The sequence below is a fragment of the Kitasatospora sp. SC0581 genome (genome assembly GCF_048159585.1).
GTDB lineage: Bacteria > Actinomycetota > Actinomycetes > Streptomycetales > Streptomycetaceae > Kitasatospora.
The window spans coordinates 1-56145 of sequence record NZ_JBLRWA010000035.1 but is presented as its reverse complement, the minus strand read 5'-3'; the positions used below and the strand labels follow the sequence as shown (position 1 = coordinate 56145).

The 56145-nt window shown below is 72.4% G+C and carries 55 protein-coding genes, 1 rRNA gene and 1 riboswitch (1 of these 57 only partly in view); of the genes, 38 read left to right on the top strand and 18 right to left on the bottom strand.

All coding sequences use genetic code 11. From position 1 onward, the window contains the following. On the bottom strand, nt 1-367 hold the 5' portion of the coding sequence (locus ACLWS4_RS33015; protein WP_416876056.1) for a hypothetical protein. It extends 941 nt beyond the left edge of the window; 367 of the gene's 1308 nt are visible here — the first part of the coding sequence; its start codon is at nt 365-367; its stop codon lies beyond the left edge, outside the window. 262 nt (nt 368-629) lie between these two features. Here ACLWS4_RS33015 and ACLWS4_RS33010 point away from each other — a divergent pair, with 262 nt between their 5' ends. Then, nucleotides 630-830, top strand: coding sequence for a DUF5326 family protein (locus tag ACLWS4_RS33010; protein WP_049653234.1), 201 nt, complete (start codon nt 630-632; stop codon nt 828-830). Between the two features lie 87 nt (nt 831-917). On the opposite strand, the gene ACLWS4_RS33005 is transcribed toward ACLWS4_RS33010, so the two are convergent. Next, entirely contained in the window at nt 918-3413 is a 2496-nt protein-coding gene (locus tag ACLWS4_RS33005; protein WP_416876055.1) for a PKD domain-containing protein, read from the bottom strand. A 238-nt stretch (nt 3414-3651) separates the two neighbouring features. Further along, a riboswitch (TPP riboswitch) is annotated at nt 3652-3786 on the top strand. Between ACLWS4_RS33005 and thiC the strand changes: the two genes are divergently transcribed. Then, a complete protein-coding gene (thiC, locus tag ACLWS4_RS33000) occupies nt 3781-5595 on the top strand; it encodes a phosphomethylpyrimidine synthase ThiC (RefSeq protein ID WP_380777907.1) in 1815 nt (604 codons plus the stop codon). (Overlaps the previous riboswitch by 6 nt.) A gap of 58 nt (nt 5596-5653) precedes the next feature. Here thiC and ACLWS4_RS32995 read toward each other — a convergent pair whose 3' ends face one another. Together ACLWS4_RS32995 and ACLWS4_RS32990 are read right to left on the bottom strand one after the other, a co-directional pair. After that, nucleotides 5654-6085: an SRPBCC family protein gene (locus ACLWS4_RS32995; protein WP_416876054.1), complete on the bottom strand. Its 432-nt coding sequence runs from the start codon at nt 6083-6085 to the stop codon at nt 5654-5656. A 17-nt stretch (nt 6086-6102) separates the two neighbouring features. Beyond that, a complete protein-coding gene (locus ACLWS4_RS32990) occupies nt 6103-6459 on the bottom strand; it encodes a VOC family protein (RefSeq protein ID WP_388048455.1) in 357 nt (118 codons plus the stop codon). Between the two features lie 113 nt (nt 6460-6572). On the opposite strand from ACLWS4_RS32990, the gene ACLWS4_RS32985 reads away from it, so the two are divergent. Beyond that, nucleotides 6573-7370, top strand: a complete 798-nt coding sequence (locus ACLWS4_RS32985) for a helix-turn-helix domain-containing protein (RefSeq protein ID WP_416876053.1) — start codon at nt 6573-6575, stop codon at nt 7368-7370. Nucleotides 7371-7385: 15 nt separating this feature from the next. On the opposite strand, the gene ACLWS4_RS32980 is transcribed toward ACLWS4_RS32985, so the two are convergent. Next, nucleotides 7386-7826: a CBS domain-containing protein gene (locus ACLWS4_RS32980; RefSeq protein ID WP_159028656.1), complete on the bottom strand. Its 441-nt coding sequence runs from the start codon at nt 7824-7826 to the stop codon at nt 7386-7388. A 307-nt stretch (nt 7827-8133) separates the two neighbouring features. Here ACLWS4_RS32980 and ACLWS4_RS32975 point away from each other — a divergent pair, with 307 nt between their 5' ends. Next, entirely contained in the window at nt 8134-8583 is a 450-nt protein-coding gene (locus ACLWS4_RS32975) for a DUF5994 family protein (RefSeq protein ID WP_375876529.1), read from the top strand. A 191-nt stretch (nt 8584-8774) separates the two neighbouring features. Beyond that, nucleotides 8775-9212 (top strand): SRPBCC family protein, encoded by a 438-nt coding sequence (locus ACLWS4_RS32970; protein WP_117488805.1) that lies wholly within the window; start codon nt 8775-8777, stop codon nt 9210-9212. A 74-nt stretch (nt 9213-9286) separates the two neighbouring features. Here the strand turns inward: ACLWS4_RS32970 and ACLWS4_RS32965 are convergent, their stop codons facing one another. Beyond that, nucleotides 9287-9673 (bottom strand): VOC family protein, encoded by a 387-nt coding sequence (locus ACLWS4_RS32965; RefSeq protein ID WP_049659221.1) that lies wholly within the window; start codon nt 9671-9673, stop codon nt 9287-9289. Nucleotides 9674-9807: 134 nt separating this feature from the next. On the opposite strand from ACLWS4_RS32965, the gene ACLWS4_RS32960 reads away from it, so the two are divergent. Further along, entirely contained in the window at nt 9808-10731 is a 924-nt protein-coding gene (locus ACLWS4_RS32960) for a LysR family transcriptional regulator (protein ID WP_416876052.1), read from the top strand. 21 nt (nt 10732-10752) lie between these two features. Here ACLWS4_RS32960 and ACLWS4_RS32955 read toward each other — a convergent pair whose 3' ends face one another. The 5 genes from ACLWS4_RS32955 to ACLWS4_RS32935 all read right to left on the bottom strand — a co-directional run bounded on the left by ACLWS4_RS32955 (nt 10753) and on the right by ACLWS4_RS32935 (nt 16899). Continuing rightward, nucleotides 10753-10881 carry a hypothetical protein gene (locus tag ACLWS4_RS32955; RefSeq protein WP_416876051.1) on the bottom strand — a complete coding sequence of 43 codons (129 nt, stop codon included), beginning with the start codon at nt 10879-10881 and terminating at the stop codon, nt 10753-10755. A 430-nt stretch (nt 10882-11311) separates the two neighbouring features. Continuing rightward, nucleotides 11312-12769: an alpha/beta hydrolase family protein gene (locus ACLWS4_RS32950; protein WP_416876050.1), complete on the bottom strand. Its 1458-nt coding sequence runs from the start codon at nt 12767-12769 to the stop codon at nt 11312-11314. A 182-nt stretch (nt 12770-12951) separates the two neighbouring features. Further along, a complete protein-coding gene (locus ACLWS4_RS32945; RefSeq protein ID WP_416876049.1) occupies nt 12952-13935 on the bottom strand; it encodes a hypothetical protein in 984 nt (327 codons plus the stop codon). Nucleotides 13936-14207: 272 nt separating this feature from the next. Next, the gene (locus tag ACLWS4_RS32940; protein ID WP_082345671.1) at nt 14208-15320 is read right to left on the bottom strand and encodes a metallophosphoesterase; all 1113 of its coding nucleotides are present in this window, start codon (nt 15318-15320) and stop codon (nt 14208-14210) included. A 421-nt stretch (nt 15321-15741) separates the two neighbouring features. Then, nucleotides 15742-16899: a LacI family DNA-binding transcriptional regulator gene (locus tag ACLWS4_RS32935; protein WP_074001983.1), complete on the bottom strand. Its 1158-nt coding sequence runs from the start codon at nt 16897-16899 to the stop codon at nt 15742-15744. Nucleotides 16900-17241: 342 nt separating this feature from the next. Here ACLWS4_RS32935 and hisC point away from each other — a divergent pair, with 342 nt between their 5' ends. The 5 genes from hisC (at nt 17242) to ACLWS4_RS32910 (ending at nt 22759) form a co-directional block, all read left to right on the top strand. Further along, nucleotides 17242-18321 (top strand): histidinol-phosphate transaminase, encoded by a 1080-nt coding sequence (hisC, locus tag ACLWS4_RS32930; protein ID WP_049651240.1) that lies wholly within the window; start codon nt 17242-17244, stop codon nt 18319-18321. Nucleotides 18322-18644: 323 nt separating this feature from the next. Further along, on the top strand, nt 18645-20027 hold the full coding sequence (locus ACLWS4_RS32925; protein ID WP_416876048.1) for an efflux RND transporter periplasmic adaptor subunit: 1383 nt from the start codon (nt 18645-18647) through the stop codon (nt 20025-20027). A 9-nt stretch (nt 20028-20036) separates the two neighbouring features. Continuing rightward, complete coding sequence (locus ACLWS4_RS32920; protein WP_416876067.1) at nt 20037-20873, top strand: ABC transporter ATP-binding protein; 837 nt, start codon at nt 20037-20039, stop codon at nt 20871-20873. Continuing rightward, nucleotides 20870-22081: an ABC transporter permease gene (locus ACLWS4_RS32915; protein WP_380781635.1), complete on the top strand. Its 1212-nt coding sequence runs from the start codon at nt 20870-20872 to the stop codon at nt 22079-22081. Before ACLWS4_RS32920 ends, ACLWS4_RS32915 begins: the two co-directional genes overlap by 4 nt. A 12-nt stretch (nt 22082-22093) precedes the next feature. Continuing rightward, nucleotides 22094-22759, top strand: coding sequence for a DUF5666 domain-containing protein (locus ACLWS4_RS32910; RefSeq protein WP_416876047.1), 666 nt, complete (start codon nt 22094-22096; stop codon nt 22757-22759). Nucleotides 22760-22842: 83 nt separating this feature from the next. On the opposite strand, the gene ACLWS4_RS32905 is transcribed toward ACLWS4_RS32910, so the two are convergent. Then, on the bottom strand, nt 22843-23094 hold the full coding sequence (locus ACLWS4_RS32905) for a hypothetical protein (protein ID WP_049651245.1): 252 nt from the start codon (nt 23092-23094) through the stop codon (nt 22843-22845). Then, nucleotides 23091-23444, bottom strand: coding sequence for an ATP-binding protein (locus tag ACLWS4_RS32900; protein WP_380743920.1), 354 nt, complete (start codon nt 23442-23444; stop codon nt 23091-23093). The genes ACLWS4_RS32905 and ACLWS4_RS32900 overlap by 4 nt, the downstream gene beginning before the upstream one ends. 227 nt (nt 23445-23671) lie before the next feature. Here ACLWS4_RS32900 and ACLWS4_RS32895 point away from each other — a divergent pair, with 227 nt between their 5' ends. Continuing rightward, nucleotides 23672-24538, top strand: coding sequence for a helix-turn-helix domain-containing protein (locus tag ACLWS4_RS32895; protein ID WP_416876046.1), 867 nt, complete (start codon nt 23672-23674; stop codon nt 24536-24538). Further along, nucleotides 24531-24734 carry a DUF397 domain-containing protein gene (locus tag ACLWS4_RS32890; protein WP_074001990.1) on the top strand — a complete coding sequence of 68 codons (204 nt, stop codon included), beginning with the start codon at nt 24531-24533 and terminating at the stop codon, nt 24732-24734. The genes ACLWS4_RS32895 and ACLWS4_RS32890 overlap by 8 nt, the downstream gene beginning before the upstream one ends. 171 nt (nt 24735-24905) lie before the next feature. Here the strand turns inward: ACLWS4_RS32890 and ACLWS4_RS32885 are convergent, their stop codons facing one another. Then, complete coding sequence (locus tag ACLWS4_RS32885; protein WP_416876045.1) at nt 24906-25277, bottom strand: hypothetical protein; 372 nt, start codon at nt 25275-25277, stop codon at nt 24906-24908. Between the two features lie 241 nt (nt 25278-25518). On the opposite strand from ACLWS4_RS32885, the gene ACLWS4_RS32880 reads away from it, so the two are divergent. The 9 genes from ACLWS4_RS32880 to ACLWS4_RS32840 all read left to right on the top strand — a co-directional run bounded on the left by ACLWS4_RS32880 (nt 25519) and on the right by ACLWS4_RS32840 (nt 31277). Further along, a complete protein-coding gene (locus ACLWS4_RS32880) occupies nt 25519-25812 on the top strand; it encodes a hypothetical protein (protein WP_416876044.1) in 294 nt (97 codons plus the stop codon). Nucleotides 25813-25910: 98 nt separating this feature from the next. Next, nucleotides 25911-26312, top strand: coding sequence for a hypothetical protein (locus ACLWS4_RS32875; protein ID WP_380781642.1), 402 nt, complete (start codon nt 25911-25913; stop codon nt 26310-26312). A gap of 238 nt (nt 26313-26550) precedes the next feature. Beyond that, nucleotides 26551-26742, top strand: coding sequence for a hypothetical protein (locus ACLWS4_RS32870; protein WP_049651251.1), 192 nt, complete (start codon nt 26551-26553; stop codon nt 26740-26742). Next, complete coding sequence (locus ACLWS4_RS32865) at nt 26726-27250, top strand: DUF6879 family protein (protein ID WP_049651252.1); 525 nt, start codon at nt 26726-26728, stop codon at nt 27248-27250. The genes ACLWS4_RS32870 and ACLWS4_RS32865 overlap by 17 nt, the downstream gene beginning before the upstream one ends. Further along, entirely contained in the window at nt 27247-28080 is an 834-nt protein-coding gene (locus tag ACLWS4_RS32860; protein WP_049651253.1) for a helix-turn-helix domain-containing protein, read from the top strand. The genes ACLWS4_RS32865 and ACLWS4_RS32860 overlap by 4 nt, the downstream gene beginning before the upstream one ends. A 7-nt stretch (nt 28081-28087) precedes the next feature. After that, a complete protein-coding gene (locus ACLWS4_RS32855) occupies nt 28088-28675 on the top strand; it encodes a Scr1 family TA system antitoxin-like transcriptional regulator (RefSeq protein WP_380782744.1) in 588 nt (195 codons plus the stop codon). A gap of 187 nt (nt 28676-28862) precedes the next feature. After that, nucleotides 28863-29201 carry a hypothetical protein gene (locus tag ACLWS4_RS32850; protein WP_234348348.1) on the top strand — a complete coding sequence of 113 codons (339 nt, stop codon included), beginning with the start codon at nt 28863-28865 and terminating at the stop codon, nt 29199-29201. Between the two features lies 1 nt (nt 29202). Then, nucleotides 29203-30177: an ATP-grasp ribosomal peptide maturase gene (gene tgmB, locus ACLWS4_RS32845; protein ID WP_416876043.1), complete on the top strand. Its 975-nt coding sequence runs from the start codon at nt 29203-29205 to the stop codon at nt 30175-30177. Continuing rightward, nucleotides 30174-31277, top strand: a complete 1104-nt coding sequence (locus ACLWS4_RS32840) for a methyltransferase domain-containing protein (RefSeq protein ID WP_416876042.1) — start codon at nt 30174-30176, stop codon at nt 31275-31277. The genes tgmB and ACLWS4_RS32840 overlap by 4 nt, the downstream gene beginning before the upstream one ends. 60 nt (nt 31278-31337) lie before the next feature. Here the strand turns inward: ACLWS4_RS32840 and ACLWS4_RS32835 are convergent, their stop codons facing one another. Continuing rightward, nucleotides 31338-31772 (bottom strand): VOC family protein, encoded by a 435-nt coding sequence (locus ACLWS4_RS32835; RefSeq protein WP_074001997.1) that lies wholly within the window; start codon nt 31770-31772, stop codon nt 31338-31340. A gap of 134 nt (nt 31773-31906) precedes the next feature. Beyond that, nucleotides 31907-34141, bottom strand: coding sequence for a transglycosylase domain-containing protein (locus ACLWS4_RS32830; protein ID WP_416876041.1), 2235 nt, complete (start codon nt 34139-34141; stop codon nt 31907-31909). 384 nt (nt 34142-34525) lie between these two features. Between ACLWS4_RS32830 and ACLWS4_RS32825 the strand changes: the two genes are divergently transcribed. Beyond that, entirely contained in the window at nt 34526-34879 is a 354-nt protein-coding gene (locus ACLWS4_RS32825) for a UBP-type zinc finger domain-containing protein (protein WP_117488836.1), read from the top strand. Between the two features lie 251 nt (nt 34880-35130). After that, nucleotides 35131-36438: an aspartate--tRNA(Asn) ligase gene (aspS, locus tag ACLWS4_RS32820; RefSeq protein ID WP_380782366.1), complete on the top strand. Its 1308-nt coding sequence runs from the start codon at nt 35131-35133 to the stop codon at nt 36436-36438. 112 nt (nt 36439-36550) lie between these two features. On the opposite strand, the gene ACLWS4_RS32815 is transcribed toward aspS, so the two are convergent. Together ACLWS4_RS32815 and rrf are read right to left on the bottom strand one after the other, a co-directional pair. Then, nucleotides 36551-37264: an IclR family transcriptional regulator gene (locus ACLWS4_RS32815; RefSeq protein ID WP_030246527.1), complete on the bottom strand. Its 714-nt coding sequence runs from the start codon at nt 37262-37264 to the stop codon at nt 36551-36553. A gap of 232 nt (nt 37265-37496) precedes the next feature. After that, a 5S ribosomal RNA gene (gene rrf, locus ACLWS4_RS32810) occupies nt 37497-37613 on the bottom strand. Nucleotides 37614-38011: 398 nt separating this feature from the next. Between rrf and ACLWS4_RS32805 the strand changes: the two genes are divergently transcribed. From ACLWS4_RS32805 to ACLWS4_RS32740, 14 genes are all read left to right on the top strand, one after another. Next, complete coding sequence (locus tag ACLWS4_RS32805) at nt 38012-38800, top strand: response regulator transcription factor (protein WP_416876040.1); 789 nt, start codon at nt 38012-38014, stop codon at nt 38798-38800. A gap of 12 nt (nt 38801-38812) precedes the next feature. Continuing rightward, a complete protein-coding gene (locus tag ACLWS4_RS32800) occupies nt 38813-40312 on the top strand; it encodes a sensor histidine kinase (RefSeq protein WP_117488840.1) in 1500 nt (499 codons plus the stop codon). A 260-nt stretch (nt 40313-40572) separates the two neighbouring features. Continuing rightward, nucleotides 40573-41472 (top strand): LAETG motif-containing sortase-dependent surface protein, encoded by a 900-nt coding sequence (locus tag ACLWS4_RS32795; RefSeq protein ID WP_416876039.1) that lies wholly within the window; start codon nt 40573-40575, stop codon nt 41470-41472. A 225-nt stretch (nt 41473-41697) separates the two neighbouring features. Beyond that, nucleotides 41698-41964, top strand: coding sequence for a hypothetical protein (locus ACLWS4_RS32790; protein WP_416876038.1), 267 nt, complete (start codon nt 41698-41700; stop codon nt 41962-41964). Further along, nucleotides 41957-43318, top strand: coding sequence for an oxygenase MpaB family protein (locus ACLWS4_RS32785; RefSeq protein ID WP_416876037.1), 1362 nt, complete (start codon nt 41957-41959; stop codon nt 43316-43318). The genes ACLWS4_RS32790 and ACLWS4_RS32785 overlap by 8 nt, the downstream gene beginning before the upstream one ends. 372 nt (nt 43319-43690) lie before the next feature. After that, nucleotides 43691-45235 carry a cytochrome ubiquinol oxidase subunit I gene (locus ACLWS4_RS32780; RefSeq protein ID WP_049651270.1) on the top strand — a complete coding sequence of 515 codons (1545 nt, stop codon included), beginning with the start codon at nt 43691-43693 and terminating at the stop codon, nt 45233-45235. A 33-nt stretch (nt 45236-45268) separates the two neighbouring features. After that, nucleotides 45269-46294, top strand: coding sequence for a cytochrome d ubiquinol oxidase subunit II (cydB, locus tag ACLWS4_RS32775; RefSeq protein ID WP_416876036.1), 1026 nt, complete (start codon nt 45269-45271; stop codon nt 46292-46294). Between the two features lie 4 nt (nt 46295-46298). Next, nucleotides 46299-49817 (top strand): thiol reductant ABC exporter subunit CydD, encoded by a 3519-nt coding sequence (gene cydD, locus ACLWS4_RS32770; RefSeq protein WP_416876035.1) that lies wholly within the window; start codon nt 46299-46301, stop codon nt 49815-49817. Between the two features lie 46 nt (nt 49818-49863). Then, the gene (locus ACLWS4_RS32765) at nt 49864-51786 is read left to right on the top strand and encodes a GAF domain-containing sensor histidine kinase (RefSeq protein WP_416876034.1); all 1923 of its coding nucleotides are present in this window, start codon (nt 49864-49866) and stop codon (nt 51784-51786) included. 168 nt (nt 51787-51954) lie between these two features. Further along, nucleotides 51955-52368 (top strand): DUF1508 domain-containing protein, encoded by a 414-nt coding sequence (locus tag ACLWS4_RS32760; protein ID WP_074002007.1) that lies wholly within the window; start codon nt 51955-51957, stop codon nt 52366-52368. Next, a complete protein-coding gene (locus tag ACLWS4_RS32755) occupies nt 52358-52762 on the top strand; it encodes a hypothetical protein (protein WP_049655595.1) in 405 nt (134 codons plus the stop codon). The genes ACLWS4_RS32760 and ACLWS4_RS32755 overlap by 11 nt, the downstream gene beginning before the upstream one ends. Nucleotides 52763-53213: 451 nt before the next feature. Further along, nucleotides 53214-54245 (top strand): PstS family phosphate ABC transporter substrate-binding protein, encoded by a 1032-nt coding sequence (locus ACLWS4_RS32750; protein WP_387828162.1) that lies wholly within the window; start codon nt 53214-53216, stop codon nt 54243-54245. 88 nt (nt 54246-54333) lie between these two features. After that, nucleotides 54334-55374 carry a PstS family phosphate ABC transporter substrate-binding protein gene (locus ACLWS4_RS32745; protein ID WP_387828164.1) on the top strand — a complete coding sequence of 347 codons (1041 nt, stop codon included), beginning with the start codon at nt 54334-54336 and terminating at the stop codon, nt 55372-55374. A gap of 56 nt (nt 55375-55430) precedes the next feature. Further along, complete coding sequence (locus tag ACLWS4_RS32740) at nt 55431-56024, top strand: hypothetical protein (RefSeq protein ID WP_416876033.1); 594 nt, start codon at nt 55431-55433, stop codon at nt 56022-56024. The last annotated feature ends 121 nt before the right edge of the window (nt 56025-56145 follow it).

Here is a 56145-nt window from a genome sequence, read left to right as displayed (position 1 = left end):
CGGCGGTCGGATCAGTCACGGTCACGTTGACCACCACGGCCGTGGCATCGGCCGGGATGACGCCGTAGCACTCCTGCGGGGGGTGGTTGTGGCAGCCCGTGGCGATCGGGGTCGAGTAGTACTCGCCCTCCTGGACCGGCCAGACGCTGTGGGTCGCCGGGTTGCCCGCGCGGGTGTCCAGGATCCGGGTCGGGGCCATCCCGACGAATCCGGCCGGTGCGGTGGCGCCGGGGGCTGTGCCGGCGGCAGCGGTGGCGGCCGCCGGGGCGGTGGCCGGGGCGGCGGTCGCGGGCACCGCGGCGAGGGCCGCGACGGTGAGGCTGAGCGCCGCGAGAGCGGCGGTGGACATGGCTGTGCTGGCCCGCATGGGTCGGGTTCCCCCCTGGTAGACGGCGCCGGGAGGGCATGGTCCCGGCACTAGGTAGGACGTTCCGGAAGGCCGGGGGTTGTGCCGCGTCGGAGGAATTCTCGGGGGTCACCCGGGGGGTCGGGATCGGGGGGATCTCGGGGTTCTCTCCGGGCCGTTGGGCCTCGTTCCGGCACTCGCGCCACCGTACGATCGAAGTACCGAAAGCAAGCGGGATGCGGCACCGGACGGCGGCCGACCCGAGGGGAGAAGAGGAACCGACATGGCTGAGCTCTGGAAGTCGCTGCCCTCCTGGGTGCGCAACATCGTCATCCCGGTGCTGGTCCTGGTGCTGGCCTGGAACATCGTCGCCTTCGTGTTCGGCGTCGTCGGCGCACTGCTCTCGATCGTGATCAAGCTGCTGGTGGTGGTCGGTATCGCGGCCGCCGTGGTGGTCCTGGTGAAGAAGGCGGCCAAGAGCTGACCGGCCGCCCCGACCGCCGCCCTGAGGCCCGGCCCCCCGCGAGACGGGGAGCCGGGCCTCTGGCGTTCTCCGGTGTCCGGAGTGCTGCTACTGGTTGCGGTAGTAGCCGAAGAGGTCGGCGATGACCTGGGTGGTGCCGGCGTGGTTGGCGATGTCGAACCGGCCTCCGTCGTCGACCGGGACGGTGGTGTGGTTGGAGACGTCCAGCCCCGGGCTGGCGTTCAGGTTGCTGGTGTCGGGCTGGGGCGTCCCGGACGCCCACGCGGTGAGGTGGGTGGCCCCGGTGGTGCCGGTCGCCGTCAGGTTGACCACCGCGGCGGTCGCGCCGGAGGGCACGCCCCGGACCTGCTGGGTGGAGAACGGGGTGAAGGTGACGTTGCCCCGCGAGTCGAGCAGACGGGTCGGGGGGACCGGGGTGAACAGGCCCTTGCCGTCCGGGCCGTAGTAGCCGAAGACGTCGACCACGAGGTGCGAACTGGAGGCGTTGGTGAAGAGCTCGACGCTGCCGTCCGCGCCCAGCGGGACCACCACCTGGTTGGGGATGTTCCGGCCCGGGGCGGTGTTGAGGTTGGAGCCGGCCGCGGGGCGCTGGGTTCCGCCGGGGTAGACGGTGACGAAGCCCGCCGAGGCGGACTCGGTGGCGGTCACGTTGAGCACCGCCGAGGTGGCGCCCGCCGGGACGCCGCCGGCGCCGGCCACCTGGAGCCGTCGGGGGGTGCCTCCGGTCAGCGGGGTGGCGTCGGAGCGGGTGTCGAGCAGCCGGGCCGGGGCGACGGAGGTGAAGCGGTCGGGGCTGCCGGCCGTGAAGTAGCCGAGGACGTCGGCGACGGTGTGCACGTAGCCCGCGTTGTTGCGCACCACCACCCTGCCGTCCGGGCCGATCGGCACGGTCACCAGGTTGGCGACGTCCTGGCCGGGGCCGAAGTTCACGTTCGAGGTGGTCGGCCGGGCGGCGGCGGACGGGTAGACGTCCAGGTGGCTGTCGGCGGTGCCCTCGGTGGCGGTCAGGTTGAGCACGACGGCCGTGGCGCCCGGGGGCACCAGGGTGCCGGCCGAGCCGGAGACGCGGTTGCGCAGGTCCAGATCGATGGTCTCGCCGGGGCCGAGCCGCGGGTAGCGGCCGCCCGGCTGGCGGGAGTCCAGGATGCGGGTCGGCGCGATCGCGGTGTAGCCGGCCGGGGTGTAGTCGACCTTCCTCCACTGCACATCCGTCCGGCTGGCGCCGAACTCGTCGGTGGTCGTGAGCTGCACCCGGTAGTCGCCGGGCTTGGCGTACACGTGACGCACGGTGGGGCGGTTCGGCCCCGACGCGGTGGTGCCGTCGCCGAAGTCGTAGGAGTAGTCGGTGATCCGCGACGGGACGACGGGGTTGGCGTCGACCGTGACGGCCAGCGGGTCGGAGCCGGTCTCCGGGGTCACCTTGAGGTCGGTCTTGAAGGAGCCGACGACCTCGTACGCGCCGCGGTCGCGGAAACCGCCGTTCGGGCCGGTGTTGGGGACGTCCGGGTGGTCCGTCGCGCCGTGGCCGAGCAGGTCGACGGCCGAGACGCCGGGCACCTCGGGGCCGGCGGAGTCGATCACGCCGTTGGGCAGCCAGCCGAGGGCGGCCACCGGCATCGAGTACCCCCACAGGTCGGGGTCGAACTGCACGCTGACGTTGAGGTCGTGGCCGCCCTGGCCGGTCGCGGCCTTCAGGTTCTCGGCCCACTGGTACTTGGTGCCACCCCACTCGTAGGTGGGGATGTGGCCGAGCCCGGGGGGCTGGATGGTGTTGTAGTCGAGGACGGTGCCCTCGGTCGAGCCGGCCGACACCCGGACGACGGACATGTCGGCGAGGTTGTTCGTGATCGTCGCGTGGTGGGACGCGCCGGCCAGGTCGAAGGCGGTCGACACCGACCACTGGAACCGCACCGTGTTGTGGGTGATGACGGTGTTCGGCGCGTCGGTCAGCGACACGGCCGACCCGAACGTGGAGTTGAAGTCGTTGCCGGCGATCACTGTCCCGGAGATGCCCGGCCCGACCTTCACGCCGCCGCTGGCCAGACTGACGATCGAGCGCTCCACCCGGACGTGGTCGCTGGCGCCGGTGACGTTGACGGCCGGCCGGAGGACGTCGCCGTTCGGCTGCTCGATCAAGTTTCCGGAGAGCTCGACCCGGCTGACCCCGTCGAGTTCGAAGTGGGTCACGTCGAAGCCGGAGAAGACGACGTCGTGCTGGCCGGAAATCCTCACCGCCTGCTTCTGCGGACCGGCGATGACCGGAAGGGTCTTCTTCAGGGCGAGGCGGCCGGCGCCGCGGAAGGTGATCGGCCTGCCGGGCTCGCCGGAGCGCCGGACGGTCAGGTCCTCGGCGTAGGTGCCCGACGCGACCTCCACGGTCTGGCCCGGCAGCACCTGGTCGGCGGCGGCCTGGACGGTGCAGAACGGAACCGCCCGGGTGCCCGGACCGCTGTTCGAGCAGGCGGAGTTGGAGCCTTCGACGTACAGGACTGCGGCCGGTTCGGCCGCCACCGCGGGCAGTGGCAGGCCCACCACGGCGGAGACCACGGCGGCGCTCAGGCCGGCCGCGTGACGGATGCGCACGGAGTACTTCCCCCAAGAATCGTCAGAGCCGCGACACCCCGGGCCGGTCGCCCGCACGGAGGGGCCGTGCGCGACCCGGTGGAGTGCCTGCGGAGCATTCGTGAGCATTATGAGGGTGCGTTCGGACACTTTCGGCCACCGGGGTGCCGTCGACGAGGACCCGCCGCCGGCCCGTGAGGCGCTCTGGACCTGCGGCGATCCGCTCGCTACGGTGTTGGGCGTCGTGTGCAGGCAACACCGCCTGCGACGCGGGAGCTCGGAGCACCGGGCTGAGAGGACGCTGACCGGGACGTCGACGGACGGACCGACGGCTGCGTCGACCGCAGGAACCTGACCGGGTAATGCCGGCGTAGGGAGTAGAGGTCAGATGACCACGTTCGAAGCACAGCCGCAGTCTGTCCGGAGCGCCCCCAGCAGCGAGCGCACCGGCTACCCGACCCCGGCCTGGCACAAGGCCTACCGCGAGGGATCGCGCCCCGACCTGCGCGTCCCGTACCGCGAGGTGCGGCTCACCAACGGCGGGACCGTCCCGCTGTACGACACCTCCGGCCCGTACACCGACCCGTCGTACGAGCCCGACGTGCGGCGCGGCCTGCCCGCGCTGCGGGACCCCTGGATCCGCCAGCGCGGCGACGTCGAGGAGTACGACGGCCGCGAGTCGCGCCCCGAGGACGACGGGATCAAGCACACCTCGCCGCGCGGCGGGAACCTGCGCAACCTGGACGCCGTCTTCCCCGGCCGCCCGCGCCGTCCGCTGCGCGGCCGCGATGGTGCCGCCGTCACCCAACTCGCCTACGCCAAGCGGGGCGTGGTGACGCCGGAGATGGAGTTCGTGGCGCTGCGCGAGGGCCTGGCGCCCGAGTTCGTGCGGGCCGAGGTGGCCCGCGGCCGGGCCGTCATCCCGGTCAACGTGAACCACCCCGAGGTGGAGCCGGCCGTCATCGGCACCAACTTCCTGGTGAAGATCAACGCCAACATCGGCAACTCGGCCGTCACCTCCTCGATCGAGGAGGAGGTGGAGAAGATGACCTGGGCCACCCGCTGGGGCGCCGACACCGTCATGGACCTCTCCACCGGCCGCAACATCCACACCACCCGCGAGTGGATCCTGCGCAACTCCCCCGTGCCGATCGGCACCGTGCCGCTGTACCAGGCCCTGGAGAAGGTGGACGGCCGCGCCGAGGAGCTGAGTTGGGAGGTGTACCGGGACACCATCGTCGAGCAGTGCGAGCAGGGCGTCGACTACATGACCGTCCACGCCGGCGTGCTGCTGCGCTACGTCCCGCTCACCGCGCGCCGCAAGACCGGCATCGTCTCGCGCGGCGGCTCGATCATGGCGGCCTGGTGCCTGGCCCACCACCAGGAGAACTTCCTCTACACCAACTTCGAGGAGCTCTGCTCCATCCTCGCCTCCTACGACGTCACCTTCTCGCTCGGTGACGGCCTGCGTCCGGGCTCGATCGCGGACGCCAACGACGAGGCGCAGTTCGCCGAGCTGAAGACCCTCGGCGAGCTCGGCCGGATCGCCCGCGAGCGGGACGTCCAGGTGATGATCGAGGGCCCGGGCCACGTCCCGATGAACAAGATCCGGGAGAACATGGATCTCCAGAAGGAGATCTGCGACGAGGCGCCGTTCTACACCCTCGGCCCGCTGACCACGGACGTCGCCCCCGGCTACGACCACATCACCTCGGGCATCGGCGCCGCGATGATCGCCTGGTGGGGCACCGCGATGCTCTGCTACGTGACCCCCAAGGAGCACCTGGGCCTGCCCAACCGGGACGACGTCAAGACCGGCGTGATCACCTACAAGATCGCCGCCCACGCCGCCGACCTGGCCAAGGGCCACCCCGGCGCCCAGGCCTGGGACGACGCCCTCTCCGACGCCCGCTTCGAGTTCCGCTGGGAGGACCAGTTCAACCTGGCCCTCGACCCGGAGACCGCCCGCGACTTCCACGACGAGACCCTCCCCGCCGAGCCCGCCAAGACCGCGCACTTCTGCTCGATGTGCGGCCCGAAGTTCTGCTCGATGAAGATCTCCCAGAAGATCCGCGACGAGCACGGCGACGGATCCACCGCCGTCTCCAGTGAGTTCGACGCCGAGGCGCTGGCCGGCATGGCCGAGAAGTCCGCCGAGTTCGCGGCCCAGGGCAACAAGGTCTACCTCCCGCTGGTGGACTGACCCGGGACGCCGGAGCGCCGCCCCGATCAGCTCGGGGCGGCGCTTTCGCGGTCCTCCGCTACCTCCCGGCGTCGGGGCTGGCGACCGGTGCGGCGGCCTCCAGCGTGCGGCGGATCACCGCCGAACCGTGCTCGACGGACTCGGCGATCGGTGCGGCCAGGGCCTCGGGCAGGACGTCGGTGTGCCACACGAACCTCGTCCGGCCGCCGGCCTCCGGAAGGGCCTGCATGGACGCGTGGTGGTGGGACGGGTGGAGGCTGCCGCCGACGACCGTGTAGGCGACCCGCATCGCCTCGTGGTCGAGGTCGACGAGCCGTTCGAGCACGATCGTGCCGTCGGCGAAGGTGACGGTGCGCGTGTCCGAGCTCAGCACGGTGTCGGTGACGAACCCGGGCGCCAGCCGCTCGTGCACCGCGCCGTAGTCGCTGAGCACCGACCACACCGCTTCGGGGCGGGCGTCGATGACGAGTTCCTTGTGGATCGAGGCCATGGGTGGTCGACTCCTCGTCAGGCCGAAGCGATGCAGAACAGGTGGCCCTCGGGGTCGGCGAGAACGGTCCAATCGCCTTCGCCGGGCTGGAACTCCGGCCTGGTCGCCCCCGCCGCGAGCAGCTCCTGCACCGCGGCCTCGGGATCGGCGACCGCGAAGTCGAGGTGGGCGTGCTTCGCGGCGTCGGGCCAGCCGGGCCCCCGGTAGCCGGCGACCCGCTGGAAGGCCAACCGGACCGGCCCCGCGCCGAGTTGGACGAAGTCGTCGTCGGCCTGCCCGAGGTCCCAGCCGGTGACCTGGCGGTAGAACCCGGCGAGGGCCCGGGGGTCGGCGCAGTCGATGGTGATCGCGGTGAGCTCCGCGTGGACGGCCATGGACGGCTCCCTTCCTGTCGTCACGTGGGCCCCAGCATCCGGGGTGACGGCACCGGAGGTCTTGAAGATCCTTGCGGGCCGTCCTGTCGTACCCGGCGGGTACCGTCCGCGGCATGCTGTCCGCATCGACCCTCGCCGCCCGGCCGGAGTTCACCGTGACCGTGGTGGGGTGCCGCTCCGACCACACCCAGTGGTCGCAGCCGGAGAGCCGCGACGACCACCGCCTGGTGCTGGTGCGACGCGGCAGGTTCCGGCGGTCGGCCGACGGCACCGACACCGATCTGGACGCGACCACGGCCTACCTGGGCGCGCCCGGCGAGCAGGAGCGCTTCGCGCACCCGGCCGGCGGCGACGTCTGCACGTCGGTCAGGTTCGAGCCCTCCCTCCTCGGGCGCCCGCCCGCCGCGACGACGGTGTACGTCGACGCGCGCGTCGACCTCGCCCACCGCCGTCTGGTCGCCGCCGCGGGCACCGGCGACATCGACTACGCGCTGGCGGAGGAACTGCTCCGCCTCGTCGCGGCCGCGGCCGGTGAGCCGACCGCCCGCGCCCGGCGGGCAGGCCGGCCGGCCGACCGGGCGCTGGCCGCGGCGGCGCGCGAGGCGATCATCGAGGAGGCCCCGGAGGCCGGTGGGCTCTGCGCGCTGGCCGCGCTGCTGGAGGTGTCGCCCTACCGGCTGAGCCGGGTGTTCTCCAGGGAGACGGGCGTCTCGCTGACCCGCTACCGCAACCGCGTACGCGTCACCCGGGCCATGGACCGGATCGTCGAGGGCGAACCCGGCCTCGCCGCCCTGGCGGCCCAGCTCGGCTTCGCCGACCAGGCGCACCTGACCCGCGTCGTCCGCGAGCACGTGGGACACACACCCACGGCACTGCGCCGGCTGCTCGCCCCGGGCCCGGGCCCGTCATGAGCCGGCGGGGCGGGGTCACGCGGGCACGGTGACGACCAGGTCGGGGGCGAGCAGGCCGGCGGCGCGGTCCGCGGTCAGCGCGCCGAGGATGTAGCCGTCCTCGTCGACGACGGGCCAGACCGCGAGGTGCTTGATCCGCATGGCGATCGCGGCCAGGGCCAGGCCCATGGTCGGCCAGGCGAACGGGCCGCGCTGGTGGGTGGTCGAGCTGATCGCGGTCCGCTCGGCGTACCAGGAGCGGGTGAGGAACGGATGGAGTCCGGTGCGGGTGACCAGCCCCTCGCAGCGGCCGTCGTGGCCGCGGACGAGCAGGTAGTCGAGGTGGGCGCCGCGGAGGACGTCGTCGGCCTGGTCGACGGTGCTGTCGTCGGCTATCTGGTAGTCGCAGGGGTCCATGGCGTCGGCGACCGTGAGGCCGTGGCAGGGTCGTGCGGGCTGGGGCGAGTGAGTGGTCACGGCGTTCACCGCTTCCCGTCTCCGGCCGCCCGCCGGAGCGGGGCCTGCCGGGCTGTCCTTCACCCAGAACGAAGCCGGAACGGGACCGGAATGCGGGTTGCCCTGGATGTCTCCGAGGCTACTCCCCGGGCGGACGGCGCGGAGTGCGGTGCGCGGGACGGGGCGGAGAGCGGGGTGACGGGCGGCCCGGGGGAGGTCGCGGCGGAGTAGCGTGGGAGGCAGCCGAGGACATTCCGCACACCGGCATCAGCGTCGACGTCGCCCTGGGTCATGACGGGTCCCGCGTGGACCGGACGGGCGGCCTCAGATGATGCCGATCCCCCTCCCCAACCCTTCGCCCACCGGGCCGTGGACGGTGCCCGGTGCGCCGCTGCTGCCGCGCCTGGAGCTGGAGCCGACGCAGTCGCGGGAGGGTGTCTTCGACGGGGCCTGGTGGCCCCGCTCGAACCAGGTCAGCACCGAACTGCCGGACCTGATCACCGCGCTCGGCGCCCACTTCGGGCGCATCCTCCGGGTCGGCCTCGACACCTCGGCGTGGGACGGTGTGCCCCGGTCCGTGATGGCGAACGGCCTGATGATCAGGATCAACTGGTTCCCGGGCAGCGACGCGACGATCAGCGTCACCCGGGGCCTCCAGGACCACTTCCTGCTGCTGGTGGTGCCGCCCGGCACCGACCCGACGACGGCCGCCTCGGCGATGGCCGGCGCCTCCGCGACCGGGAACCACACCCCGGCGGCGGAACTCCTGCTCGGCTGACGGCCGTCGGCGCTGCGCGGGCAGCGGGCAGCGGGCAGCGGGAACCGGCTCCGGGTCAGGCTCAGGAGAGCTCGTCGGAAGAGCTCCGGAGAACTCGTCGGAAAAACTTTCGCGGGGAGCGATGAGTTCTCGGGGCGGTCCCGGTCTACCCCTGTGCAAGCGACAGACGTGACCACGGAGGAGATCCCGAGATGACCGAGAACCTGGGCGAGCTGACCATCACCCGCGAGCTGCCGGGCACCCCCGCCGCCGCGTTCGAGGCGTACTTCGAGCCGGAGCAGTTCGTCCGCTTCTGGGGTCCGGTCGGCACCCACGTGCCGCTGGACACCGTGACCATCGAGGCGAAGGAGGGCGGGCGCTACGACAGCACCATGGTGGTCGACGAGACCGGCGACCGGTACCCGTTGAAGGCGGAGATCACCGAGATCCGGGCGGGCGAGTTCTTCGCGATGGTGGAGGAGGGCTCGGGCATGCGCTCCACCCTCACCTTCACCGGGCTCGACGAGGGCCGCACCCGGGTGGTGCTGCACCAGACCGGGGTGCCGGAGATGTACCGCGGCCCGGAGGCCGAGGCGGGGCTGAACTCCAGCTTCGACCGGCTGGTCGAGCACCTCGCCGGCCGGAGCTGACCCGGCGGCCGGCCGCGTGCCGTCCCGGCCCGGTGCACGGGCCGGGGGCGGCGCCCTTCGGCGGTCGGCGCCGCTCAGCGGTCGGTGTCCTGGGGGTACCAGCGGAGTTCGACGGTGTTGCCGTCCGGGTCCTGGACGTAGACGGAGGTCGCGGTGCCGCGGGCGCCGTAGCGGGGGACGGGGCCTTCGAGGACGGTGAAGGTGCCGGCGTCGATGACCTCCTGCCAGTCGAGGGGCTCGACGGTGAGGCAGAAGTGGTCGACGTTGGACTCGTGCCGGGGGCGGTGGACCAGGTCGATGATGGTCTCGGCGCCGACCCGGACGGACGGGAACGGCGCCCGGCCGGCCCGCCACTCGTCGACCCGGACGGGGGCCAGGCCGAGCTGGCCGGAGTAGAAGGCCAGCGAACGCTCGACGTCGGCGACGTTGAGGACCAGGTGGTCGAAGGCTACGACGCGCATGGGTGATCGGCTCCGCTCGGGTGCGACTGCTGGGGACGGGTTCCACGATCCTCCTGGCCGGAGGACTGATCAACGCGTGATCGTCGTACGATCGTTGAGCCGCATTCAACGATCGAGGGGCGGGCGGGACCGGGATGCTGGAGCGGCTGGAGATCGAGGTCGTCCTCGCGCTCGCCGAGGAGCTGCACTTCGGGCGGACCGCCGAGCGGCTGCACCTGACCACGGGGCGGGTCAGCCAGGTGGTGCGGAAACTGGAGCGCCGGATCGGTGCGCAGCTGTTCGACCGCACCAGCCGGTCGGTCCGACTCACCGCGCTGGGGCGGCAGTTGGCCGATGACCTGGTGCCGGTGGCGGCGGCGACGGAGGCGGCGCTGCGCCGGGCGGAGGACGCCGCCCGGGGCGTCACCGGGGAGCTCCGGGTGGCGTTCCTCGGGGAGTGGACGGCGCCCGTGCTGCTCAAGGCGGCCGCGCTGTTCGGCGAGCGGTACCCGGACTGCCGGGTGGACGTGCGCGAGGTGCAGCTCTCCAACTCCCGGTCGAGCCTGGAGGACGGCTCGGTCGACGTCCTGATCGCCTCCTACCCGTTCGACGGCATGGCCCGCGGCCCGGTGCTGCTGACCGAGCGGCGGGTCCTCGCGGTGGCGGCCGGGCACCCGTTGGCCGCGGAGCGGTCGGTGTCGGTCGAGGTGCTCGCCGACCACCCGGTGGTGCAGTACCCGGCCGTCACCTCGGCGGGCTTCAAGCGCGACCGCACCCCCGACCGCACCCCGTCCGGCCGTCCGGTGCCCAAGGGCCCGTCCGGCGGCACCTTCTCCGAGCTGCTCAGCCTGGTCGCGATGGGCCGCGGCGTCCTCCCGGTCGGCGAGCACTCCCGCCGCTACTACCCGCGCCCGGACGTCGCGTACGTGCCGATCCACGACGCGCCCCCGATCGAGCGCGGCCCGGTCTGGCTGGAGAGCAACACCACCGCCCGGGTCCGCGCCTTCGTCCGGGCGGCGACGGACGTCGTCGCGGAGCGGCCCGGGGGCGCGCCGCTCCGCGCGCCGGCGACGGACTGACCGCGCCCGCCCCGAAGCGGTTCAACTCGCCCTGCGCCGACGGTAGTAGTGCACGGTGAGCACGGCGAGGAGCGGCCCCCAGGCGGCCAGCGGCAGGTAGCCGATCCAGAACACGACGGTCTGCCAGCCGTGGGTGACGACCCCGGCCACACCTCGCCCCAGCGGGCGACCAGGCCGAAGCAGAGGAGGGCCAGCGCCTCGCTGACCACGCTGAGCGCGAGGATGTACGCCCAGCCTCCGTCGAACGGGGCGGGGTCCCGCTCCGCTGGTGTCGGGCCGTGGTCGAGCAGCGGCAGGCCGACGATGAAGCCGCCGATCCGCCAGAGGCAGGAGGGCAGGACGGCCAGGGTGATCGCGTACCCGGTGCGGACCGCCCAGCGGGGCACGCCCGGTGCGGAGGTGCCGTGCAGTCGTGCCGCGATCGTCCGTGCGCCCATGGTTCCGCCTCCCGATCCGGGCGGACGCGGTCCGTCCGCCACCGGCTCCGACCCTCCCGGAGCGGGCCGGCCGGGGCGTCCTCATCCGGGCCGAACCCGCTCCCCCGGGCGAGGGAGCGGGCCGTTGCCCCGATGGCGGGGGGTCAGGGCAGCAGCAGTCCCCAGGACAGGGCCCAGGGCAGGAACACCAGCCCGGCCAGCAGCAGGGCGCCCAGCCGCGCCCGGTCGGCCATGGAGGCGGCGGCCAGGGCGGCCCGCTCCCGCCGGGCGCCGGCCGCGGCGACGGCGGCCGCCCCGAGGGCGAACAGCGCGAGCAGCTGGACGGCCAGCCAGACCACCGGGCGGCCGAACAGGACCGGGCCGGGGAACATCGCGGCGGTGAGCATCAGGAAGAGCAGGTAGCCGAGGGCGCCCAGGAGGGCGGCCGTTCCGGCGAGGGCGGCCCAGCGGGCGGCCCGGGGCAGGGCGGCCGGGCGCGGCCGGCGGCGCAGGAGGCGGACGGCGCCGCTCAGCGCGTAGCCCGCGAAGCCGGTCAGGCAGAGCAGGGTGGCGACGACCTCGAACCAGGTGGACTCGTACCAGGGGAGCGGGTCGAGCGCGAGGCTGCGGGTGTCCTGGTGCGGGGCCGGGTCGGCGGAGGCGGCGGGGAGGCCGGTGGCGAGCCGCTGGATCCAGGCGGACTCGGTCCCGGCGTAGTCGGCGGGGAGCAGGTCGGGCCGGTCGTAGCCGTCGTCCCGGGTCAGGTGCAGGTTGTGCCGGACGTCGGGGACGGTCCGCAGCGTGTAGTGGGTGTTGCCGCCGCGGTCGAGGGCCCGGCGGATGATCGTCGCGCTCTCCTCGGGGGCGGCCTCGCGGTCGAGCGTGCCCCACTCGGCCAGGACGGGCTGCCGGACCCGCTCCCACACCGGCACCGGGTCGTAGTCGGCCTCCGGGAAGAGCCCGGCCGCCGAGAGCAGGCGGACGGAGGTGTCCGAGAGCGCGGTGACCAGCGAGCCGGAGACGCCGGCGTGGCGCAGGTAGCCCTGGTACGCCCAGGCCTGCTGGCGGGCCGGGGTGAGGCCGACGGCCCCGACGGTGACCAGGTACGCCGCCTCGGTGGTGCGGGTGGCGGCGAGCGAGGCCACCCAGGCGCCCTCGGACAGGCCCCACAGGCCGACCCGGTCCGGGGTGACCTCCGGCCGGGCGCGCAGCAGCCGGACGGCGGCCAGGGCGTCGTCGGCCAGCTGCCCGTAGTCCCGGTGGGTCGTCGAGTAGCCGTCGGTGCGCTTGTCGAAGACGAGGACGGTGACGCCGTGCCGCGCGTACGACTCGGCGGCGGCCCGCAGCTCGGCGATCGGGCCCGGGCCGGCCCCGGGGAGCATGACCAGTCCCGGGCCGGGGGTGCCGGCCTTCGCGCCGGGCGCGGCCAGCACCAGGCCGTGCAGGACGGTGCCGCCGGCGCCGGTGAAGTCGACCGGGCTGGGGACCGGATCGCCCGCCGCCTCGGCTGCGGCTGCTTCGGCTCCGACGCCGGGGAGCAGTCCCAGCAGGGCCGCCAGCAGGGCGGTGACCAGCAGCAGGGCCGGTCCGGTTCGGGCCGGTCGGACGGGTCCGGTGCGCATCGCTGGTCTCCCCCGGGTCGTGCTCCACTCGTGGGTTCCAGCCTGGCGGGCAGCGGGGCCCGGGACGATGGTGGCCGCCCCCGGACCGGGGGTGGGGATGTCCCCCGGTCCAGGGGCGCCGGCCGGGGAGCGGGGGTGGGGATGTCCCCCGGTCCGGGGGCGCCGGCCGGGGAGCGGAGGGTTCAGCGGACCTCGTCGGGTCCGGTGAAGTCGGGCGGGGTGTACCCGGGTCCGGTGAAGTCGGGTGGGGTGAAGCCGGCGGGGCGGGGGACGCGGCCTTCGCGGTCGGTGAGTTTTTCGGCGTCGGGTCCGGTGAAGTCGGGCGGGGTGTACCCGGGGCCGGTGAAGTCGGGCGGGGTGAAGCCGGCCGGGCGGGGGACGCGGCCTTCGCGGTCGGTCAGTCCTTCGGCGCCGGGGCTGGTGAACGAGGGTGAGCTGTAGCCGGGTCCGGTGAAGTCCGGGCTGCTGAAGTCGGGACCGGTGCCGTCGGGGCGGCTGACGCCGGGTCGGGTCGCCGGGTCCGGCACCGGCGGCAGCGCGTCGAGCAGGTACGGGAGGAGTCCGCGCTCGCGCAGCGCGGTGCGCCATTCGCCGTGGGCGTCGCCGAGTTCGGCGGCGAGCTCCGGGTCGGTGCCGGCCGGGGCGGCGGCGGCGCCGTCGCGCAGGGCGGTGAGCAGCAGCCCGATGATGCCGATGGCCATCGCGGCGACCCCGGCGGCGAGCGCCACCCAGCCGGCCGTGACCAGGGAGCCGGCGAGGGCGAGGCCCGGCTCGGCGGCGCGCAGCAGGTAGCCGATCAGCAGCAGGAACAGGGCGGCGGCCCAGGCCAGGATCGGGGTGAGCACGGTGAGGACGGGGAACGGTCCGCCTCCGCCGCCGCCGGTGCGCAGCTGGGTGAGCAGCCCGGGGTTGGCGGGTTCGCCGCCGGGCGGTGGCGGGGGCGTGCTGTGCAGGGCCTCGCGCAGCCGGGTGTAGTGGGCGTACTCGGTGGCGGCCGCGGCGTTGACGCGGTCGGCGTCGCGCAGGGCGCGGAGGCGCAGTTCGGCGGTGGCGAGCGCGCCGGGTGCGCGCAGGGCGGTGAGGACGGTGCGGTCGCGCAGGGCTTCCGTGAGGAGGCGCTCGTACTCCGGGCGGTCCTCGGCGAGCAGGGGCGGGGGGTTGGTCATGGGGACCCCGTTCGTGCGGACCCCGTTCGCTCGGCCCCGGGGGCGCACGGCCCTCAGGACGCCGAAACGGGCGCGGAGGCGGGCCGCCGGACGGGCGGCCGGGTGTGGTGTGCCTCATGGTAGGGGCGGGCACGCCCGGGCTGACAGTCGGTTTCCGGAATTTCGCGCCCCCGGACGCGCGCGTGCGACGGTTCGGGCGCCGGGAACAACTGTTCTATGCCTGGCGTCAGTTGGCGTACGGCCGGGCGGTCGGGTGACAGGCGGCCGGGCGGTCAGCCGATGGGCAGCCGGGCGACCAGCAGCCGCCCCTCCATGGTGACGCCGCCGTCCATCGCCACCGCGAGGTCGTCCGCGTACACGTACGGCCCGGGGATGTGCGGCGGCTGGCCGTCGTCGTTGTGCACCGCGCCGGTGAGGTACGGGATCGGGCTGTGCCCGTGCACGATCCGGCTGCCGCCGTAGGTGTCCAGCAGCTCGTGGACGGCCAGCGGCCCGGCTTCGCCGCGGAAGGCGAACCGCTTGGTGAAGCGGCGGAAGCAGTCCCACCACTCGTCCACGCTGCCGTCGGCGAGCAGGCTGTGCACCGCGTCGTTGACGTCGGGGATGGACTCGCCGTACTCCAGGTACGCGGTGGTGTCGGAGTGCAGCAGCAGGTGGCCGTCCTCCACCGCCATGGCGGGGAGCCGGGAGAGCCAGCTGATGTGGTGCGCCTCCAGGCGGTCCAGGTCGTTCTGCTGGCCGCCGTTGAGCCGCCAGGCGGCGAGGAAGGAGGCGGTGCCGGCGGTGGACTGGACGGGCTCGTCGCCGTACTTGGCGGCGCCGAGGAAGAGCAGTTCGTGGTTGCCCATCAGGGCGCGGCAGTAGCCGCCGGCCGCGGCGGCCTCGGCGGCCAGCTGCATGACCAGGTCGATGACGCCGATGCCGTCGGGGCCGCGGTCGGTGAAGTCGCCGAGGAACCAGATCCGGGCGCGGCCGGCGGACCAGTGGCCGTCGGCGTCGATCAGGCCCTGGTGGCGCAGCTCGGCGCGCAGCTCCTCCAGGTAGCCGTGGACGTCGCCGACGACGTAGACCGGGCCGGGGGGCTCGCCGGGGCCGGGGGCCGGGTACGGGTAGGTCGGCGCGGCGGGGTCGGGCAGCGGCGGGCCGAGCTCGATGGTCGGCGGGTCGTCGCGGCCGGCGAGCTGGAGCGCCGGGGAGGGCTGGTCGGGCAGGGTGGGTTCGTAGCCGCCCTGGTCCTGGCCCTCGTACCCGCTCCGCTCCTGGCCGCCCTCGTACCCGTTCTGCTCCTGACCGTCGTACCCGCCCTGCTCCTGGCCCCCCTCGTACCCCGGTCCGTTCTCGTAGCCGCCCTGTCCCTGCTGCGCGAAGGCCGGGCTGTGGTCCATGCCGATCCCCTGGGCGTGCACGGTGTGGCCCTGGCCGTCGGCGGGCCAGTGCTGCTCCAGGTAGCGGGCTCCGCCGTAGCCGCTGTAGGTCTCCCCGTCGTGGGTCTCCCCGTCGTACGGGGCCGCGGGGTAGCCGGTGGAGGGATCGGGTTCGTAATAGGTGCCGTACGGCAGCACGTCGAGGTCCGGCTGGTGGCGGGGGCCTGAGTGGGGGTGCTCAGGCCCGGGGAAGCGGTCCTCGGGTGTCATTCGCCCATCATAGGAAGACCACTCTCCCGGCGTCGTCACCTGGTGGGTATCCAATCCTCCGGAGCGTCAGCCGGGCGGCCCCACAAGGTCCGTTTTGTCCCGGCTCGGTACGGTCTCGTCAGCTCTGCCCGGGCGCGGCGGCCCGGTCCCGGGGCCGCCGCGGCGCGGTGGTCTAAACCTCGCCAGGCGACCGGGGCGGGCTGACGGTGGTGCGCGGACTCCGGCGCTGGGAGGACGCGCGGACGATCAGTTCGGTCGGCATCAGGGTGCCCGGCGGCGGCCCGGTGCCGGCGGTGCGGAACCGGGGCGGGAAGAGCCGGGCGATGTCGACGCCCGTCCCGGAGTCCACGCCCTCGATCGCGTCGATGAGCAGGTTGACCACGGTGGTGCCGATCTTGCGCGGCTTGAGCGAGAGCGTGGTGATCGGCGGTTCGGTGGTGGCGTAGACGTCGCTCTCGCTGCAGCAGACCAGCAGCAGGTCGTCCGGCACCCGCAGGCCGTACCGGCGGGCGGCGGCCAGCAGGTCGGTGCCGTTGGGGTCGAACAGCCCGTAGACGGCGTCCGGCCGGTCGGGCCGGGCGAGCAGCCGGTCGGCGGCGACGGCGCCGGCGGCCGGGTCGTGCGCCGGGTAGGTCTCGTACACCGGCTCCTGGCCGACCTTGGCGCACCAGCCGAGGTAGGCCTCGGTGGAGAGCCGGGTGTAGGTGTCGGTGCTGGTGCCGGTGAGCAGGCCGATGCGGCGGGCGCCGGCCTCGGAGAGGTGGTCGAGGATGCCGAGCACGGCGGCCTCGTGGTCGTTGTCGACCCAGGCGGTGACCGGGCAGTTGCCGGGCTTGCCGTCGCTGACCACCGGGACGCCGGACCGGTACAGCTCGCTCACCAGGGGGTCCTGGTCGGGCGGGTCGATGACCACGGTGCCGTCGAGGGCGATGTTGCCCCAGACGTCGTGGCGGGAGGAGGCGGGCAGCACCACCAGCGCGTAGCCGCGGCCGAGGGCGGCGCTGGTGGCGGCCCGGGCCATCTCGGCGAAGTACGCGAACTCGGTGAAGGTGAACGGCTCTTCACCGTAGGTCGTGACGGTCAGGCCGATCAGGCCGGACCGTCCGGTGCGCAGGGTGCGGGCGGCCGCGGAAGGGCGGTAGCCGAGGCGCTCGGCGACCTCGCGCACCCGGCTGCGGGTCTCGTCGGGCAGGCGGCCCTTCCCGTTCAGCGCATCGGAGACAGTGGTGATCGACACTCCGGCGGCTGCTGCCACATCCCGGATGCCGGCCCGCTCCAGACGCCGTGAGGTGGTGGGACGCCGACCGCTCTGGTTGGCTGCTGCTGTCATGGCGGACCGATCGTATGGCTCCTGACAAGGGTCTGTGACCGGCGCATCGGGAGCCCGCAAAGATACGTTTCTCCACGAGTGAGCCGGGGTGCGCCCCTTCGATACCCGCCTGAAACCAGGCCTCTTACCTCTGACATGTGCCAAAGGAACCGGGCAGAATGGCTGATCTGCGCCTGTAACCCGACCGGGCATCTCACTCCTACGGGTGAGGGCGGTCGGTATCGTGCAAGGCACCCGACCGGGGTGGTCCGGACGCGTCACGAGGTCCCGGGCACGGCGGCGACCCCGTCCGTGGCGGGCGAGCGCACCGGAGAGTTCCGCAACTGGAAACGGAGTACGACCGTGAGCAGTGGTACGTCAGCGCAGGGCCCGCGGCTGCGGCCGACCCTCGACGGCATCCCCACGTACAAGCCCGGCAAGCCGGCCGGCGCCGACGCCTACAAGCTGTCCTCGAACGAGAACCCCTACGAGCCGCTGCCCGGCGTGCTGGAGACGGCGGTCAAGGCGGCCGGCTCGTTCAACCGCTACCCCGACATGGGCGTCACCGAGCTGACCTCGGTGCTGGCCGAGCGCTTCGGGGTGCCCGCCGAGCACATCGCCACCGGCACCGGCTCGGTCGGCATCGCCCAGTCGCTGGTGCTCGTCACGGCCGGCCCGGGCGACGAGGTGATCTTCGCCTGGCGCTCCTTCGAGGCGTACCCGATCGTCGCCACCGTCGCCGGGGCCACCCCCGTCCCGGTGCCGCTCAAGGCGAACGGCGACCACGACCTGGACGCGATGCTCGCCGCGATCACCCCGAACACCCGGCTGGTCTTCGTCTGCAACCCCAACAACCCCACCGGCAACGTGATCCACCGCGCCGAGCTGGAGCGCTTCCTGGACGCCGTCCCGGCCGACGTCCTGGTCGTGGTCGACGAGGCCTACATCGAGTTCATCCGCGACCCCGAGGTGCCCAACGGCATCGACCTCTACCGGGACCGCCCGAACGTCTGCGTGCTGCGCACCTTCTCCAAGGCGTACGGCCTGGCGGGCCTGCGGGTCGGCTTCGCGATCGCGCACGAGCCGGTGGCGGCCGCGCTGCGCAAGGTCGCCACCCCGTTCGGCGTGAGCCGGCTCGCCCAGGACGCGGCCGTCGCCTCGCTGCGCGCCGAGGAGGCGCTGCTGGAGCGGGTGGAGGCGCTGGTCGAGGAGCGCACCCGGGTGGTGGCCGGGCTGCGCGCCCAGGGCTGGGAGATCCCGGACTCGCAGGCCAACTTCGTCTGGCTCTGGCTCGGCGACCGCTCGCAGGAGTTCGCCGCCGCGTGCGCCGAGGCCGGTGTGATCGTGCGGCCGTTCCCGGAGGGCGTGCGGGTGTCGATCGGCGAGGCCGAGGGCAACTCGATCTTCCTGGCGGTGGCGGAGGCCTTCCGCAAGTCGCTCTGACTCTTCCCTCGGGGCCCGCAGGGGCGCGTCGGTCCGCCGGCGCGCCCCTGCGGCGTTTCCGCGCGGGTGCCGCGTGGCGCCGCGCGCCTCCCCGGAGCTCCCGGCAGCTCCTCGCGCCTCCGTGAGAACGTCCTCAGAACGCCCTCCCGGATGGCTGGAGATCGCTGGGAGCCCGCTGGGAGTTCGCCCAACGGCCGCCCACGGGACGGCCAAGGCGCCCGCACGGGACGGATGTTCTGTCCGCAATGCCCGGATCCGGCCGGTCAGGCTTCTCCCAGCCGCCGCCCAGCACGACGCAAGAGCCCGCCGGGAAGCTGTCCGCCATGAAGGTGCTCCCACGGCGGCGAGGCGCCGTCCTCGTCAACTCCGCGCTCGGCGTGGCCCTGCTGGGCGGCGCCGCCCTGGTGTACGCCACGGTCAGCGGCAGCTCGGGCCCGGCTTCCGCGAAGCCCGCGGCCCGTACCGCCACGGTGTCCAAGGGCACCGTCCTGGCCACCGTGTCCGGAACCGGCACCCTGGTCTCACCGACCGACGCCGCCCAGGACTTCACCACCGGCGGGAAGCTCACCGCGGTGAAGGTCACGGTCGGGGACGCCGTGCAGAAGGGCCAGGTGCTCGCCACCGTCGACACCACGGCGGCCCAGCAGCAGGTGGACGCGGCCCAGGCCGCGCTCACCACGGCCCAGGCCAACCTCACCAAGGCCCAGGCCGGGGTCACCACCACGACCACCGAGCAGCTGCCGGGCGCCACCTCCGCCGCCACCCCCGGCGGCGGGGCCGGCAGCGGTGGACGCGGGGCGGGCGGGAGCAGTACGCCCGCCCCGCAGACCACCACCGTCACCACCACCAAGGTCGACGACGCGGCCGTGGCCCAGGCCCAGCAGCAGGTCGCCACCGCGCAGACCAACCTGGCCAACGCCCAGGCGGCGCTGGCCGGCACCACCCTGACCGCCTCGGTGGACGGCACGGTCGCCTCGGTCTCCGGCAAGGTCGGCGACACCGTCGGGGCCACCGGCTCCGGCGCCTCCGCCTCGTCCTCCTCCGGCAAGTCCACCGGGACCGGCACGGGTTCGGCGGCCGCCCCGAGCGGCTTCATCGTGCTCACCAACCCGACCGGGATGCAGGTCACCGCGAACTTCTCCGAGCTCGACTCGCTCAAGCTGAAGAAGGGCGAGGCGGCCACCGTCACCCTGAACGCGCAGTCCGACACCAAGCTCAACGCGACGGTCCTGTCGGTCAGTTCGCTGCCCACCGGCAGCGGCTCCGGCGGCGCGGCCGGATCGGCCGCCGTCCAGTACGCGGCCATGCTGCAGATCACCGGCGACACCAGCACGCTGCGCACCGGCCTCAGCGCCACCGTCCAGGTGATCACCGGCGAGGCCGACAACGCGCTCTCGCTGCCCACCTCCGCGCTGTCCGGCACCGGCACCTCGCGCACCGCGACCCTGGTGCAGCCGGACGGCGCCTCCGAGCGGGTCACCGTCGGGGTCGGGGTCGAGGGCGACAGCACGGTGCAGGTGGTCTCCGGGCTGAAGGAGGGCGACAAGGTCGAACTCCCCACCACCAGCGGCGGGAACGGCTTCCCGAACGCCTCCTTCCCGGGCCTCGGCGGCAACCGGGGCGGGGCCGGCGGCGGGGTCTTCCCGGGCGGTTCCGGTGGCGGTGGCGGCGCCGGTGCCGGGGCCGGTCGCGGCGGCAAGGGCTGACTCGTGAGCATGCGTCACGTCATCGACAAGCGCGTCCCCGCGCACCCCGTCCCGGTGATCCGCATCCGCGGCCTCACCAAGGCGTACGGGCACGGCGACGCCACCGTGCACGCGCTGCGCGGCCCCTCCGACCCGGAGACCGGTGCGCCGCGGGGCGTCAGCCTGGACATCGAACAAGGCGACTTCGTCGCCGTGATGGGCAGCTCCGGCTCCGGCAAGTCCACCCTGATGAACATCCTCGGCTGCCTGGACGTCCCGACCGCCGGCCGCTACCTCCTCGACGGCACCGACGTCGGCCACCTGGACGAGCAGCAGCTCGCACTGGTGCGCAACCGCAAGATCGGCTTCGTCTTCCAGTCCTTCAACCTGGTGCCCCGCACCACCGCCCTCGCCCAGGTCGAGCTGCCGCTCGCCTACGCGGGCGTCCGGACCGCCGAGCGGCGCCGCCGGGCGATGGCCGCGCTGTCGCTCGTCGGGCTCGCCGAGCGGGCCGGCCACAAGCCCAACGAGCTCTCCGGCGGCCAGCAGCAGCGCGTCGCGGTGGCGCGGGCCCTGGTGACGGCGCCCGCGATGCTGCTCGCCGACGAGCCGACCGGCAACCTCGACAGCCGCTCGACGGAGGAGGTGCTGGCCCTGATCGACGGGCTCAACGCCACCGGCCGCACGGTCGTGCTGATCACCCACGAGGACGAGGTCGCCCGGCACGCCAAGCGGGTGCTGCGACTGGTCGACGGGCAGATCGTGAGCGATCTGCGGCAGGCGCCCGTGGAGGGGCCGCCGCCCTTCCTGGACACGGCCTACGCGGAGCTCGCGGCGGGCCCGGCGGGCGCGGAGGTGCCGGCGTGATCCTCTGGCAGACGCTCCGCTTCGCGGTCGGCGGCCTGGCCGCCAACAAGGTGCGCTCGGCGCTCACCATGCTCGGCGTGCTGATCGGCGTGGCCTCGGTGATCCTGCTGCTGGCGGTCGGCAATGGCTCGTCGGTGGCGGTGAAGGACTCGATCACCTCGCTCGGCACCAACTCCCTGACGGTCAGCTCCGGTTCGGCCAACGGCGGCTCCCGGGCCACCTCCTCGGTGAAGAAGCTGACGGTCGCCGACGCCAAGGCGCTGGCGAGCGACACCGACGCGGGGGCGATCAGGTCGGTCGCCCCGGTGGTCACCACCAGCGGCACCGCGCTGTACGGGAACATCTCGTACAGCCCCGGCTCGATCGTCGGCACCTACCCGTCGTACTTCGAGACCGCCAACCAGAAGGTCGCGCACGGCGAGTACTTCACCGACGACGACGTGCTCGACTCGCGCAAGGTCGCGGTGCTCGGCGCGACGACGGCCAAGCAGCTGTTCGACACCGAGAACCCGGTCGGCAAGTCCGTCGTCCTCGGCGGCACGCCGTTCACCGTGGTCGGCGTGCTCCAGGCCAAGGGCGGCAGCGGCTTCACCGACCCGGACGACGTCGTCATCGCCCCGCTGCCGACGGTGCAGAACGCCTTCACCGGCTTCGGCTCCGTCAACCAGATCCTGGTCCAGGCCGCGAACGCGGACAGCACCACGGCCGCCCAGTCCGAGATCACCCGCGTCCTGCTCGGCACGCACGCGATCGCCGACCCCGCCAAGGCGGACTTCCGGATCACCAGCCAGGCCTCCCTGCTCACCGCGAGGGAGAGCACGACGAAGACCTTCACCGTGCTGCTCGGCGCGGTCGCCGCGATCTCGCTGCTGGTCGGCGGGATCGGGATCACCAACATCATGCTGGTGACGGTCACCGAGCGGACCAGGGAGATCGGCATCCGCAAGGCGCTCGGTGCCCCGCGCGCGGTGATCCTCGGGCAGTTCCTCACCGAGTCGACGCTGCTCTCGGTGATCGGCGCGGGGTTGGGCGTGGCCGCCGGGATCGCCGGCTCGCACTTCAGCATCGTCGGCATCAAACCCGTGGTGATCCCCGAATCGGTGCTCGGCGCCTTCGCCATCGCCGTCGCCATCGGGCTGTTCTTCGGCAGCTACCCCGCCAACCGGGCCGCCTCGCTGCGGCCGATCGACGCCCTCCGGCACGAGTAGGACTCCACTGTCATGAGCAAAGAGATCGCCACCGTCGGGCCCGGAACCCCCGCCGAGCAGGTCGCCCTCCTCGCCACCCCGCCGGACGCGCGGGACGTGAGCGCCGAACTGGCCGCGCCGCCGAGGCGGAAGCTGCCCTGGCTCAGCCTGGTGCTGGCGGGCGGCGTGATCGCCACCGGGGCGTTCGCGGGCGGGGTCTGGTACCAGCAGAACAACGGGCCGACGGGCGGCGGGAAGTCCTCCGCCCGGCCGGCGGCCGCCGCTGCGGGTGCGGCTGCTCAGGGAGGCGGCTACGGGCAGGGGCAGGGCGGCTCCCGCCGTGGGGGCCAGGGCACCGGGCAGGGCGCTGGGCAGGGCGGGCAGGGGCAGGGCGGGCAGGCCGGCTTCGCCCGGGGCACGGTCAAGGCCGTCGACGGCAACACGGTCTACCTGACCGACACCAACGGCAACACCATCAAGGTCACCACCGGCGACGCGACGAAGGTCCAGCTCAACAAGGAGGGCAAGGTCGGGGACCTGCAGCCCGGCCAGAGCGTGACGGTCGTCGGCACCCCCGACGCCAACGGTGGCTACACCGCCAGCCAGCTGGTCGAAGGCGCCGCCGGCGGATTCGGTGGTGGTGGTGGCTTCGGCGGCGGTGCCGGTGGCGGCGCTCCCAGGAACCCGTCCGGCGGCTGACCCGGAGCCGACGGACGCCGCGAGGCCCTCGCCCCTTCGGTGGGCGAGGGCCTTCGCATGTGTTCAGCGCGGTTCGAGGAGGCTCACCGCTCCCACGCCGCCTCCCGGTCCAGGTCCCGCAGCAGGTGGAGGAGGTTGACGAGGGTGCTCACGGGCGCGTTGCCGAAGTCGACGAGGAGACGCCCGTCGAGGATCGTCTCGCCCGCCGAGGCCGAGCCCCAGAGCAGCCCGTACGGGAGGCCCCGACGGTGCAACTCCCCGAGCAGGCCGGTGATGTGCGGGGCGGCGAAGTTCCGCATCCGGGGGTCGTCGGGGGCGATCGGTTCGCGGGTCACGCGGCGGAGTCCAGCTCGTACCAGACCGTCTTGCCACGCTCCTGGGGGTCGACGCCCCAGCGGTGGGTGAGCCCGGCGACGAGCTGGAGGCCCCGACCGGACTCGGCGAGCAGGGAGAGGGGCTTCTCCTGGGGGAGCAGAGCGCTCTCGTCCGCGACGCAGACCCGGAGGGTGTCGACGTCCAGGGAGAAGTAGACGACGGGCGAGGCGGTACCGGCGTGCCGCCACGCGTTGACGATGAGTTCGCCGAGGGCGAGTTCGGCGTTGAAGATGGTCTCGGTGTCCCAGGAGGCGCGGGTCAGGGCGCTCCGCAGGGCCTGCCGGGTGAGGGTGAGGGAGGGGGTGTTCAAGGTGCACACGGGAACCTCCGAGAGGTATGGGTGTGGAGGGGGAGAGCCGCGAGCAGGACCAGGGCGTGGCCGCTCTTCGGCCGGAGGGCAGCAGGCGCCTACTGCCCTGAACCAAGGCGTGTCTGACGATCCATCGGATCGTTCTGAGGGTGACGATAGCGTGAGGCGCCACAGATTTGTGGCGATCCACGAGAAGTTCCCCCGAACGGGGCTGGCAGACTGGACCCATGGCCCTTCGATCGAACCCGACGCTTCGCCAGTTGCGGTTGGGTGCCGAACTTCGCAGGATGCGGGAACAGGCCGGCCTCGGCGGCAGCCAGCTCGCCCGCGCACTGGGCATCAACCCCGCCCACGTGACGCAGATGGAGAGCGGCAAGACCGGCATCAGCGTCGAACGCCTGCGCACGATCGCGGCGTTGTGCATGTGCGTCAACGAGCCCCTGATCGACGCGCTCGCGGACATCATCACGGACCGCGACAAGGGAGGCTGGTGGGAGGAGTACCGGGGGAACCTTTCGCAGGACTTCCTCGAAGTTGCTGAGATCGAGGCTCACGCACGGGCGCTCTCGGTCTACACGATGGCCTTCATCCATGGGCTGCTTCAGACCAACACCTATGCCTCAGCCGTCTTCGCTCGCTCCTATCCGCCTCTGCCGGGGCACGAGGTCGACCTGAGAGCCTCCTTCCGCCTGCGGCGTCAGCACATCATCCGTTCCGAGGCGACTCCGTACACCGCATACATCCATGAAGCGGCGCTGCGGATGCAGTTCGGCGGGGCAAGGGTCCAAGCCGAGCAACTCGGCGCCCTTGTCGAGGCCTCAGAGCGGCCCAACATCTCCATCCGAGTCGTGCTGTTCGACGTCGACATGATCCCGCTGCCCAACGAGAACTTCACGTACGTCGAGGGTCCGGTTCAGGAACTCGACACGGTTCAGTCGGACTCGGGTGTCGGAAACCTTCTCTTCGATGCCCCGGCTCACACGGCCAGGTTTCGGTCGCTGCTCGCCCGGATCGGTTCGGCTGCTCTCTCGGGGGAGGAGTCCCGAGAGTTTATTCGCTCCATCAAGAAGGACATGGAAAGTAAATATGCGTAACTCCACCTGGCAGAAGTCCAGTTTCTCGGGCTCGAACGCAGACTGTGTTGAGGTGCGAGCCGATGCTGGTGTGATCGAACTCCGGGAGTCCGACGAGGGCGACGTCATCGTCCGCACCACCGCCCGCAACTTCGCCGCGTTCCTCCAGGGCACTCAGGCGGGCGAGTTCGACCACCTGGTGACCATCACCGCCTAGCGAACTGTCCGGCGGCCCCTTGCTCCTCCGCAAGGGGCCGCCGGCGTGCTTCAGAAGTGGTCGGGGCCCGACCCTGCCACCGCGAACTCCACTCCGCCGTCGACCAGTTCGGCGTCCCGGACCGGATGACCCCCGATCCAGGCCGGGGTGCGGTCCGTCCCTCTTCCGTGCCTACGGCTGGATCACGAAATACACCACGAAGCCCGCGGTCACGCACAGGAAGAACTGCACCATGAAGCCCCAGGTGAGCGGCACTTCGTCCCTGTCGCCCGCCTCGTCGGCCGCCAGTTGCAGGCGCGCCATCCTCCCGAGGTGCCCGGCCGTTCCCAGCGTCAGCGACAGCATCGCCAGCGCGTACATCGACAGCGCGCCGGCCGAGGTCGTCCCGTTCATGTGGGAGCGCCCGACCAGGAAGAGCGCTCCGACCAGCGGCGCCAGGGCCACCATGATCCGGTACTGCCGGGTCACCTGCGGCGGTATCGCCATCGCCCAGAACAGCACCGTCGTCAGCGCGACGATCCACCACCAGGTGGCTACGCTCAAGCCCAGTGGAGTCATGCCCCCACCCCCCACATCACGGACGTTCGCTCACGTCCACTGACGATCACACTATTCAGATCAGCCCCGCCCCGCGCCGCCCGGACCCCGCAAGATCCCGCCCGGTCCCCTGCCGGTTCCCGGCAAGAACCCGATAAGACCCTGCGTAGGAAGTCGGCCGGCCCGACTTCCTGCGCACCGCCTCCGCCCTGGCGGCCCCTCCTGCCGGTGCCGCTACGGTTCCGGCATGGGAAAGCGGGAGCCGTACTGGCGAAGACTTGGCACTCCGGCGATGCTCGTCCTGTACCGGACCCCGGACCGATGGCGGTACGCCGTCTACTTCACCGGACCGGGCGGCATCGCCGACGGGGGACTCGACGAACCCGCGCCCTCCTGCGAGCCCGTGATCGCGCAGACGGCCATGCACCGGAAGGCCGAGGAGCTCACCCACCGCACACTCGGGGTCACCTGGCAGGAGGCCGACCAAGACGGCTGCTGGACCGGCGTCATCACCAACCCGGGTCCACTGCCCGCTTCATAAGTGGGGCTGGGCCCACCCCCTTGTGGGGCTGGACCCATACTCGGCCGCGCGTCCGCTCCGTAGCGTCGTTCCCACAACGACACGGAGGGGAAAGAACCATGGCGCCCACGGCCCACCAGTCCACCTTCACCACGGTGAAGAAGTGCATCACGCTCTTCGGCCTAGCTGGTGCCATCGTCCTCGGCACGGTCGCCGTGATGGCGTCCATCGGCCACCCGACGACCCCGTTCATGTGGATCCGCGGCGTCATCTTCCTCGCCGTCGCCCCGTACCTCCACCGGCTGGCCACCCGCGCCGCCGACGGTTCCGCCAAGGCCTTCGACCGCGTCCGCACCCTCTCCACCGTGATGCCGATCGCCATCATCGCCGTGGACCTCATCCCCGGCCTCTGCCCGCCCTGGTACGCCGTCCTCCAGGGCCTCTCCGCCCTCGCCCTCCTCGCCGTCGCCATCCTCACCCGCACCCCCGCCCTGCGCGCCGCCTTCCCCACCGCCGACTGAACCCCCACCCCCACCCCGACTCGGCGCAGGAAGTCGGCCGTTCCGACTTCCTGCGCCGGTAGCCCTACCCGGCGGCTCCTCGCTCCCCGCAAGGAGCCGCCGGCCGACAACTCGCCCATGCTTTGCGGCACATGTTCGAGAGCGGTCCAGTTTCCAGTACCGGCAACACAAGCGCCTTGCCCCGGCCGGCGAAACCCCGAGAGCATCGTTCGGAGACCCGACGAGCAAGGAGGCAACGGTGAAGCTGACACGGCTTGTAGGTTCCTGCGACGAAGGCGAGTGCCCGACGTTGTACCTGACGGATCGGGGCACCCTCGCCGTCCAGGGCGAGCTCGTGACCGGACACGGTCTCCAGATCCCGGCACACGAGATGCTGGTCGAGGTTCCCGTCGAACTCATTCGAAAGGCCGTCCGTGACAACCTCATCTAGGACTCTCGGGGATTGGTTCTCGGCGTTCGAGCGCGAGGCGTTCCGACTCGAAACGCTCGACGACTACAGCCGGTCCGGCGGAGTCGACGCCTACCGGGCCTTCCTCGCCGGCGAGGAACAGCCGGACGACTACAAGAACGCCGGGTGGGTCAAGACAGTGGCCCGGGCCACCCAGGCAGGCAAGCGCCTGTACCGGGTGCACATCCTTTCGCGGCCGCTCACGGACTACCTCCGCTTCGAACTCGCGTGGGGATACCACCGCAACATGACGGTGGGTGAGGAGTTCTTCATCCTCGACATCACCGACCGGCAGAACCCCGTCCCGGAAGCCCCGGATTTCTGGCTCTTCGACGACGAGACTGCCGCCTCGATGAGCTACGACGACGGCAAGTACCTCGGTGTCGACTTCCGCACAGGCGGCCGGGTCGATGAGTTCAAGGTGTACCGGGACACCGTGATGGCGCAAGCGGTCCCGTTCTCCGAATGGTGGGCCGAGCACAGCGGGTGAACAGAACGCGGCTTGGACCGGCGCTGCGGGAACTGCGGCAGGCCTCCGGCAAGGAGGCCAAGGCCGTGGCCCGCAGCGCCGTCATGTCTCCGAGCAAGCTGAGCAAGATCGAGACCGGCAAGGTGCCGCCCACTGTCGTGGATGTGGACCGCATCCTCACCGCCATAGGCGTGTCTGACGAGGTCAAGTCCGAGTACATGGCTGCCGCGCGGGCACAGGCCACGGAGGCGACCGCCTGGCGTCTGGTACGGCGCCTCGGGTACCACCGCAAGCAGGAGCAGATCAAGGCACTGGACGACTCCACGAGGCTTCTCCGTGTGTTCCAGCCTTCTCTCGTTCCCGGACTCCTACAGACCCCGGAATACGTGCGTGCGGTCTTCGGGAGGAAGGAACTCGGCGAGGACCAGCTCGCGCGGGCGGTCGCTGCGAGGCTTGTCAGACAACAGTCCCTCTACGACGCCACGAAGACCATGCGGTTCGTCATCACCGAGCCGGTCCTCCGTTGGCGTCTGGTGCCGCCCGCGATGATGGCCGGGCAGTTGGACCGCATCCTCTCCGCTTCTCGACTCTCCCATGTCGACGTCCGGATCGTTCCGCTGGCCGCAGCGCAGACCGATGTGCCGGCGCACTCCTTCGTCATCCGGGACGACCGCATGGTGACGGTCGAGACCGTGCACGCCGAGGTGACGGTCACCGATCCGCGGGATGTCGATTTGTACGTCCGCAAGTTCGATGGATTCGCGGCTGCGGCCATGGTCGGTGACGAGATGCGCCGGATGATCGAAACCATTCGAGACGAGTATTTGAGTGAGGGGAAAAGCCAGGGGTGAGTGTATCGTGAGCGTGGAATGGCAGGGTTCAAGAAGTCAACGCCAGCTAGGCGCGAACGAGAAGCAAGACGAGTTGGCGGCACTTGAGCGAGGCACGAGCGAGTTTCGGTATTTCCTGCCGACCATGGTCACTGGGCTGCTTGCGGTGCCGGAGTACATCGAAGCCAGTCTTGCTTCGCTTCCCGGTGACCATTCGAAGGTCATTGCCGCGAAGTTGGGGCGACAGGCTGTTCTTCACGACACCACCAAGCACTTCACCTTCCTCTTGACCGAGCAGGCTTGTCTCTGGCCGCTGTTGCCGGTAGGGGCCATGGCGATGCAACTTGACCACCTGGTTTCGGTATCCCGCTTGCCGAATGTTCGGCTCGGTGTCATCCCGATGGCAGGGCACATGCCACGGGGGCCGCTGAACGTGTTCACCATCTATGATTCGGCGCTGGTCACTGTGGAAGTTGTGACAGGAATGCTTGCGTTCCGCGAGTCGCAGGATGTAGAGGATTATCTGAAGGAGTTTCGATCCTTCGAAGGGTGTGCACTCTGGGGCGGCGATGCCCGGGATCGGCTGGCCGAGTGGGGAGATCGGTATCGTCAATAGTCATACACGGATCGCCTGTTTCGTGGTTCGGGCTATTTTTGACCGAACAGGAAATCCTTGCCGGCCACCCGCGTTTGGCCCCTACATTTGTGCTCGTCCGATGATGGGAGCCGCAGGGATTCCAGAATGCTTGGGAACCCGACGTGCGCCCACTGCTCGATGAGTGCGACGACGCGGAGGTACACACATGTCCACCACCGTTCTGAGCCGGCCGGGAGGCGTGCCGGTCTTCGACCGCGCCGAGTCCCGACTGCCGATGGGCGTCGCCGGTGCGACGCCGATGCCCGGGCTGGACGGCGAGGGCGGGCCCGGGAGCCCGTTCGCCTTCCGGTTCCTCGTCCCGGTCACCGGGGCCGGGGGGATCCTGCCCGCCGACATCGGCTACGACGACGAGACGCAGACCTGCACCTACGAGGGCCTCCCGCCCGGCGTCTACATGACCAGCACCCCGCCCAAGACCTACGGCCCGACGCAGCCGTCCGGGCAGATGGACGCGCCGGACGACCCGGGAAGCAGCAACGACTGAGATGCCGACCGCCGATGCCGTCCTCGTGCTGACGGGGACCTTCGATCCCACCGCCGACCTCGTGATCGAGGAACTGAACCGGCGCGGAACTCCCGTCTTCCGGGCGGACACGGCGTGGTTCCCGTCGAGGCTGGCCCTGGCGGCCGGCCTCGACGGGGCGTCCGGCTGGGCCGGGACGTTGGCGACCGGACGGCGGACACTCGACCTCTCGGCCGTGCGGTCGGTCTACTACCGTCGCCCGACCGCACCGGAGTTCCCCGCCGAGATGTCGGCGGAGGCCCGCAGCGTGGCCTCCGCCGAGGCGCGGCGAGGGTTCGGCGGCCTGCTGTCCGCGCTGCCCTGCCGGTGGCTGCCGCCGCCGGGCCGCGCGGCCGATGCCGAGTACAAGCCGTTCCAGCTCCGGGTGGCGGCCGAGTCGGGGCTTCGGGTCCCGCGCACGTTGATCACCAACAGACCGGAAGCCGCACGGGAGTTCGCGGACGGCATCGGGGCTCCGGTGGTCTACAAGCCCTTCACGCCGATCCGCGGGACGGTCGGAGGTCAGTCGGTCGCCGTGTACGCGAGCGTGCTGAGCACGGCCGACACCGGTGATCCGTCGATCCGCACCACGGCGCACCTGTTCCAGGAATGGGTGCCCAAGGCCCACGAAGTGCGGCTCACCGCCGTGGACGGGCGGCTGTTCGCCGCCGAGATCCACGCGAACTCGGCAGCTGCGGAGGTTGATTGGCGAAGCGACTACGACAGCCTGACCTACCAGGCCTGCGACCCTCCCGCAGCGGTGGCGAGTGCTGTCCGTCGCATGCTGGACAGGCTGGAACTGCCCTACGGCGCTTTCGACTTCGTCGTGTCGCCCTCGGGTGACTGGACGTTCCTTGAGGTGAATCCCAACGGGCAGTACGGGTTCATCGAGCAGGCGACCGGCCTGCCCATCACCGCTGCCATCTGCGACTACTTGGAAGGGGTCCGTCAGACATGACGACTGTCCTCCACAGCGAAGACCAACTCCTGCGGGCGCGGGTCGCGTTGGCCTCGGAGATCGAGCGGGTGAGCGTGGTGCTGTCCTCGCGGGTGGTCGAGGCGTTCCTCAATGTGCCGCGGCACCCGTTCGTTCCGGTGTTCTACCGGGAGGAAGGGGGTGTGCACCGCCCCTGGCCGGCCGGTGAGGGGTGGCTGCGGGAGGTGTACGCGGACCGGGTGCTGGTCACCGAGGTGGGCGGCGTGCACGCGGAGGATGCCGGGCCGGACGGCGTCCGCGGGGTGGCGACCTCCTCCTCCACGCTGCCGAGCCTGATGGCCGACATGCTGGATGCGCTGGATGTCCGCCCCGGGGACCGGGTGTTGGAGGTCGGGACGGGGACGGGCTACAACGCCGCTCTGCTCTGCCACCTCGCGGGGGCGGCCCACGTCACGACCGTCGACCGCACCGAGCACCTGGTGGCGACCGCCCGTGCCCGGTTGGGCGAGGCTGGCTTCGCGCCCGTCGTGGTCCAGGCGGACGGAGCGGACGGGTACCCGCCGGGGGCTCCGTACGACCGGATCATCGCGACCTGCGGTGTCCGTCGCGTGCCCCGGGCGTGGCTCGACCAGTGCGCGCCGGGTGGCCTCGTCGTCGCCCCGCTGGGCGGTGCGGTGGCCAGGCTCACCAAGGTGCCGGACGGGCGCGCGGTCGGGCGTTTTCTGCATCGTCCGGCGGCCTTCATGCCGTTGCGCGGCGGGAGGGACGCGGCCCCGGGGGTGCCGGAGCCGCAGGCGGACAGCCGGACGACGGAGATCGGCGCTCGCGTCCTGGACGACCCGGGGTTCGCGTTCTGGGCCGACCTCCACCTCGGTCCCACCGTCGTCCGGGACGGTCACGTCCTTCGCGACGTCGCGGACGGCTCGACCGCCCACGCGCACGGCGGCACCGTCGCCCGCAGCGGCCCCCGCGACCTCTGGCGAGCGGTCGAAGCCGCCCACCGGAGCTGGCTGGGCCAGAACCGCCCCCGCCGTGAGTGGTTCACGGTCGAGGCCGGGCCGGAGGGGCAGTTCGTGAGCTACTCGGCACCGGACGGCGGTGTGACCCGCTGGGCGCTCTAAGCGCACAGGAGTCGGCCATGTCGACTTCCTGCGAAGGGAGTTGTGGAATCCGGGCGGTGCTCAGTCGAGGCAGAACTCGTTGCCCTCGACGTCCTGCATCGAGAGGCACGACTCGTTCTCCTCGTCGGCGACCAGCAGCTGGACGCGGGTCGCGCCGAGGGCGACCAGTCGGGCGCACTCGGCCTCCAGGGCCGCGACGCGCTCCGCGCCGACCAGGCCGGTGCCGGCCCGTACGTCGAGGTGCACCCGGTTCTTGACGACCTTGCCCTCGGGGACGCGCTGGAAGTACATGCGCGGGCCCGCACCGGTGGGGTCACTGGCGGCGAACCACGAGCCCCGCTTCTCGGGCGGCAGCGAGCGCTGGTAGTCGTCCCAGGTGTCGAACCCCTCCGGCGTGGACGGCGGGACGTACCCCAGGGCCTCGCACCAGAAGCGGCCGACGCGCTCGGGCTCCGCGCAGTCGAAGGTGACCTGGAACTGCTTGATCGATGCCATCGGGCCACCATAGCCATGACAAGAAGGTCACACCGCTCAATTTCCGGCGCCGCATAGGGGGAGAGAACGACGTCGCCCCGCCGAGCCGGTGCTCGACGGGGCGACGTGCGGGGCGACGCGCGGGGAACGCGGAGTCAGGGCTGCTGGTCGTTCTCGGGGTTGGTCGCCGGGCCCGCCGGGGCGGTCGCCTGGCCCCCGGGGGCGCCGGTGCCGGTGCCGGACGGGGTCTTGTTCGGGTCGGTCCGGGGGGCCGGGTCGGGGATGTCGGCCATCGGCAGGGACTGCTTGGGGGTGCCGCGCAGGGCCTGGTTCATGGCGTCCCGCCAGATCGGGCCGGGGCCGTCGGCGCCGAACACCTCGGCCCGGTACTTCCCGTTGATGGTGATGTTGCGCATCTCGACGCCGCCCTGGGGGCCGCCGATCCAGACGGCGGTGGCGAGTTGCGGGGTGTAGCCGTTGAACCAGGCGGCCCGCTTGCGGTCCGAGGTGCCGGTCTTGCCGGCGATCTGGCGGTTGTCGTCCAGGCTGAGCGCCGCGCCGGTGCCGTTGTTCTCGGTGACGCCGTTCAGGACGGTGTTCAGCGCCCGTGCCGTCGAGTCGGAGAACGCCTTCTCGCACTGGGAGGACGGGACGGGGACGTCCTTGCCCTCCACGGTGGTGATCCGGTTGATGGCGACCGGGGCGCAGTGGGTGCCCTGGGCGGCGAAGGTCGCGTAGACGTTGGCCATGGTCAGCGGGCTCATCTCCTCGACGCCCAGGGCCATCGCGGGGACCTCCTCCAGGGGCTTGCCGCTGGCCTTGGTGGTGATGCCGAGCTTGTTGGCCATCTGCTTGACCGCGCAGAGGCCGATCTCCTGCTCCATCTGGATGAAGTAGGTGTTGACCGAGAGGGCCATCGCCATCTTCAGCTGGTACGGGCCCTTCTCACTCGCGGACTCGTTGGGCACCACCGTCCTGGGCCGGGCCTCGTTCTTCCAGGTGCCCTCGCAGGTCTTCATCGTCGGGTACTCGAGCTTGTTCGGGGACGAGTACTCCTGGGTCGCCGGCAGGCCCGCCTCCAGGGCCGCGGCCGCGACGACCGGCTTGAAGGTGGAGCCGGGCTGGAAGCCGTTGCCGCCGCCCATCGCCGCGTCGACGTTGAGGTTGACGACGGTCTGGTTCTGGTTGGTGTCCAGGCCGTACGGGCGGGTCTGGGCCATGGCGAGGATCTTGCCGGTGCCGGGTTCGACCATGGAGGCGGCGGCGGAGACGCTGTCCGTGACCCGGACGTTGCTGCTCACCGCGTTCTGGGCGGCGGCCTGCTTCTCCGGGTCCAGCGTGGTGTAGATGTTCAGGCCGCCCTGGTTCCAGAACTTCTTGCGCTCGTCGGAGCTCTGGCCGAAGGCCGGGTCCTGCTTGACCACGTGGCGCACGTAGTCGCAGAAGAAGCCCATGCCGGCCTGGGCGGTGATGCAGCCGTTCTGCGGCGCCTTGTAGTTCAGGCCGAGCGGGGCGGCCTTCGCCTCCTTCGCCTGCTCGGCGGTGATGTGCTTGTTCTCCAGCATCTTGTCGATGACGGTGTCGCGGCGGTTCTGCGCGGCCTGCGGGTGCAGCTTCGGGTCGTACTGGGACGGGTTCTGCACCAGCCCGGCGAGCGTCGCCGCCTCGGCGACGGTGAGGTCCTTGTTGCTCTTGCTGAAGTAGCGCTGGGAGGCGGCCTCCACCCCGTAGGCGCCGTTCCCGTAGTACGTGATGTTGAGGTAGTTGGTGAGGATCTGCTCCTTCGGCACCTCCTCCTCCAGCTTGATCGCGACCTTGAGCTCCTGGATCTTGCGGCCCAGGGTCTTGCGCTGGGCCTCCAGGACGGCGTCCCGGTCGTCGCCCGCCTGCTCGACGTTGACGTTCTTGACGTACTGCTGGGTCAGCGTGGAGGCGCCCTGGGAGGCGGTGCCGCTCTCGGCGTTCTTGCTGATCGCGCGGAGGACGCCCTTGAGGTCGACGGCGCCGTGCTCGTAGAAGCGGGCGTCCTCGATGTCGACCTGGGCCTGGCGCATGAACGGCGACATCTGCTCGGCGGTGATGACGGTGCGGTCGCGCTCGTAGACCTTGGCGATCAGGCCGCCCTTGGCGTCGAAGATCTGGGTCGCCTGGGTGAGCGGCGGGGTCTTGAAGTCGGACGGGACGTCCTCGAACCCCTCCGCCGTGCTCTTGGCCGTCAGCCCGATGCCGCCGGCGACGGGTAGGACGAGGCCTGCCAGCAGCACACCGGACACGACGCTCACCCCCAGGAAGGTCGCACCGAGGCGGGCCAGCCGGAGCGGGGCCTTGCGGGACGGCTGGAGGTCCGCGTTCTCGGAGGAACTCCATATCGGGGGGAGGTTCGATTCCATTCCGGAATGCTAACCCTTGGAAGTCTCCGGTCGAACGGTTTTTCGCCTGCGGCTGTCACGGCTCTGCAACAGGCTCCGGGGTCGATTCCCGGGGGGTGAATCGCATACGTACCGAATGAATTCGGGGGAATTCGGCGGCCGGCCTCCGACTCGGTCCGCCCCGCCCCGCCCCCGGCCGCCCTGGTCCGCCCCGTCTGCGGCGCCCCTCCCGTGGCCCGCCCCCTACCAGGTTGATGCCGTGAGCGGGCCGAAAGGTTGCGGCGCCCGGACGGTCAGGTGCCCCGGACGGTCAAGTGCCGCGGACGGTCAGGTGCCCCGGACTGGCAGCGCCGCCACGGCCGGGCCAGGCTGGTGGGGACGGACCGCCCAGCCGAGGAGGCAGCTATGACCGGCGAGCCGATCCCGGGAATCGACCCCGCCGCGGTGCCCAGCGGCGACGGCTGCGCGGAGTGCCTGGCCGGCGGCGGATGGTGGTTCCACCTGCGCCGCTGCGCGGCCTGCGGCCACATCGGCTGCTGCGACTCCTCCCCCGCCCAGCACGCGACGAAGCACGCGCGCCAGGCCGGCCACCCGTTCCTGGTCAGCTTCGAGCCCGGCGAGGAGTGGTTCTGGAACCTGGACACCGGCGAGTACTACGAGGGCCCGCCGCTGGCACCGCCCACCGCCCACCCGGTCACCCAGCCCACCCCGGGCCCGGCCGGCCGGGTCCCCGCCGACTGGCAGTCGCAGCTGCACTGACGATCCCCACCGCGACGGCCACCGCCTCCTCCCCGTACGAGGCGGTCGGCCGACGGTGACCGCACCGTTCCGGCGGCCCCTCGCACCGCGCAGGGGCCGCCGACCCCTGTCCGCCGTCCGCCCGGACACGAGGGAAAACCCCGCGACTCCCACGGGCTTGATCCTCTACGGTGAACGCGCCCAGGGCGGCCGTTTACCGCCCGTCGACGTGGCGCGACCAACGCGCCCGCAAACCCGGGGAGTTCCCTGTCATGACGCGCACCCTTGTCGCCGAGCTGCCCGCGCACCTGGAGGAGACGGTCACCGTCTACGGGTGGGTGAACACGCTCCGACTCCAGCGGCGCATCCAGTTCGTCCTGGTCCGGGACCACACCGGTCTCGTGCAGGTCACCCACCTCCGGGGTGGGGAGGACGACGTCATCGAGGCCGCTTTCGAGGGCGTGACGGTCGAGTCCGCCGTGAAGATCACCGGCCGGGTGGTCGCCAACCCGCAGGTCAAGCTCGGTGGTCTGGAGATCGTCCCGACCCGCGTGGAGGTCGTCTCCCCGGCCGAGCCGAAGCTGCCGATCGACGAGAAGACCGGGATCGACCAGCGCCTGGACTGGCGGTTCCTCGACATCCGGCGGCCCTCCCAGCAGCTGGTCTTCGACGTCCAGACGACCGTCGAGCGGGCGATGCGGGAGGTGGCGGCCGAGGAGGGCTTCACCGAGCTGCACACGCCGAAGCTCATGGGGACGGCCTCCGAGTCGGGCGCCGAGGTGTTCGAGGTCGGCTACTTCGGCCGGACCGCCTACCTCGCCCAGTCCCCGCAGTTCTACAAGCAGATGGCCATCGCGGGCGGCATCGACCGGGTCTTCGAGATCGGGCCGGTGTTCCGCGCCGAGCCGTCCTTCACCTCCCGGCACGCCACCGAGTTCACCGGGGTCGACGTCGAGATCGCCTGGGTCGACGGGGTCGAGGACGTGATGGCCTTCGAGGAGCGGATGCTGCACCGCGTCCTGACCGCGGTGGCCGAGCGCCACGGCGCGGCGATCGCCGAGCACTTCGGCACCCGGGTCGTCGTCCCGGAACTGCCGTTCCCCCGGATCACGATGGCCGACGCGCTGGCCCGGCTCCGCGCCACCGGCTGGGACCCGGAGGGCGTCAAGGAGGACCTCGACCCCGAGGGCGAGCGGGCGCTGTGCGGCCTGATCGCCGAGGAGACCGGGCACGAGTTCGTCTTCGTCACCCGCTTCCCGGCCGCCGTGCGGCCGTTCTACCACCTGCGGCCGGAGGACGACCCGACCGTCACCGAGTCCTTCGACCTGCTGTGGAAGGGCGTGGAGATCACCACCGGCGCCCAGCGCGAGCACCGGTACGACCGCCTCGTCGCCCAGGCCCGGGAGAAGGGCATGGACACCGGCCCGCTCTCCGGGTACCTCGACTGCTTCCGCTACGGCACCCCGCCGCACGGCGGGCTCGGTCTGGGGCTCGGCCGGCTGCTGATGCTGGCGCTCGGCCTGCCGTCGATCCGCGAGGCGACGTTCCTCTTCCGGGGCCCGCACCGCCTCGAACCGTAGGGCGTCGAACCGTAGGCGGGGGACCGGACGACGGAACGGGCCGCGCCCGAGGAGATCCTTTCCTCGGGCGCGGCCCGTTCCGTTCGTGCGTTCCGACCGCGCTGCCCGGCGGTCAGCTGCGGCGGAGGGCCTCGGTGAGCCGGTTGGCGGCCTCGATGATGGCCTGGGCATGCAGGCGACCCGGGTGGCGGGTGAGCCGCTCGATGGGGCCGGAGACGGAGACGGCGGCCACCACGCGGTTGGACGGCCCGCGGACGGGGGCGGAGACGGACGCGACGCCCGGCTCGCGCTCCCCGATGGACTGGGCCCAGCCGCGGCGGCGGACGCCGCTGAGCGCGGTGGCGGTGAAGCGGGCGCCCTGGAGGCCTCGGTGGAGGCGCTCGGGCTCTTCCCAGGCGAGGAGGACCTGGGCGGCGGAGCCGGCCTTCATCGGCAGGGTGCTGCCGACGGGGACGGTGTCGCGCAGACCGGAGAGTCGTTCGGCGGCGGCGACGCAGATGCGCATCTCGCCCTGGCGGCGGTAGAGCTGCGCGCTCTCCCCGGTGACGTCGCGCAGGTGGGTGAGGACGGGGCCCGCGGTGGCGAGCAGTCGGTCCTCGCCGGCGGCGGCGGAGAGTTCGGACAGGCGGGGGCCGAGGATGAAGCGGCCCTGCATGTCGCGGGTGACCAGGCGGTGGTGTTCGAGTGCGACGGCGAGTCTGTGGGCGGTGGGGCGCGCCAGACCGGTGGCGGCGACCAGCCCCGCCAGTGTGGCGGGGCCCGACTCCAGTGCGCTGAGCACCAGAGCGGCCTTGTCGAGAACGCCGACGCCGCTAGTGTTGTCCATAGCATGATATTGCAGTCTCAGGTAGCGAGACGCAAGTCTGTTTCGATGTCCGCCATCCTCTCAGATGCCCGCAAAGCACCACTTCCGGGACTCGGCGTCTCGGATGGCGGACGCGCCGCTGCGGGCGGGTCGGCGCGCGTACCGGGGTCGGGGAACGGCCGGGGAACGGCCGGAGAAACGCAAAAAGCCCCTGCCGTGTCTCTTTCGAAACACGGCAGGGGCCGTAAGAAGAATTCGGCGGCGTCCTACTCTCCCACAGGGTCCCCCCTGCAGTACCATCGGCGCTGAAAGGCTTAGCTTCCGGGTTCGGAATGGAGCCGGGCGTTTCCCTCTCGCTATGACCACCGAAATGATCGGGCCGGGCAATTGCTCGAAAGCACTGCCTACGCCTCGCTGTAAATCATAGCAGGAGGAAAAGCGAACGGATTCCGCGGTCCCGAGGGGCCGGTCGCGTCCGGGGGGTCGCTCGCGACCGGGGGTCGGGCCGACCGGCGGGCGGTGTCCACCCGTCGGCTCGCGTCGACCCGCTCGGAGGGGGAGCCGGCACACCGAGGGGGCGCGTCACGCAGCGTGCGCGCCCCGTCCGTCGTGTCCACGCCCGTGCGCACACCACCGACCCCACCCCTGTGCGCCGATCGCCCAAAAACCGACCGATAAGGTGTTAATCCAACATTCATCCATGCCGCATAGCCTCCGGGGGCTAGCCTCATGCTGAACGTCATCGTCCGACCGGGAGGCGAAAGCCCCGTGCAAGGCACTGTCACCACACCAGGCGGTTCCACGGTGCCCGGCGGCCAGGGCGAGGCGTTCCTGCTCGTCGTGGACGACGAGCCCAACATCCGCGAGCTGCTCTCCGCCTCGCTGCGCTTCTCCGGCTTCCGCGTCGCCTCCGCCGCCACCGGCACCGAGGCGCTCGAACTGGTCGCCGCCGAGCGCCCGGACCTGGTCGTCCTCGACGTGATGCTCCCCGACCTCGACGGCTTCACCGTCGTCGAGAAGCTGCGCGAGCGCACCAGCCGCGGGCAGATAGCCGGGCCGGCCCACGGGCACCCCGCCGACCACCTGCCGGTGCTCTTCCTCACCGCCAAGGACGGCGTCGGCGACAAGGTCCAGGGCCTGGCCGCCGGGGCGGACGACTACGTCACCAAGCCCTTCAGCCTGGAGGAGCTGATCGCCCGGATCCGCGCCATCCTGCGCCGGGCCGGCGGGCCCGCCGAGGACGGCCGACTGGTCGTCGCCGACCTCAGCCTCGACCCGGTCGCCCACGAGGTCACCCGGGGCGGCATCCCGGTCTCGCTCTCCCCGACCGAGTTCAAGCTGCTGCACTACCTGATGGCCAACGTCGGCCGGGTGGTCTCCAAGTCGCAGATCCTCGACCACGTCTGGGCCTACGACTTCGGCGGGGACCTCTCCATCGTCGAGTCGTACATCTCCTACCTGCGCCGCAAGCTCGACTCCGGCCCGGCGCACGGCCCCAAGCTGATCCACACCGTGCGCGGCATCGGCTACGCCCTGCGCCGCCCCCCGCAGGGCTGACCGGACCCGCTCGTGCCCGCCCGCTTCTCCTCCCGGCTGTCGCTGCGCGCCCGGCTGCTGGTGCTCGTGTTCGCGCTGGTCGCCACCGGGCTCGCGGTCAGCGACACCTTCGTGCTCGGCGCCGTACGGACCCAGCTGGTGGAGCAGCTGGACGAACAGCTCCAGCGGTACGGGCTGCCGCTCTCCCGCAAGCCCCCGAGCCAGGTGGTCGCGCCGGCCGCCGGGAAGCCCCTGGTCGCCGGGCGGCGGGTCAGCCTGCCCAGCCAGTACCTGGTGCAGTACCTCTCCTCGGACGGCAAGGTCCAGGCGCTGATGCGCCAGCCCGTCTCGGACAGCGACCCGGCGCCCCAGCTGGCCGGACTGGACCCGACCCGGACCGCCCCCGACGTCCCCTTCGACCTGCCCGACCAGCGCGGCCGGCACAGCTGGCGGGTGCTGGTGCTGCCGCTCCAGGCCCCCCGCGGGCAGGCCGCCAACCCCAGCGCGTACGCCTCGCCGGCGGTCACCCCGACCTACGTCATGGTGGCGGTCTCCCGCGAGGACATCGACGCCACCATCGGCAGGCTGAGCACCTCCTTCCTGGCCATCGGCGGCGGCGTACTGGTACTGATCGCCGCGCTCGGCTTCTTCGCGGTGCGGGCCGGGCTGCGGCCGCTGCGCCGGATCGAGGCGGGCGCCGAGCGGATCGCGGCCGGCGAGCTGTCGCACCGGATGCCGGAGCTCTCCCCGGGCACCGAGGTCGGCCGGCTGTCGATCGCGCTCAACGGGATGCTCACCCAGATCGAGGCGGCCTTCGCGGCCCGCGCCGAGTCCGAGGCCCGGATGCGGCGCTTCGTCGCGGACGCCTCGCACGAGCTGCGCACCCCGCTGGCCGGCATCCGCGGCTTCGCCGAGCTGTACCGGATGGGCGCGCTGCCCACCGAGGCCGACGTCAAGCGGACCATGACCCGGATCGAGAGCGAGGCCGACCGGATGGGCGCCCTGGTCGAGGACCTGCTGGTGCTCGCCCGGCTGGACGAGGAGCGCCCGCTCGACCTCGCCCCGATGGACCTGCGCACCCTCGCCGCCGACGCGCTGCACGACCTCACCGCCCTCGACCCGAGCCGCCCGGTCGCGCTCACCGGCCCGGCCGGCACCGGCGCGCCCGGCGCGGCGCCCGTCCTCGGCGACGAGGCGCGGCTGCGGCAGGTGGTCACCAACCTGGTCGGCAACGCGGTCAAGCACACCCCGGCCGGCACCCCGGTCCGGATCGGGGTGGGCGCCGGCCCCGGCGGCGTCTGCCTGCTGGAGGTCGCCGACTCCGGCCCGGGCCTCACCGAGGAGCAGGCCCAGCGGGTCTTCGACCGGTTCTTCCGGGTCGACGCCTCCCGCAGCCGCGACAACGGCGGCGGCGCCGGCCTCGGCCTCGCCATCGCCACCGCCCTCACCCGCGCCCACGGCGGCACCCTCACCCTGCACACCGCCCCGGGCGAGGGCGCCACCTTCCGCGTCGAACTCCCCCGGCAGCGCTGACCGGATTCCCGCGGGGCCGAATGCCGCGAATTCGGCCCCGCCGACCCGAATGCCACGAATTCGGGCGTTCGGGGCGCGCTTTTGCCCCGGCTTTGTCGACTCGTCAATTCCCCGGCGAACCCGGAAGGTTGGACGCCCGGTCATTGCCGGAATCCGGCATGGAGCGTTAAGAATGCGTGTGCCTATGATCGGCGTCGTCCGGCCGTGAGGAACCCTCCGGTTGTGACTCTTGCTTTCCTTTCGACCCGAAAGGGGTCATCGTGAACCTCCGCCGTTCGCTGGTCTCGGCCGTCCTCGTCGCCGCCGTCGTCTCGCCCGCCGCCGTGCTCTCCGCCGCGCCCGCCTTCGCGGAGTCGGCGTCGGTGACGCAGACCCGGAGCGACAGCGGCTCGATCGCCGAGCTGGAGCAGGCCGCCGCGGCCGCGGCCAAGGCCCACACGGCGGCCGTCGCGAACGAGGCCGAGGTCACGGCCGAGGCCACCGCGTTCCTGAAGGACCCGCAGCCCTACCAGGGCAGGCTCCAGGAGGCGCGGGCCGCCGCCAAGCAGGCCGCCGCGACCAGGGAGACCACCGACAAGGAGGCCGAGGAGGCCGCCCGGGCGTACGGCACCGCCAAGGAGGAGGACCTCCCCAAGGCCAGGGAGCGGATGCTGAAGGCGTTCGAGGCCGCCAACGCCGCCACCGCCGCGGACGAGAAGGCCAAGGCCGCCGTGACCGCCGCGGGCAAGGCCCTGGACGACGCCAAGGTCGAGGCGTTCCGGCGGATCTCCACGGCCCAGGAGGCCACCAAGGCCGCGGCCGCCACCAAGGCCGCCGCGGACAAGGCGCTCGCCGACGCCCGGGCCGCCGCCGCGAAGCCGGTCGAGAAGCCCGTCGAGAAGCCGGCCGAGCAGCCTGCCGCCGGCACCCCGGCCTCGGACACCGCCGCGACCAAGGCGTCCACCGCGACCAGGGCCACCACCGCCTCGAACAGGTCGACCACCTCGACCAGCACCGCGACCGCCACGCAGGCCGCCACCACCGGCTCGGCCACCGAACTCGCCGACACCGGTCCCAACCCCGCCACCCCGTACCTCGCCCTGGGCTCCGGCCTCACCCTCGGCCTCGGCGCCGCCGCCCTCTACGTCTCCCGCCGCAAGCCGGCCCGCTCGGCTTCCTGACCCACCAGGTCCGCGCCCGCCCGAAAGGCGGGCGCGACCACCCCCGAACCGCAGGACAGGCCCCGGCCCGTCCTGCGGTTCCGGCGTTCCCGGCCCCGAAACTCCTCGATCGAGTGAACCCGTTGCCGTTCACCCGGCCGACCCTCAGGTCGCGTGCGACCGTGCTGCCGTTGCTCGCGCGGGCTCGCGCGGGCTGATCACTGGACGGGAAATTGGGGTGTTCCGATGAGCGCGGTTGCTGTTGAGGAGACCGGCGTGGACCTGGACCAGGCGCTGTGGGAGATGTGGAAGTCCATGGACGTCCCCCAGGGCTACCGCGTGGAGATCATCGAGGGGTTCGACGCCGTCACCGTCCTCACCGGCCCCGACCCCGAGCGCCGTGCCTACGCGACCTCGATCCGGGTCCCGTACGGCAAGGAGGCCGTGATCCCCGAGGGCCCCGCCAAGGGCTTCGTGATCGGTCCCGAGATCACCGGTGAGCGCCGTGGCTGAACGCGGCGCGTCGTTCAGGCGGGACCTGTCGGAGTGGCGGATCGTGCTGGTCGCGTGGCGGCTGCTGGTGCTGCAGGCGGCGGATCCGGTGGTGGCGGCGGGGATGGCGGAGCACTCGACGTACCGGGCGCACCCGTGGCGGCGGGTGGAGCACACGCTGGGCAGCGGGCGACGGCTGTTCTACCAGGACGCGGACGCGCTGCGCCGGGAGGTCGCGCGGCTGGAGCGGGCGCACAAACGGATCCGGGGGACGGGGCCGGACGGGCGGCCGTACGACGCCGGGGACGCGGCGACCAGGGCGTGGGTGCTGCTGACGCTCTTCGAGGGCGTGGTCGCGATGCGCCGGTTGGGCGGGGACCGGTACGACGCGGGGGAGTTGGCGCAGGCGTACGCGGAGTTCCGGGAGGCGGTCGCCGTCTTCGACCTCCCGAAGGGCGAGATCCCGGAGACCGTGGGGGAGTTGCCGGCCTACTTCGCCCGGTACGCGCGGGAGCGGCTGGAGCACACCGAGGCGGCGCGCCACCTGTTGGACGACCTGCTGCGCGAGGCGCCCGCGCCGCGCCGGCTCCGGTTCCTCGGCGACGCGGGCTGGCGGGTGGTGCGGGTGGTGGTCGCCCGGGCGATCCGCGAGCTGACGGTGGCGGACCTGCCGCCGGCGGTGCGGGAGCGGTTCGGGCTGGTCCGGACCCGGCGGGCCGCGCTGCTGTCCGCCGTGCTGCACCGCGGTGCCGGTGCGGTCGTCCCGCTCCTCCCGGACCGGCTGCGCTACCGCTCCCCGGAGGAGCACCGGACGCCGAAGCGCCACCGCCCGCACCGGGACGGCCGGGGGCCCAGGCTGGACCGCTTCTTCCACGAGGTGCTCGACCAGACCGGCGACGGCTTCATCACCGCGCACGACCTGCGGGCGATGGCGCACAACGTGTGCTGGCAGCTGGAGTTGGACGAGGCGGGCGAGGCCCGGGTGTACGAGGCCTTCGACAGCTGGTGGGAGCAGCTGCGCGCGGTGATGGACGCGAACGGGGACGGGAGGGTCAGCCGGGAGGAGTTCGTGGCGGCGACCCTGGCCGGCCTGGACCGGGACGAGGCCTACCTGGAGCGGGGGCTGCTGCCCGCGCTGCGGGCGGTGTTCACCGCGGCCGACACCGACGGCAGCGGCTTCCTGGAGTTCGACGAGTACCGCGCGGTGTTCGGCGGGCCGCGCGTGCACCCGGCCGAGCTGTCGCACGGTTTCCGCCGGCTGGACGCCGACGGGGACGGGCGGATCACCCGGGAGGAGTTCCTGGCCGGATTCACCGGGTTCTTCACGGCCCGCGCCGATTCCGTCCCGGGCACCGAGCTGCTCGGCCGCCCGTAGGACATGGCCCGTAGAGGCGAGTCCGAAGACAGCCCCTAGCACGCGGATCCCGTCGGGGCGACCGGGTCGCGGGCCTGTCAAGCGCCGGTTCGGCCAACAACTTCCGGCCATCCGCCCGGTCGTTCGTTGCCCCGGCCCGCGGTGGGTCCGCAGACTGTGCGGACCGCGCCGCGGCCCGTGACGCAGCGCACAGCCTGTCAATCCCACCCCACCTGCGGTTCCCCCGTAAGGATGGTGGATACTGCTCCTTGTGAACGTGTTCACGTTCACAAGCGGACAAGCTTGCGTGGTTGAGCAACGGTCTACGGCTATAGATGAAGTTTGTCCGGAAGATGCCCGTCGTCACGCGGGCAGGTTGGGAGAGAGGGCGACGTGGAACTGGCAATCGCTCACGAAACCATCGCGCGATGGCAATTCGGCATCACCACCGTCTACCACTTCCTCTTCGTCCCGCTCACGATCAGCCTGGCCGCGATCGTGGCCGGTCTGGAGACCGCCTGGGTGCGGACGAACAAGGAGAAGTACTTCCACGCCACCAAGTTCTGGGGAAAGCTCTTCCTCATCAACATCGCGATGGGCGTGGTCACCGGCATCGTCCAGGAGTTCCAGTTCGGCATGAACTGGTCCGACTACTCCCGCTTCGTCGGCGACGTCTTCGGCGCCCCGCTCGCGATGGAGGCGCTGATCGCCTTCTTCTTCGAGTCGACCTTCATCGGCCTGTGGATCTTCGGCTGGGACAAGCTGCCGAGGAAGATCCACTGCGCCTGCATGTGGATGGTGGCGCTGGGCACCGTGCTCTCGGGCTACTTCATCCTGGCCGCCAACTCCTGGATGCAGCACCCGGTCGGCTACGCGATCGACCCGGTCACCGGCAAGGCCCAGCTGACGGACGTCGTCCGGGTGCTGTTCCAGAACACCACCCTGGTGGTCGTCTTCCACACCCTGACCGCCGCCTTCCTCACCGGTGCGGCCTTCGTCGTCGGCATCGCCTCCTTCCACCTCTGGAAGGCCAAGCGCAAGCCCGAGACCGCCGACCCGAAGAAGACCGCCGCGATGCGCACCTCGCTGCGGCTCGGCCTGGTGCTCGCGGTCGTCTTCGGCGCCGGCACCGCGCTCAGCGGCGACACCCTGGGCAAGGTCATGTTCGAGCAGCAGCCGATGAAGATGGCCGCCGCCGAGGCGCTGTGGGAGACCCAGGCGCCGGCGCCGTTCTCGGTCTTCGCGGTCGGGGACGTCAGCAAGGGCCACAACTCGGTCGCCCTGGAGATCCCCGGGATACTCTCCTTCCTCGCCCACAGCGACTTCAGCTCGTCCGTCCCCGGCATCAACGACACCGCCGCCGCCGAGGCCGCCCAGCACGGCGGCGACCCCAAGGACTACATCCCGAGCATCTTCGTCACCTACTGGGGCTTCCGCCTCATGATCGGCTTCGGGATGACCTCCTTCCTGGCCGGCCTGATCGGCCTGTGGACCACCCGGAAGAAGCTCTTCCTGCACCCCGAGTTCCGCACCGGCGAGACCGAGGTGCCCCGGCTGATGCTCACCCCCAGGCGCGAGCTGGGGCCGCAGCTGACCAAGTGGAGCTGGCGGATCGGCATCCTGACCATGGGCTTCCCGCTGATCGCCAACAGCTTCGGCTGGATCTTCACCGAGATGGGCCGTCAGCCCTGGGCCGTCTTCGGCCTGATGACCACGGCCAGCGCGGTCTCCCCCAACGTCAGCGTCGGCACCCAGATCGGCGCGCTGGCCACCTTCACCACGCTGTACGCGATCCTCGCCGTCATCGAGGTCCGGCTGCTGGTCAAGTACGCCAAGGCCGGCCCGGTGGTGACCGAGCAGCCGCCCACCAAGGACCCGTCGTTGCGCGGACCGTCCTCGGACGAGGACGCCGACAAGCCGCTCGCCTTCGCCTACTGAGGCGCCGGGACACCGGGGAACTGAGGATCTGACATGCAACTCCACGACGTCTGGTTCGTGCTGATCGCGGTCCTGTGGATCGGCTACTTCTTCCTGGAGGGCTTCGACTTCGGGATCGGCGTGCTGACCAAGCCGCTGGCCCGCAACACCGCCGAGCGGCGGGTGCTGATCAACACCATCGGCCCGGTCTGGGACGGCAACGAGGTCTGGCTGCTGACCGCCGGCGGCGCCACCTTCGCGGCCTTCCCGGACTGGTACGCGACGCTCTTCAGCGGCTTCTACATCCCGCTGCTGGTCATCCTGGTCTGCCTGATCGTCCGCGGGGTGGCCTTCGAGTACCGGGCCAAGAACGACGGCGCCCGCTGGCAGCGGAACTGGGAGGAGGCCATCTTCTGGACCTCCCTCCTCCCGGCCTTCCTCTGGGGCGTGGCCTTCGCCAACATCGTGCGCGGCGTGGACATCGACGCGCAGAAGAACTACGTCGGCACCCTCTGGGACCTGCTGAACCCGTACGCGCTGCTCGGCGGCCTGGTGACGCTCGCCCTGTTCACCCTGCACGGCTCGGTGTTCGCCGCGCTCAAGACGGTCGGCGAGATCCGCGAGCGGGCCCGCAGGTCCGCCCTGCTCTCCGGCCTGGCGACCGCCGTGCTGGCGCTGGCCTTCCTGACCTGGACCCAGGTCGACCACGGCAACGGCCGCAGCCTCGCCGCGATGATCGTCGCGGTGGTCGCCCTGCTCGGCGCCCTGGCGGCCAACCAGCTCGGCCGCGAGGGATGGGCGTTCAGCCTCTCCGGGGCGACCATCGTGGCCGCGGTCGCGATGCTCTTCCTGGCGCTCTTCCCGGACGTCATGCCTTCCACCCTGAACCCGGAGTGGAGCCTGACCGTCAGCAACGCCGCCTCCTCGCCGTACACGCTGAAGGTGATGACCGTCGTGGCGGCGATCTTCACCCCGCTGGTGCTGCTCTACCAGGGCTGGACCTACTGGGTGTTCCGCAAGCGGATCGGCGTCCAGCACATCCCCGGGCACAACCCGGCCGCCCCGCTCGACCAGGCCTGACGCCGTGAAGCCGGTCGACCCCCGACTCCTCGGGTACGCCCGCACCACCAGGGCCTTCCTCGCCGGATCCGTGCTGCTCGGCGCGGTCGGCGCGGCCCTGGTGGTCGCCCAGGCGAGTCTGATCGCCGAGATCGTCGTCCGCGCCTTCCAGCGCGGGGCGACGCTCGGCGAGCTGACCACGCCGCTGCTGCTGCTCGCCCTGACCGCGGTCGGGCGCGGGCTGGTCGGCTGGCTCACCGAACTCACCGCCCACCGGTCCGTCGCCCGGGTGAAGTCCACCCTGCGGCGCCGGCTGCTCGACCACGCCACCGCGCTCGGCCCGTCCTACCTGGCGGGCCGGCGCACCGGCGAACTCACCACCCTCGCCACCCGCGGCGTCGACGCCCTGGACGACTACTTCGCCCGCTACCTGCCGCAGCTGGCGCTGGCCGTGGTCGTCCCGGTGATCGTGCTGCTGCGGATCGTCGGCGCCGACTTCACCTCGGCCGCGGTCATCGCCGGGACGCTGCCGCTGATCCCGCTGTTCATGGTGCTGATCGGGATGGCCACCCAGTCCCGGATGGACCGGCAGTGGAACACCCTGTCCCGGCTCTCCCACCACTTCCTCGACGTGGTCGCCGGACTGCCCACCCTCAAGGTGTTCAACCGGGCCCGCACCCAGGCCGCCACCATCGCCCGGATCACCGCCGACTACCGCCGGGCCACCCTGCGCACCCTGCGGATCGCCTTCGTCTCCTCCTTCACCCTGGAGCTGCTCTCCACCCTGTCCGTCGCGCTGGTCGCCGTCACCGTCGGCTTCCGGCTGGTGGACGGCACGCTCGACCTGGAGACCGGGCTGCTGATCCTGGTGCTCGCCCCCGAGGTGTACTTCCCGATCCGCCAGGTCGGCGCGCTCTACCACTCCAGCGTCGAGGGGCTGACCGCCGCCGACGAGCTGTTCCGGGTGCTGGAGACCCCGCTGCCCGCCGCCGGCACCACCCCGGCACCCGACCTCGCGAGCGCCGTGATCGCCGCCGAGGGCCTGGTCGTCCGGCACCCCGGGCGCACCGAGCCCGCGCTGGACGGCGCCGCGCTGACCCTGCGCCCGGGCTCCAGCACGGCGCTCACCGGCCCCAGCGGCGCCGGCAAGTCCACCCTGCTGGCCGTGCTGCTCGGCCTCACCGCCCCGTCGTCGGGCACCGTCCGGATCACCGCCGCCGACGGCCGTACGACGTACGACCTGGCCGAGCTGGAGCCGGAGAGCTGGCGGCGGCAGATCGCCTGGGTGCCGCAGCACCCGCACCTGTTCGCCGGGACGGTCGCCGAGAACCTGCGGCTCTACCGGCCGGAGGCCACCGACGAGCAGCTGTGGACGGCGCTGCGGGCCGCGCACGCGCTCGACTTCGTGACCGACCTGGCCGCCGTCCTGGGGGAGGACGGCGCCGGGCTCTCCGCCGGGCAGCGCCAGCGCCTCGCCCTCGCCCGGGTGCTGCTCGCCGAGGACCGGCCGCTGGTGCTGCTGGACGAGCCGACCGCCAACCTGGACGGCGCCTCCGAGGCGGCCGTGGTGGACGCCGTCCGGGCGCTCGCCGCCGACCCGGCGCGCACCGTGCTGGTGGTCGCGCACCGGCCCGCCCTGCTGGCCGTCGCCGACCGGCGGGTACGGCTGGCGGGAGCCCCGGCGGCCGCCGCCCCGGCCGCCCCGGTGGCGCCGCTCGCCCACAGCGGCCGCCCCACGCCCGCCCCCGCCGTCGCCGAGGAGCCCCGGCCCGAGGGCGGCGGCACCCCCCGGCTGGCGCTCTCGATCCTGCTCGGCGCGCTCGCCCTCGGCTGCGCCGTCGCGCTGATGGCCACCTCCGGCTACCTGATCTCCCGGGCCTCCGAGATGCCGCCGGTGCTCTACCTGATGATGGCCGTCACCTCGGTACGGGCCTTCGGCATCGGCCGCAGCGTCTTCCGCTACGCCGAGCGGCTGGTCTCGCACGACGCGGTGCTGCGCACCCTCGGCACCCTGCGGGCCGCCGTCTACCGGCGGCTGAGCGCGCTCGCCCCGGCCGGACTGCCCGCCTTCCGGCGCGGCGACCTGCTCTCCCGGCTGGTCGCCGACGTGGACGCCGTCCAGGACCACTACCTGCGCTGGCGGCTGCCGGCCGCGGTGGCCGGCCTGGTCGCGCTGGCCTCGACCGCGGCGATGGCCGCCTTCCTGCCGGCCGCCGGGCTGGTGCTCGGCCTCGGACTGCTGCTCGCGGGCGGGCTGGTGCCCGCCCTGGCCGCCCGCTGGTCGGCCGGCGCCGAGCGGCGCCAGGCCCCGGCGCGCGGGCGCCTGGCCACCGCCGTGGTGGACGCCTTCACCGGCACCGCCGAGCTCACCGTGGCCGGCGCGCTGCCCGGCCGGCTGGCCGCCGTCCGTAGCGCCGACGCCGCGCTGACCGGGCTGGCCGCCCGCTCGGCCGCCACCACGGCGCTCGGCACCGGGCTGATCGCCCTGCTCACCGGGCTGACCGTGACCGCCGCGGCCGCCGTCGGCGTCCAGGGGGTGCGCGACGGGGTGCTGGCGCCGGTCTGCCTGGCCGTGGTGGTGCTGACCCCGCTGGCCGCCTTCGAGGCCGTCACCGGGATGCCGCTCGCCGTCCAGGCCCGCCAGCGCAGCCGCGCCGCGCAGGCCCGGCTGGACGAGGTGCTCTCCGCCGAACCCCCGGTCGCCGAGCCCGCCGAACCGGTGGCACTGCCCGAGCGGCCGCTGCCCGTCGCGGTGCGCGGGCTGACCGTACGGCACCCCGGGCAGACGGTGGACGCGCTCGCCGGGGTGGACCTCGACCTCGCGGCCGGCCGCCGGATCGCCGTGGTCGGCCCGTCCGGCTCCGGCAAGACCACCCTCGCCCAGGCGCTGCTGCGCTTCCTGGAGCCGAGCGCCGGGACGGTGCGGTTCGCCGACGGCCGCCCCGAGGCCGTGGACAGCCGCGCGCTGGCGGGCGAGTCCGTCCGCCGGGTGATCGGGCTCTGCGCCCAGGACGCCCACGTCTTCGACAGCTCGCTGCGGGAGAACCTGCGGCTGGCCCGGCCGGCGGCGGGGGAGGAGGAGCTGCGCGCCGCGCTGGGCGCCGCCCGGCTGCTGGAGTGGACCGAGGGCCTGCCGGACGGCCTGGACACCATGGTCGGCGAGCACGGCGCCCGGCTCTCCGGTGGCCAGCGCCGGCGGCTGGCGCTCGCCCGGGCGCTGCTCGCGGACTTCCCCGTGCTGGTCCTGGACGAGCCCGCCGAGCACCTCGACCTGCCCACCGCCGACGCCCTCACCGCCGACCTGCTGGCCGCCACCGCGGGCCGCACCACCGTGCTGATCACCCACCGGCTGGCCGGGCTGGACGACACCACGGTGGACGAGGTGCTGGTGCTGGACGGCGGACGGGTGGCCGAGCGGGGCCGCTGGTCGGAGCTGGTCGCCGACCCGGACGGGCGACTGCACGCGATGTGGCGGCGGGAGCGGGAGGCGGACGGGCTGCTGGAGCCGGTTCCGGCAGCCGCCGGCCGGGCCGTCACCCGTTAGTCGCGCCGTCCTTCGGCTGAAAAGCGTACAAACGTAGGCTTTCTTCATGGACCCCACGCCGGACCTCCCGCCCGACCCCGTTCCGGGCCTCCCGTCGGACCCCGTTCCGGGCCTTCCGTCGGACCCCGCTCCGGGCCTCCCGTCGGACCCCGCTCCGGGCCTCCCGTCGGACCTCCCCGGGGCCGCCGCCGAGCAGACGCCCCACCAGGTGCCGGAGATCGCCTCGCTCGGGCTGGACACCCTGGTCACCGAGGTCGCCGAGCGCCTGCAGTCGGCCGCCGCGGTCACCGACCGGATGCAGCGGCTGCTGGAGGCGGTGGTCTCGATCGGGGCCGGGCTGGACCTGCACGCCACCCTGCACCGGATCGCCGTGGGCGCCGCCGAACTGGTCGACGCCCGCTACGCGGCGCTCGGCGTGATCGCCCCCGGCGGCACCGGCCTGGCCGACTTCATCCACGTCGGGGTCGACGACGAGACCGCCGCCGAGATCGGCGAACTGCCCGCCGGCCGGGGCATCCTCGGCGCGCTCATCGACCGCCCCGAGCCGCTGCGGCTGGCCGACCTCCGCACCGACCCGCGCTCCTCCGGCTTCCCGCCGCACCACCCCTGCATGAGGACCTTCCTGGGCGTGCCGATCCGGGTCCGCGCGGAGGTGTTCGGCAACCTCTACCTCACCGAGAAGAAGGGCGGCGGCGCCTTCACCCCCGAGGACGAGCAGGTGGTGCACGCGCTCGCCGCGGCGGCCGGCGTGGCCATCGAGAACTCCCGGCTGTACGAGGAGGGCCGCCGCCGCGAACGCTGGATCGCCGGCGCCGCCGCCGTCGCCACGGCCCTGCTCTCCGCCGAGCAGGCCGAGAGCGCGCTGACCGTCGCCGCCGAGCAGGTACGGGAGCTGGCGGACGCCGCGCTCGGCATGATCCTGCTGCCGACCGGCCCGGAGGGCGGCGGCGAGGGCGACGGGCAGATGCGGGTCGCGCACGCCTCCGGCGAACTGGCCGAGTACGTCCGCGGCGAACTGCTGCCCAGGGAGAGCTTCGCGGCGCGGCTGCTCGCGGGGGAGAGCGTCTACCTGGACGACATGTCCAGCGACCCGACCGTGGTGATCCGGCTCGCCCGCCGCTTCGGCCCGTCCATGGCCGTGCCGATGGTCGCCGCCGGGCGGGTGCTCGGCGGGCTCTGCGTCTGGCGCCCGCACGGCGCGGTGCCGTTCACCGACAGCGAGAAGCAGCTCGCCGAGACCTTCGCCTCGCAGGCCGCGCTGGCCCTGCGGCTCGCCGAGGGCCAGCGCGACCAGCAGCGGCTGGCCGTCTTCCAGGACCGCGACCGGATCGCCCGCGACCTGCACGACCTGGTGATCCAACGGCTGTTCGCCACCGGGATGATGCTGGAGAGCGCCGCCCGGCGGGCCGTCGTCCCCGAGGTCAGGGTCGGCATCGGCAAGGCGGTGGACGAGCTGGACGCCACCATCCAGGAGGTCCGCACCACCATCTACGCCCTCCAGCACGACGACCACGGTGACGCGCCGGACACCCTGCGCACCCGGGTGCTGCGGGAGGCCAGCCAGGCCGCGGCCGCGCTCGGCTTCAAGCCCTCGGTGAGCTTCGTCGGGCCGGTGGAGAGCCTGGTCGGGGAGAAGACCGGCCGTCAACTGCTCGCCGCCCTGCGCGAGATGCTCTCCAACACGGCCCGGCACGCGCGCGCCTCCCGGGTCGGCGTGGAGATCGACGCGACCACCCACCTGGGCGAGGACGGCCGCCCGGTGGGCGGCGACCCGGACTCGCTGGACCGGGGCGGCCGGCCCGGCGTGCTGCTCACCGTGACCGACGACGGGGTGGGCATCCCGGCCGGCGGCCGGCGCAGCGGCCTGCTCAACCTCACCCGGCGCGCCGAGGCGCTCGGCGGCGACGCCTGGCACGAGAGCGGGCCGTACCGCAAGGGCACGATGGTGCGTTGGACGGCCCGGCTCTGAGGGTTCCGACCGGGACTACCACCAAGAACCGGTGAAAGTTAAACGAGAGAGAACTTCCCGACCAACAGCGCAAGTTGTGAACGTTCTGGGCTTTCGGGGGCTCCGTGTGCACACATAGCTTTGCTCCGCTCGGAGGGGAAACCGGAGGGCAACCGGACGGAGGGGGCAGTGAACGCTGCCGGCCGCGGTCACACCGCAGCAGGGGCAAGTCGAGGGGGTTTCCGCGCCGAACGGGCAGCGGACGGGCGCTACCGCTGGCAACTGAAGGCGTCCAACGGCCGGGTGGTCGCGATCACCCCGGCCGCGTTCGAGACGGCGGGCGAGGCCGAGCGGGGCTTCGACGGCCTGCGCGCCGCGGCGCCCGGGCTCACCGCGCGCATCACCCACGTGCGGGAGGGCATCGGCTGGATCTGGGTCGTCCCGGGCTCGCGCGCCCTCCCCGAGGTGCGCTCCAGCCGCGCGTACGAGCGGTACGCGACCTGCCAGAACGCCTTCCGGCGGTTCGTGGTGCTGCTCTCCAAGCAGCCTCCGCACGAACTCCCGGAGCCCGCCGTACCGTTGAGACGCACCGATGGCCGCTGAGCGACGCGGCCCGCGACTGCTGATCGTGCCGGCGGCCGACCGCTGCCTCGGCTGGGCACTGCGGGCCGCCAACGGGAGGCCGCTCGGGGTCGGCGTACGGACGTACCGCAGCGAGGACGAACTCGCCGAGGCCGTCCGGGTGCTGCTGATCGAACGGGCCGCGCTGCGGTGCTCGGTCGGGCAGTCCGAAGGACGTCAGTGGGTCTGGGCCGCCTACCTGCCGGTGCGCAGCACCCGGCCGGGGGCGGCCGACGCCGTCCCGGTCGCCCGCAGCGCCCGGGGATACCTGCGGCGGGACCAGTGCCAGGCGGGGATCGAGGGGTTCCTGGCCGGACTGCAGTGGGTGGGGCAGGAGTTGCGGCGATCGGGGCGGGACGGCCGCCGGCCGCTGTAGGAGACCGTGTGCGTGGCGGTCCGTCGAACGCGACGGACCGCCATGTCGGCATGTCCGGAGGCATGTCCGGGGCGTATCCCGGGCGTATCCGGAGCATGTCCGGGGGCGGGTCCGGAGGCGGCGGTTCCGTCCACGGCCCCCGTCCGTGCAGTTCCGGTGAAGGGCAGGTTTCCGGCAACACCCCGAGCAGCTTCCTGGAGAAGAACGTCGACCGGGTTCGGAGGGCCGGTAGTGCCCCTGTCACGTGCACGCTGACCAGTGGCTAAACCTCGTCGAACCGATGAGTCGACATTCCCCGGCCGGACCCGGCCTCCCTTCCGGCGGAACCTCCCCGCCGGACAGGATCGGCACTGCCGGCGAGGCCGCAGCGGACGCGGCCACACGGCCCCGAACTCCCGAACGGAGTACGGGTTTCACGCGATGTACGTCTCTCCCCCGGAGGAAGAGGAACATGCGTAAGACCGCTGCCAAGCTGCTCACCGTCGCCGCCCTGGCGACCTCCATCGCGACCGTCGCCGGCGGCACCGCCGTCGCCGACCCGGCCGCCGGCGTGACGCCGCGCGCCATCGACTTCGTGGGCACCGGCTCCGACACCACCCAGGCCGTCGTGAACCAGCTCGCCGCCGACTACAACGCGTCGCTGACCGACCCGAACGCCCCCCGCGTCTACAGCTGGGACGCGACCCCCATCAACACCACCATCACCCCCAAGGCCGGTTCCGCCGCGATCGCCCGCCCGAACGGCTCCGGCGCCGGCATCAAGGCGCTGACCACCTACACCAACACCACGGTGGACTTCGCCCGCTCCTCGCGTGGCCCGCAGGCGAGCGACCCGAGCAGCGACGACTTCGTCAGCCTGGCGAAGGACGCCGTCGCCTGGGCCGCCCCGGCCACCGGAAACGCCCCGGCGAACCTGAGCACCGCGAACCTGAAGGACATCTTCACCTGCGCGGTCACCAACTGGCACGACATCGACGCGTCGCTGCCGAACGCCACCATCAAGCCCTTCCTGCCGCAGACCGACTCCGGCACCCGCTCCTACTTCCTGACCACCATCGGTGGCGGCGTCGCGGTCACCCCCGGTGCCTGCGTCGTCAGCGGCACCCAGGAGAACCAGGGCAGCGACTCGGTCCTGGCCGACCCCAACGCGCTGGTCCCCTACTCCGTGGCCCACTACATCGGCCAGGTCTACTACGGCCAGGGCAGCGGCGCCGACGTCCAGGGCCCGCTGACCATCCGCAACGTCAACGGTGTCCTGCCGGTGGACACCGCGGCCAAGACGATCAGCACCGCCTTCGCGGCCACCCCGTACTCCCGCGTGGTCTACAACGTCTTCCGTGACAGCGAGTGGACCTCGAACGCCACCCTGCGCGCCATCTTCGGCAAGAACGGCTGGCTCTGCAACAACGGCGCCAACGACCTCAAGAGCTTCGGCTTCCTGCCGCTGCCGGCCTACGCCTGCGGCGCCGTCACCCACTCCTGATCCACCCCGCACCACACCGGCGGCCGCGGGGCCTGGCCCCGCGGCCGCCGGGCCACCCTCACCACGACCGGACGCCGGAGGCGGGCCGATGCGCAGGGCCATGACCAAGCTGGGCGGTGCCGCCGCGATCGCCGTCCTGGTGACGACCACCGCAGGCGGTACCGCGCTCGCCGACCCGGCGGCCGGTGTCACACCGCGTGCCGTCGACGTCGTGGGTGTCGGCGACGGGACCACCCAGATCCTGATGAACCGGATCGCGAGCGGCTACAACGCCTCGCTGACGGATCCGGCGACACCGAGGCTGTACAGCTGGGACACGCGTCCGAGCGGGACCATCACCACCAAGTCGGGTGCCACGACGATGGCCCGGCCCGCGGACCAGCACGCCGGCATGGTCGCGCTGAACGGCCGCACCGGCACCACTGTGGACTTCGCCCGCGCGTCACGCGGCCCGCAGCAGGACGACCTCTCGACGGACGACTTCGTGGCCATCGCCTGGGACGCCGTCGCCTGGGCCGCCCCGGCCACCGGAAACGCCCCGGCGAACCTGAGCACCGGGAACCTGAAGGACATCTACACCTGCGCGGTCACCACCTGGAACCAGATCGACCCGGCGCTGCCGAACGCCACCATCAAGGCCTACCTTCCCCCGTCCGGGACAGGTCTGAGGGCGCACTTCCTGCTCACGATCGGTCGCGGCTACGCGGTCACCCCCGGTGCCTGCGTCACCAGCGGCATCCGGGAGAACCAGGGCAGCGACCCGCTCCTGGCCGACCCCGACGCGTTGATCCCCTACTCGACGGGCTACTACATCGGCCAGGCGTACCAGGGACAGGGCGGTGGTGAGGACGTGCCGGGTGCCCTGACCCTGAGGTCCGTCGACGGCATCGCGCCCATCGACCCGCAGACCAGGACGATCTCGGCCTCCGCCGTCACGGCGCCGTACGGGGTCGTGCTGTCGAACGTCCTGCGCGACGCGGAGCTGTACGCCGACAACACCCGTGGTGCCGCGCTGCGCGGCATCTTCGGCCGCGGTGGCTGGATCTGCCGCAACGGCGCGGACGCCATCAGGAAGTCCGGCTTCGTCCCGTTGCCGCAGATCGCCTGCGGCTCCGTCACCCATTCCTGAGCCCCGCCGAACCGCACCACCCGCACATCACCTCTCCCTCTCCCAAGGAGTCCAGCATGTCCCGCATCAGCGCCCGCCTGGCCGCGACCGGCGCCGCCGTCGTCCTCTCCCTGACCGCCGTGAGCGGCGTCGCCGTCGCCGACACGGCCACCACCCCGGCCGCCGGCCAGGCCGTGATCACCACCGACGTCAACTTCCTGACGAACGCCGCGCTCAACGGCATCGTGATCATCCCGCTGCAGCCCGCGGACCCGGCGTACGACCAGACGGCGGGCCTCACCGTGACGCTTCCGGTGACCGGCGGCGCCGCGAACATCCCGAACTTCTACGGCGACGTGCAGTTCGGCGGCGGCCTGCTCTTCCTGAACCTCAAGACCGGCAAGAGCGTGGCCTTCAAGCAGCTCGACTTCTCGGCCGACAACGGCTACTTCACCGGTGTCCCGAACGGCTCGACCACGCCGGTCCCGCTGCTCGACCCGTCCGGCGACAACGTGATCACCCGCAGCGGCCTCACCCAGAACCTGACCTCCTCCAGCTTCGAGGTGGACGCGGCCGGCGCGCAGTACCTCGACACCAAGCTGGGCACCGGCTACTTCACCGCCGGCCAGAAGATCGGCAAGCTCGCGCTGTCCTACACCCCGGCGCACTGAACCACCCGGTACCGCTCGCCCGGTACTGAACCGCAGGTCGGCGGGGCCCCCCCCCCGCGCGCGCCCCCCCCGGGCGGGGTTGGCACAACACCGGACGGGGGGGCGGCGGGTGGGGGGAGGA

Excerpts from the sequence above, each read along its gene's own strand:
- ACLWS4_RS32830 (WP_416876041.1), bottom strand. The coding sequence starts at position 34,141 with ATGGAATCGAACCTCCCCCCGATATGGAGTTCCTCCGAGAACGCGGAC.
- cydB (WP_416876036.1), top strand. The coding sequence starts at position 45,269 with ATGCAACTCCACGACGTCTGGTTCGTGCTGATCGCGGTCCTGTGGATC.
- ACLWS4_RS32920 (WP_416876067.1), top strand. The coding sequence starts at position 20,037 with ATGCGTCACGTCATCGACAAGCGCGTCCCCGCGCACCCCGTCCCGGTG.
- ACLWS4_RS32740 (WP_416876033.1), top strand. The coding sequence starts at position 55,431 with ATGTCCCGCATCAGCGCCCGCCTGGCCGCGACCGGCGCCGCCGTCGTC.
- ACLWS4_RS32745 (WP_387828164.1), top strand. The coding sequence starts at position 54,334 with ATGCGCAGGGCCATGACCAAGCTGGGCGGTGCCGCCGCGATCGCCGTC.
- ACLWS4_RS32965 (WP_049659221.1), bottom strand. The coding sequence starts at position 9,673 with ATGCGCGTCGTAGCCTTCGACCACCTGGTCCTCAACGTCGCCGACGTC.
- ACLWS4_RS32790 (WP_416876038.1), top strand. The coding sequence starts at position 41,698 with ATGAGCGCGGTTGCTGTTGAGGAGACCGGCGTGGACCTGGACCAGGCG.
- ACLWS4_RS32985 (WP_416876053.1), top strand. The coding sequence starts at position 6,573 with ATGCTGTCCGCATCGACCCTCGCCGCCCGGCCGGAGTTCACCGTGACC.
- ACLWS4_RS32880 (WP_416876044.1), top strand. The coding sequence starts at position 25,519 with ATGGGAAAGCGGGAGCCGTACTGGCGAAGACTTGGCACTCCGGCGATG.
- ACLWS4_RS32940 (WP_082345671.1), bottom strand. The coding sequence starts at position 15,320 with ATGGACCACAGCCCGGCCTTCGCGCAGCAGGGACAGGGCGGCTACGAG.
- ACLWS4_RS32840 (WP_416876042.1), top strand. The coding sequence starts at position 30,174 with ATGACGACTGTCCTCCACAGCGAAGACCAACTCCTGCGGGCGCGGGTC.
- ACLWS4_RS32890 (WP_074001990.1), top strand. The coding sequence starts at position 24,531 with ATGCGTAACTCCACCTGGCAGAAGTCCAGTTTCTCGGGCTCGAACGCA.
- ACLWS4_RS32750 (WP_387828162.1), top strand. The coding sequence starts at position 53,214 with ATGCGTAAGACCGCTGCCAAGCTGCTCACCGTCGCCGCCCTGGCGACC.
- ACLWS4_RS32850 (WP_234348348.1), top strand. The coding sequence starts at position 28,863 with ATGTCCACCACCGTTCTGAGCCGGCCGGGAGGCGTGCCGGTCTTCGAC.
- ACLWS4_RS32755 (WP_049655595.1), top strand. The coding sequence starts at position 52,358 with ATGGCCGCTGAGCGACGCGGCCCGCGACTGCTGATCGTGCCGGCGGCC.
- ACLWS4_RS32835 (WP_074001997.1), bottom strand. The coding sequence starts at position 31,772 with ATGGCATCGATCAAGCAGTTCCAGGTCACCTTCGACTGCGCGGAGCCC.
- ACLWS4_RS32945 (WP_416876049.1), bottom strand. The coding sequence starts at position 13,935 with ATGACCAACCCCCCGCCCCTGCTCGCCGAGGACCGCCCGGAGTACGAG.
- ACLWS4_RS32995 (WP_416876054.1), bottom strand. The coding sequence starts at position 6,085 with ATGGCCTCGATCCACAAGGAACTCGTCATCGACGCCCGCCCCGAAGCG.
- tgmB (WP_416876043.1), top strand. The coding sequence starts at position 29,203 with ATGCCGACCGCCGATGCCGTCCTCGTGCTGACGGGGACCTTCGATCCC.
- ACLWS4_RS32960 (WP_416876052.1), top strand. The coding sequence starts at position 9,808 with ATGCTGGAGCGGCTGGAGATCGAGGTCGTCCTCGCGCTCGCCGAGGAG.
- ACLWS4_RS32875 (WP_380781642.1), top strand. The coding sequence starts at position 25,911 with ATGGCGCCCACGGCCCACCAGTCCACCTTCACCACGGTGAAGAAGTGC.
- ACLWS4_RS32925 (WP_416876048.1), top strand. The coding sequence starts at position 18,645 with ATGAAGGTGCTCCCACGGCGGCGAGGCGCCGTCCTCGTCAACTCCGCG.
- aspS (WP_380782366.1), top strand. The coding sequence starts at position 35,131 with ATGACGCGCACCCTTGTCGCCGAGCTGCCCGCGCACCTGGAGGAGACG.
- ACLWS4_RS32975 (WP_375876529.1), top strand. The coding sequence starts at position 8,134 with ATGATGCCGATCCCCCTCCCCAACCCTTCGCCCACCGGGCCGTGGACG.
- ACLWS4_RS32970 (WP_117488805.1), top strand. The coding sequence starts at position 8,775 with ATGACCGAGAACCTGGGCGAGCTGACCATCACCCGCGAGCTGCCGGGC.
- ACLWS4_RS32815 (WP_030246527.1), bottom strand. The coding sequence starts at position 37,264 with ATGGACAACACTAGCGGCGTCGGCGTTCTCGACAAGGCCGCTCTGGTG.
- ACLWS4_RS32950 (WP_416876050.1), bottom strand. The coding sequence starts at position 12,769 with ATGCGCACCGGACCCGTCCGACCGGCCCGAACCGGACCGGCCCTGCTG.
- ACLWS4_RS32990 (WP_388048455.1), bottom strand. The coding sequence starts at position 6,459 with ATGGCCGTCCACGCGGAGCTCACCGCGATCACCATCGACTGCGCCGAC.
- ACLWS4_RS32935 (WP_074001983.1), bottom strand. The coding sequence starts at position 16,899 with ATGACAGCAGCAGCCAACCAGAGCGGTCGGCGTCCCACCACCTCACGG.
- ACLWS4_RS32895 (WP_416876046.1), top strand. The coding sequence starts at position 23,672 with ATGGCCCTTCGATCGAACCCGACGCTTCGCCAGTTGCGGTTGGGTGCC.
- thiC (WP_380777907.1), top strand. The coding sequence starts at position 3,781 with ATGACCACGTTCGAAGCACAGCCGCAGTCTGTCCGGAGCGCCCCCAGC.
- ACLWS4_RS32910 (WP_416876047.1), top strand. The coding sequence starts at position 22,094 with ATGAGCAAAGAGATCGCCACCGTCGGGCCCGGAACCCCCGCCGAGCAG.
- ACLWS4_RS32765 (WP_416876034.1), top strand. The coding sequence starts at position 49,864 with ATGGACCCCACGCCGGACCTCCCGCCCGACCCCGTTCCGGGCCTCCCG.
- ACLWS4_RS33010 (WP_049653234.1), top strand. The coding sequence starts at position 630 with ATGGCTGAGCTCTGGAAGTCGCTGCCCTCCTGGGTGCGCAACATCGTC.
- ACLWS4_RS32825 (WP_117488836.1), top strand. The coding sequence starts at position 34,526 with ATGACCGGCGAGCCGATCCCGGGAATCGACCCCGCCGCGGTGCCCAGC.